Here is a 57671-nt window from a genome sequence, read left to right on the forward strand (position 1 = left end):
CATCCTTTCTTTTGGTGTCGCAACTTAATTGTAACGGATTTTTTTATTTGTCTCAATTTTTTTTTGCAAAAAATAAAGGCATTAGTATTTTTACAAATACCAACACCAAATATTATAGACCCAATAATTAATGCAAAAATCCTTAAGTGTACACTTAAGGATTTTTTATTAATCTATGTGTTATAGCATTTTATTTCTATTAAGCCAATAAGTTATAAATCCACTTATAACAACTGATAAAACTATCACTAGGGCAAAACCAAAATGATTTCTTGCAAAGGGAACAGAAACATTCATTCCCCATATCCCTGAAATAATAGTAGGTATAGCTAAAACAACTGTAATAGATGTTAATCTCTTCATTACATTGTTCAAATTATTTGACATAATAGTTGAAAAAGCATCTCTAGTTCCTCTTAAAATACTAGAATAAATATCAGCCATTTCAATAGCTTGTTTTGTATCAATTATTACATCGTCTAATACTTCCATATCATCTGGATATTTTTTAACAAACTGCATTCTCATAATTTTGTCTAATACTAATTCATTAGATTTTAATGAAGTTTTAAAATATACCAAACTCTTTTCTAAATCCAATAAAAGTAATAGTTCATCATTTTCCATATTTTTCTTTAATCTTGTTTCAATAGCATCACTTACACGACCTATTTGTCTCAAGTAATACAAATAATAAGATGTATTTCTAAAAAGAAGTTGAAGTATAAATCTTGTCTTTTTATATGTGAAAAACTCTTTGATTCTTCCTTTTACAAATTCATCTATAAGAGGAAACCTCTCTGTAGATATAGTGACAATATTGTCCTTTAGTAAAATTATTCCTAGAGGAAGAGTTGTAAAGGAACATTTATCTCCTTCACTGTGAAGAGGCACATCTATAATCAACAATAATATGTCTCCATCTATTTCCAAACGAGATTTTTCTTCCTCATCTAGAGCTGCTTTAATATGTTCTTCAGGAATTTCTAATATATTTTGTAGTGCTAAGATTTCTTCTTCATCTGGATCTGTTAGAGATATCCAGGTATTTTTTTCTTTTAAAATTGTTGGATCAATTTCTTTATGGCTATCTTCGTCTCTAAAATAAAGATAGTCCAACTTGAAATTTTCATCAGTTTTAATAACTTGTAACATAATTTCACCTTCCATAATATACTAGACCCTTATTATGAAAAGTAATAAAGGTTTAATATTTTTTTTTATTATTATTCCACCAGGAATATGGGTCCATTTTTTTATTCACCTCTTAAAATATTATAATTATTAAAATCTTTACACTATATTGTACTAAAATTTCACTAAAAAGTAAACCTTAAATAATATTATAATCTTTAATTAAAGTATCTATAAAAGAAACTTTTTAAGACTTTTACGCAATCATTAATGTCACAAATAGATATTTTTTCTTTAGGATTATGACTAATTCCCTCTTCACATCTCATAAATATCATTCCAACATTTGTAACTTTAGACATTTCTTGTGCATCATGCCCTGCGCCACTTGAAATTATTTTAGGATCTATATTATTTTCAATAAAGGACTCTTTTAATTTTGAAATTATTTTTTCATTACAAAGGGTAACTTTATTTTCTGTTTTCATTTTAATTTTATATTTTAACTTTAATTTACAACAAGTATCCCTTATAATTTTGTTAATTTCTTCCATTGAAGATATTAACAGTTCCTCTGACAGTGATCTAATATCTATTGAAAAGGATGCTTTTTGTGGGATTACATTTTCTGCTCCTGGAAAAAAATTCATTTTACCAACTGTTGCAACTATCCCTTCTTTACTTCCTATTAATCTATTTATTTTATAAACTATTTCACTAGCTCCAACTCCAGCGTCATGTCTCATGTTCATAGGAACAGTTCCTGAATGCCCTGCTTGCCCTAAAATATCAACTTCATATCTTTTAAATCCTTGAATAGCATTAACTATTCCAAGGGAATTATTTTCATTAAAAAGAATTGGCCCTTGTTCTATATGAATCTCTATAAAATCATCAATATCTTCTATCTTGTCTTCCTTTAATTTTTCCAAGTTTCCCCTAAAGTTCTCTAAAGCTTCTCCCAAGGTTTTATTATATATTCCAACTCTAGACAAATCCTTTGTGTCAAAGGTTCCAGCTATAACACTACTCCCTGTGAAAGGCATGGCAAATCTAATTCCTTCTTCATCTCCAAAGGAAATTATCTTTATATTATAAGGAAGGTTTTTGTTTTCCTTTAAATATTCTCCAAATGTAATTATAGGTAATATTATTCCAAGGGGTCCATCATACTTCCCTCCATTTTTAACACTGTCCTCATGAGATCCAATAACTAAAGTTTTACTATTTGTTTTATTTGAAAAATATTCACCTATAATATTTCCAGCGTTGTCTTCCCTGGGAATTAAACCATTTTCTGTCATAAGTTTTTTTATAAAGCTATTAGCTTTTCTATGTTCCTTTGTAAAAGAAATTCTAGTAACCCCTTCCCCTTCAATGGATATTTTTCCAAGTTCTTCTAAAATATCATAAATTTTTTTTCCTAACATGAACCCACTCCCTATTCTCTTATTTAAAGTATTATATAAGTATATCATATTTAATAATTAATATTAAAAAATTCCTAGAATATTTTTTCATTATACTGTATAATTTAAATGTATATACGATTTTTAGGAGGATAAAATGAGATTTAAAGTAAACAGAGAACAGTTTGTAAATGTACTTTCAGATTTTCTACTGATATTAAAAGAAAATCCGATTAAACCTATAATAGTTGGTTTAAAAATAGAAGTTACCAAGGAAAATATAATTCTTACAGGTACAAACTTAGAGTCAACATTAATTAAAAAAGTTGAAGGGGAAATATTAGAAGAGGGAATTATAATTATTAAGCCTCAACTTATGTTAGAATATATAAAACTTTTAGAAATATCTCAATTGGAAATTTATTCAGATAACAATTCATTATTTGTTCATCAAGCTGAATTTGTTACAATGAATGCAGAAGAATATCCAAATATTGAAGAATATTTACCAATTGAAGTGGCTAAATATAATTCTGATAGTTTTTCTAAAGCTTTGGAAAAAACTAAGTTTTCCTCATATCAAACTGCTGACAACTTAGCTCTTAATTGTGTAAGGGTTATCTTTTCCCAAGAAAAAACAGAATTTGTTTCCACAGACTCATATAGACTAACTTACTTAAAGGAAAATGTAAATGCAATTATGAACAAGGAATTCTCTATTCCATTGGAAAGCGTAAATGCCCTTATAAAACTTTTAAAGGATATTGGAAAGGAAATAACAGTTGGATTCAGTGATAAATACTTAATTTTCACATGGGAAAATAATTATTATGCAACTAGAATTATTGAATTACCATATCCTGACTTTAAACAAATTTTAGGTTATAATGCCTTTGATAAGTTCTTAGAATTTAACACACCTGAATATAAAAGTGCTCTTAAAAAAGTTCTTACTGTTGCAAGAACAAGTTACGATAAAAAATATGGAGCTATATTTGATTTTAAAGGGAAAATGCTTAAAATTGAATCTCAATCTGGAAAGGGTAAAACTGTTCAAAAAGTTAATATGTTAAAGGATGGAGATGACTTTAAGGGATCTTTAAACATTAAATTTATATTGGAATTTTTAAATAATATATCTAAAAATCTTGTGATCAAAGCAACTAATTCTTCTTCTATGTTTAAAATGGAAGAATTTGAAAATAGCGACTACGTATATATACTAATGCCCCTTGCTTTAAGAGATTAATTATTATGAGGAGTGGATTATGTGTCTTAATATAATATGTGGTAGTATGTACTCAGGGAAGAGTACTGAACTTTTAAAAAGATATGAAAGAAATAAATATGCTAAAAAAAAAGCATTACTTTTTAATCATTCACTAGATAAGAGATATGGGGAAAATGTTGTTGCAACTCATTTGCAAGATCAAGAGAAATCTTATTCCATATCAACTGTTTACGAGATGCTTTCTATTTTGCACGAACATAAAGAAATAAAAAATGTTTATATTGATGAATTTCAATTTTTCCCAAAGGAATTTTCAAATGTTATAGTTTCCTTAGTGGAAAAGGAGAATTATTCAATTACTGTGGCAGGTCTTGATTTAACTTTTGATAACAAACCCTTTAAAAGTATGGAAAAACTTATGCCCTATGCTGATGAAATTTTAAAGTTAAAGGCTGTTTGCTGTGAATGTGGAAAAAATGCAAGCAAATCCTATAGATTAACTTCTAGCAAAGAAAAGGTAGAAGTTGGATCAAACGATTCCTATATAGCCCTGTGCAAAAAGTGCTATAATAAAATATATAAATTGTAAAAAAAGAGACCTAATTTATTAGGCCTCTTTTAATATGTTATATATCTAATTTACGTTCCATTAAATAAATGAGAGCATAAATAATAATAAATAAATACAATACATCCACAAGAATAATATAACTACTGATGTTACTAAACATACCATTTCTAAAATGGACTCCCCTATAAAAACTAAGGTTTAAAATTTCATACAAATAACTTCTTAAAAAAAATAGTACATTTGCAAAAATAAAAGTTATAATTCCTTTGAATTTTATATTTTTAAGTAGAACATTTCTAATAATAATGGACAACATAAATATAGTGATCAATGTTAAATATTGCATGGAAAGATAAAATATTATTTTAAAGCCTTGAATAACTAGAACTGAAATATCACCATTTTCAACATTAAAAAATGAACTATAAAAATTTACATCTATATTTACATTTCTCATTTCCAACAAGAAGACTGTTACAATAAAAGTTCCAATGAAAAAACTTTCAAGAAAAAAAGTGAGAATTTTTGTTAAAACATATTCTTTTCTACTAATATTTCCCATAAAAATCATATATCCAGGTTGGGGAGAAAGATGATTTTTAAATGAAGTTAAATTCAAGAAAAAAGAAAAACATACAAATATTAAAAACATGAAAATCATATTTACAAAAAGTATTTCATTTACATTGAAGCTATCCCCACTTTTTATAATCACATAAATATTTTCTATAATAAATAAAAGTATAAGGGTAAGAAATATTTTACTTTTACTTTTAAAATCGTATTTTATTAAATTAAACATGGACTCCTCCTAATCGTATATTGTTTTATAAAAATCATTAACTGACATATTTTTTTCCAAACGTAATTCTTCACAATCCTTATCAAATAAAATTTCACCATTCTTTAAAAATAAAACCCTATCTAAAATAACTTCAAATTCTTTTATTAGGTGACTTGATATAATAATAGTTTTTTTCTCATTTAATTCACTTGAAATTAAGTTAACTATCTTATCTCGACTAACTGGATCCACACCATTTAATGGTTCATCTAATAGATATAGTGGAACATCCCTTGATAAAGTTAGAGCTATTTTCAATCTAACCTTTTGACCAGTACTAAGGGAAGAAACTTTTTCTTCTAAACCAACTTGCATTTCCCCAATTAATTTAATTGCTTTTTCTCTATTAAAATCCTTATAGAAATCCCTATAAAAATCAATTGCATCTATAACCTTCATCCACTTATAAAAATAATCCTCTGTTGGTTGATAGGCAATTTTATATCTAGTTTTTAAATTATAATTTTCCCCTTGAAATAAAATCTCTCCACTTGTTTTTTGAATTAGTCCAACTAAAATTTTCATAAATGTTGACTTTCCACTTCCATTTGGTCCAACTAATCCGTAGATATATCCTTTTTTTAGTTGGAGATTAAAATTATTTAAAACTTTTTTCTTGAAAAATCCTTTTTTTAAATTTTTAACTTCAAGTAACATATTTCCTCCTATTTTAAAATTTCTAATATTTCTTCCTTAGAGTAACCTAAGTCATACATACCATTAAAAAAATCTTCAATTATTTTATTTCCCATACTATCCTTTAATTCATTTAAAATTTTCTCATCCTCTGTTATAAATGTTCCAAGGCCTCTCTTTGTAAAAGTAATTTTTTCCTGCTCTAGCTCTTTATATACTCTGGTAATAGTATTTGGATTAACTTGAAATTTTTGTGCCATTTCCCTTGTGGATGGCAGCTTTTCTCCTAATATTATATTTTTTTTAATAATATCCTTTTTAATAATACTTTTTATTTGCATATAAATAGGCAACTTATTATTATACTCCATAGAACCTCCTCACTAGTGTACTAGTTAGATAGTACACTAGTCTTTGTGAAAAGTCAAGGTCTTATTTTGTAAAAACATTTTTAATTTTTTTAATCAAATCTTAATTAAATTATAGTATTCTAATGGAAGAAGAAAATATTTTTATTAATAAATTTTTTTATAATAAGGGAGGACATATGAAAAGTGAAAAAAAAGATTTAATATATCTTTTTTTAGTTAGCACAATATCTTTTTTTTCTAGTTTATGGGCTAGCAAAGCAGATTTAATGGAAGCTAGAAATTTTGTTACAGCAAGGGAAATGGTAAGAAGTGGAAATTGGCTTATTCCCACAATGAATGGACAGTTTAGATTTGAAAAGCCACCATTTCCAACATGGATCACAGGTATATTTATGAAAATATTTGGTACAACAACTAATGAATTTATATTAAGAATACCAGTGGCATTACTTAGTATAGGAATGATATTTTTAATATATTACCTTGTTAAATTAGGAACAAATAATCATAGACTAGCTTATATTACAGGTTTAGTAACTTCCACAACTTTTATGTTAATAAAGCTTGGAAATAAAAATACCTGGGATATGTTTGGATATGTACTTATGCTTGGATTTTTAACCTTTATTTTTAAAGGATTAAAAGAAAGTAACAATAAAAATTTTTTAATTGCCAGTTTATTTTTAGGGTGCTCACTTCTAAGCAAGGGGCCAATTCCTTTATATGGAATGGGATTACCTTTTTTTGGAGCATATATATTTGTATATGGATTTAAAGATATAAGAAAAAACTTTTGGAAATTATTGTTGTCAATATTTGTAGGAATTATCATTGCAGGTATTTGGCCTCTTTTAATGATAATACATGAAAAAAATATCTTTATAAAAGTTATGAATAAGGAAGCTTCAACTTGGACAAATAAACATGTTCGATCAATTTTTTATTATCTTGATTATTTTATTTATACAGGGGTTTGGATAATATTTGTACTAGCTTCTTTTTATAAAAAATGGGTTAAAACAAAAATTCAAAATAAAGATTTTTTTTCCTTCTTATTTTTCTGGAATTTTTTAGCTTTAATCTTGCTTTCCCTTATTAAAATGAAAAAGGATAGATATGCTATTCCCATGTATATTTTATCCCCTATGATGGGAGCACATTTAATTGACTACTACTTAAATAAAAATTGGTCAGAAATTTTTAAAAAAGAAAAAATATTTCTCAAACTTCATTTTTTAATTGTGACAATAATTGCATTTGGAATTCCTATTCTTTTTTATATTAAAGGTTATACAAAGGGATATATAGGAACCTTTTATTTTGCCTTTGTAGGTTTTGGTTTTTTATACTTGGGACATATTTTTATACAAGTTATTTTTGAAAAGGAAAATCTCAAAAAGGGATTATACGCAACTGGGGTTTTAATGCTTTTTACAAGCATTTCAACAACATGGTTTGTTCAAAGAATAGTGATGGATGGAGTAAGGGATAAATATCTTCCCCTTAGTATTTTAAAGGATCAAGAGCAAATAACCTTACCTGTACTCACTATGGATAGTGATGAAATTTTAAATGTTTGGAATGTTGGGGAAAAAATAGTGAAAATAAAAAACAGTTCTAATTTACCTAAGGAATTTCTATTACTAGAAGAATCAGATAAAAGCCTTGTTTTAAAAAGATTTTATCCAAAATATAAATTGGAAAATTTTGGAACTTATTATAAGTATGAAGACGAAGATAAATTAATATATTTATACCATGTGAAAAAAAGCTAAGTGACAAAAGGGAGATACAATTAATTGTATCTCCCTTTTATTAACTAAACTATTTATTTCTCATACAATGAACAGCAATTTTTTCATCCATGTGTTTTGTTATACATTCTAAACAATTTCCATGTAAAGGACATTCAGCTGGACATGTACATCTTTCATTTAATTTTTTTTCCATTTTTAATAAAACACCTCCTTTTTCTTTATTTTATAGGAATGATTATTTCTATAACTTCACCAACTCCTCCTTTTAAGTGGAGCTTTTCCTTATTGGATATCTCTATGGAATCTCCTATTATTTCATAGGAATTTTTATTTATAAATTCTAGGAGCTTTATATAACTATCCTTTAAATTTTCAAATAAACCCTTATGAGTAATAGTTGCATATTTTTTTATGTTTTTTTTCAATATAATCTCATGATATTTTTCATCAATTTCATTGTTTTTAACTATGGCTCCCACATATTTTAAAGGACATATTTCTAGTTTTTTTAAATTAGTTATATCCACCACAGCTAAATGTCTATTTGATTTAATATTATAATCTTGTAATTTTTTATAGGCTTTTTCAACTTGCATATATTTATAGGGAGCTTCAACCTTTAACAATAACATATTAAGGGAAATATTCTCTCCTGCCCTTGCCTTTAAACCACTGGAAGATTTTACCCTTTGTAATTCATTATATTTTATTTTTACTATTTCTATGGATCCCCTTAGAGTCTCTATTTTATCTTCCATTATTTTTATTTTTTCCTTTAAAAATTCTTGGCTTTCTTCCACAGTTTCACAATTTGTATATTTTTTTATTTCATTTAATGAAAATCCTGAGTTTTTAAGAGCTATTAGAAATCTCAACACATATATTTGATGTTCTGAATAATATCTATAGTTATTTTCTGGATCCACGTAATCAGGCTTAAATAAATTTATTTGATCATAATATACTAATGTTCTTCTTGAAATATTGAAAATACTAGCTATTTCATTAATTTTATATTTTTTTTCCATAAATTTCCTCCTAAACATTGACCTGTACCCATAGGTTATAGTTTATAATAACTTATATACAAAATTATAGCAAATATTTTTAGGAGGAAATTATGAATTTATCAGTGGCAATCCAAGGCTTTGAAATTGGAATTAGTTTAATTGTAGCCATAGGAGCACAAAACAGTTATATTTTAAAAATGGGGATCCAAAAAAAACACGTATTTACAACTGCGTTATTATGCTCTTTTTTGGATATTATCTTAATTACATCTGGAACTCTAGGTCTTAGTTCTATTATAGATGGAAATAAAACATTAATGCTTTTTTCCACTATTTTTGGTATTTTATTTCTTAGTTATTACGGTTTATCTTCAATTATAAGAGCTATTAAAAGTAATGAAGCCTTTCATATTGAAAATAGCAATAAAGAAGATTCCCTAAAAAAAACAATATTAACAATACTAGCATTAACTCTATTAAATCCACATGTATATATTGATACTGTTATATTAATAGGAAGTATTGGTTCAAAATTTCCAGCTCACCAACAAATAGATTTTATTATAGGAGCTTGTTTAGCATCAATTGTTTGGTTCTTTTCCCTAGCTTATGGAGCAAGAATACTTATTCCTCTATTTAAAAAGGAAATTACATGGAAAATTTTGGACATAATTATTGGTTTAATTATGCTTAGAATTGCAAGTAAATTAGTCTTCTTTGGAATTGAAAATAATTTATTTAGTAATTTCAGCTTGTTTTAAAGCCATTTTAAAATATTCTATACTTTGAGCTCCAGAAATTGTTATTTTGTCATTAATAATAAAAAAGGGAACACCTGTTATTCCTATGCTAGAAGCTTCTTTTCTGTCCTTAAGAATTTCAGGTAAATAGGATTCTTCTTCAATTACTTTTTTTAATTTTTCAATGTCTAAGCCAACTTTCTTACACATATTAAATAAAGTATCCACGTCTCCTAAATCTGCTCCCTTTTCAAAATATCCTTTGAAAAAGCAATTAACAATTTCTATTTCTTTTCCAACAGTTTTTGCATATTTAGCAATTTCATGTGCAAAAGTTGTTTTATTTCTTATTAAAATATCATATCTTAAGTTTAGTCCTAATTCTGCTGCAGAATTTATCATTCCATCAACTTGAACCTTAGCTTGAGCATAGGGAATATTATATTTTTTTGATAAATGTTCACTGTAATCTGATATTTCTTTTCTTTCTTCAGATGGATTTAGCTGAAAAGTTTTAAAAGTTATATTAATTTCTTCTTTACCTTTAAATTCTTCTAAAGCTTTCTCAAGTCTTTTTTTCCCTATATAGCAATAGGGACAAGCAAAATCTGACCAAATTTCTATTTTCATATTTTTCCTCCTTGTATATTACTTTTCAATTTTATAAAAACTTTCTTTTTTTCTCATTTCAAATTTTGCAACAAATATGCACGATAGAATTCCAATTCCTAAAATAATATAAGAGGCATTGGAAAATATTCTTGTGACTCCATAGGACTTTATAACAATACCATTGACTGATGTACCAATGGCTCCACCTACAAAGAGATTAAAGGATGCCATTGACATTGCAGTTCCCTTCATTTTAGAAAGCTTTTCTTGGACCACTAACAGCAATGTAGATTGTAAACATATAAATGAAATCCCAAAAAATAAAAGACTAATTACCAATACAAGAACATTTTTTGATGATGATAATAAAAATAATGAAACACTACCTATGGCCCCTGCAGAAAGTAAAAATTTATATCCTAATTTTTTTCTTAATTTAGGTGCAATTCTTCCTCCAAAAACAGTTCCTATTCCAAAGGCAGAAAGGATTAATCCAACAATTAAAACATTGAAACCTGTTATTTCTTGAATCAATTTTCCTGAATATGTAAAACTTCCAAGTACAGTGAATCCAACTAAAAGTATTAGAGTAACTATTCTCATAAATCTATAGTTAGTTAAGGCACTTTTATAAGCTGAAAAAATATTAAGCTTTTTAACAACAGGAGTATCTCTTTCTAACACTTTAAATATTATTATAGATAGCACTAATTCCCCAAGTCCATATAAAAAATATACTAATCTCCAAGATCCAGCATAGGCAATTGCTCCACCTATGGCACTTGCTGAGGCTGCTCCTAAAAACATTAATCCTAGTAATTTTCCAATAGCCTTTTGTCTATGGTCAACATCATAGCTTTCTCCAATTAAAGCTATTGTTACAGGAAATATACCAGCTCCAAAGGCACCATTCATAGCTCTAAAAAATATTAAAGAGGGCAAATTAAATGTAAATGCTCCTAAAATACTAAATATTGAAGTTCCTAAAGCTGCAATATTTATAATCTTAACCTTACCAAATCTATCAGATAAGGGTCCAAATAACAAAGTGAAAAAACCAAATGCTAGCATGTATGCAGTAACTGACATAGCTGCAGAACTTATTGTAAGGTTTAAATCCTTTGATATATTCAAAAGTAAAGGAGCTGCAGCATAATTATCCCCATTGGCTAAAAATCCCATTATTCCAAGTATCATAAATGTTCTCTCTTTGTTTTTCATTTTTCTCCCCTTAATAATTATTCCTAAATAATTTTGTATTATGTAAATTTATTTGTTAAAATATTGGGTTTTATACCTAAAAATAAAATAATATATAAATAGTTTTATAGGACTTTATGATAGACGTAAAAAATATTAAATAATTTTAATTTTTTAAAAACATCTTCCCACTTTATTTTTTGTACATTCTTTTTTATTGGAACTTTCTTCACATTGATAACAAATTTCATTAGTTAATTTTGATCCATCAAAGTATTCATCTAGGTTTTCCAAAGTAACTTTTGCAATATTTTTTAAAGCTTCCTTTGTAAGAAATCCTTGATGGGAAGTTATAATTACATTTGGTTTGGAAACTAAAAGGGATAGCACATCATCATTTACTATGCTGTTTGAAAAATCTTCAAAAAATAAATTAGCTTCCTCTTCATAAACATCTAATCCTGCCCCTGCAACTTTCTTAGTACTTAAGGCTTGTAACAATGCTTCACTTTCAACTAATTCTCCTCTAGATATATTTATAATATATACTCCCTCTTTCATCTTTTCAAAGGCTTTAAAGGATAATATATGTTTAGTTTCCTCTGTTAAAGGACAGTGAAGGGAAATAATATCACTTTCTTTTAATAAAGTGTCCAAGTCAACATAATTTATTTCTGCCTTTTTATCAGGAAATAAATCATAGGCCAATACTTTCATTCCAAATCCCTTACATATATTTATAAATATTTTCCCAATTTTACCAGTTCCTATTACCCCAACAGTTTTACCATGTAAGTCCATTCCAACTAATCCTGATAAACTAAAGTTAAAATCTCTAGTACGATTATAGGCTTTGTGTATTTTTCTATTTAAAGTTAATAACAATGCCATTCCATGTTCTGCAACAGCGTAAGGGGAGTAAGCAGGAACCCTAAGTATATTTATTTTCCCATATGCCTCTTTAAAATCAACATTATTAAAACCTGCACATCTTAAAACTATTGCTCTAACTCCAACTTCATAAAGAATATCAATTGTTTCCTTCCCTATATCATCATTAACAAAGGCACAAATTGCCTCACAACCCTTTGCCAATTGAGCTGTTCTTGGATTTAATTTCCCCTCTATAAATATAAATTCATACTTTTCATTAAGCTTATTAAACCATTCTTTATCATATGATTTTGTATCAAAAAATGCAACTTTTTTCATAATATCATCTCCTGTTTAAGTTTCCTAATTATTACATTAATTATATCACTTTAGAAAAAGAAGTATGTTGCTTTTGCAACATACTTTCAAGCTATTCATCTAACTCTAGATAATATTCTGCCATCATTTTGTTTAAAGAAACCCTAAACCTTTGATTATAAGAGATTAATAATTCTTTCATATGGCCTTTCCCATTTATACTTAATTGATTATTTTTCAAATAAAAATCATAGAGAGATTTTAAAGTGAAATCTCCATTTAACACTTCTTCCTTTTCATCTAAATTTAAAATAAACTTATGTAATTCTTTATAAAAACTAATTTCACTGGCATTATTAAATAATTCTTCCTTTGTTTCAAGTAAAATTTCTTTTTTAAATTCTTCAAACTCCCTAGCAATACTCTCTTGTTTTTTCATATATCTCCTCTAAAATTTGTTTTTATAATTTTTATCAATATACTCTATAACATCCTTAATCCTAAGAATATTTTTAGAAAATACATAGGGTATATTTATATTAAAACACATTTCATACTCAATAATTATATTAGCCACATCAAAGGAATCTGCATCTAAATCTTTATAATAACTAGATTCTTCCTTTACAATATTCCTATTTATCCCTAAATAATCAGATGTTATTTCTTCTAATTTAACAACATTTTCCCTCTTCATAATTTACATCTCCATATATTATTATATCATAACTTTTAAAAATTATTGATTATGCTTGCATTTAATTCAATTAAAATTCCCTTTACCAGTTTGTATATCTCTAAATAATCCTCATAGGCTATAAAGTTATAATGGGAATGAGTATAACGAACAGGAACCCCTAATACAACAGTTGGAATTCCTAAGTTTTCCAAATGAACCTTCCCTGCATTTGTTCCTCCACTTTCTCTCACTGCCTCTTGAATTTTAACATTATATTTTTTAGATACTTCCTTTACAAATTTAACAAATCTTGGATTTGCCATCATAGTAGGATCAAAATGACGAAGCTGTACTCCTTTTTTTAATGTTCCTTGACTATTATATTTATTTCTAAAGCTATCATCTGCTGGTGGCCCTTCTAAAACTATAGCAAGATCTGGTAAAACTCTTTTTGTAGAAACAACAGTTCCCCTAGTTCCTATTTCCTCTTGAGAGGAAAAAACTCCAACAACATCCACATCTAAATTTTCATTTTTTATATCTCTCATTATTTCAATAACTGCAGCGCAACCTATTCTATTGTCAAAGGCCTTTCCTAAAAACATTTTTGATTTCTCATTATATGTGCACTGAACATCTGGAACAACAGGGGCACCTATTTCTATTTTAAAATCATTTACTGTTTCTTCGTAAGAAGTTGTTCCAACATCTATGAACATGTCTTTAACATCTGTAACCTTCCCACGATTTTCACTAGATGTAAAATGAGGTGGTATTGAAGAAATAATCCCCTCAATATAAACTCCTTCACTATTTAATACCTTTACTTTATGAGCTGGAATTTGTTGATTACTCCATCCTCCAATTGTTATAAACTTAAGAAGACCATTTCCCTCTATTGATTGCACCATAAATCCAACTTCATCTGAATGGGCATCTAACATAACCACTGGAGCTTTCCTATCCTCTTTTTTTATATTATTAATATATAGATTTCTCATTGAATCTTCTTTTATAGAATATTTATCTTGTAATTCTTCCCTAGCAATATCATTAACTTTATCTTCAAACCCAGAAATACCTTCCACATCACTTAACTTTTTAATAAGTTCTATACTATTCATTTGTCCTCCTTTTTTAATCTTTCAATTTATTAAATTATAAAGAATTAAGGAATTAAAGTCAACTTTTTGAACATATATTCTTTTTTTATTTTTATTATTAAAATTTATTTATAATTTTGATTATAAAATGATATAATAAATAAACAATTGTTACATCTTGTAATTTATATAAAACATTTACAGAAAGGAATATATATATTAATTTATATATTAGGGGATTTATGATTAAAACATTAGACAAATTAAAAATAGGAAATTCAGCAGAAATTGTAAAAATTGATGGAAAAAATGATTTAAGACATCACTTTTTAGAAATGGGGCTAACACCAGGAACTCACATTAAACTTGTTAAAGCAGCACCTATGGGAGATCCTCTTGAGATTAAAGTAAGGGATTACACTTTAACATTAAGAAAAAATGATGCTGCTAAAATTGAGATTTTGGAAACACCTGAGTTTAGATGCCATAGGAAAAGAAACAGAAACATAAACCTAGTAAACCATCCTCAATTAGGTGAAAGGGATAAGGGACAGGGTAGAAATTGCGAAAAAAATAATTATGAAAGAGGAAAATGTCAGAAAAAATATTATAAACAAAAAATTTATTTACAGGGATCTGATTTAAAATTTGCCTTAGTTGGTAACCAAAATTCTGGTAAAACAACTTTATTCAATCAGTTAACAGGGGCTAATCAACATGTGGGAAATTTCCCTGGAGTTACAGTTGAACACAAGGAAGGGACTTTAAAAAACTACCCTTCTGTGAAAATTATAGATCTTCCAGGTATATATTCTTTATCCCCTTATTCAACAGAGGAAATAGTAACTAGAGATTTTATAATTAAAGAAAAACCAAATGCAATCATTAATATTTTAGATGCTACTAATCTAGAAAGAAATCTTTATTTAACTATGCAGTTATTAGAGCTTAATGTTCCAATGGTTATTGCTCTTAATATGATGGATGAAGTAAGGGAAAACAATGGAAGTATACTTATAAATAATTTAGAAGAAATTTTAGGAGTTCCTGTTGTTCCAATATCTGCATCTAAAAATGAGGGTATTCAAGAACTTGTACATCATACTATCACTGTTGCTAAATCTAAAATTACTCCTCAACATTTGGATTTATGTGATAACTCTGGTACTAAGGAAGAGCAGGCAGTGCATAGGGGTATTCATTCTATTTTACATATAATTGAAGACCATGCCCTTGACATTGGTGTAAATCCTAGATTTGCAGCTACTAAGGCTATTGAAAAGGATAAGCTAATGATTGAAGCCTTAAACTTAGATAAAAATGAAAAGGATACAATAGAACATATTGTTGCACAAATGGAAGAGGAGAGTAAAAAAGATCGGGTATCTGCAATTGTAAATATGAGATTTTGTTTTATTGAAAAATTATGTGAACAAACAGTTCAGAACTTAGAAGAAAGTAAGAGTCATAAAAAAAGTGTTAAAATTGATAAAATTTTAACAGGAAAATATACTGCAATACCTACTTTTATAGGAATTTTAGCATTTATATTTTGGGCAACCTTTGGGATACTTGGCCCTTTTTTATCAGAATTACTTGGGTATCTTATTGATAATTTCACTGTATATACTGATTCACTTTTAAGTGCTTTAAAGATTAATTCAGTTGTTCATTCCCTTGTTATTGATGGAATATTTGCTGGTGTTGGAAGTGTTTTAAGCTTCTTACCTTTAATTGTTGTATTGTTCTTCTTCCTTTCTTTAATGGAAGACAGTGGATATATGGCAAGGGTAGCCTTCATTATGGATAAACTTCTTAGAAAAATAGGATTGTCTGGAAAAAGTTTTGTTCCAATGCTTATTGGATTTGGATGCTCAGTTCCTGCAATTATGTCAACTAGAACTTTATCTTCTAACAGGGATAGAAGAATGACTATGTTTTTAATACCATACATGAGTTGTTCTGCAAAGTTACCAATTTATATTATGCTTACATCTGCATTTTTCCCTAAGCATCAAGCTCTTGTGATTATTTCTTTATACTTACTTGGAATATCATTTGGAATAATTTATGCTCTTATTATGAAGGAAACACGTTTTAAAGGGGAACCAATTCCCTTTGTTATGGAACTGCCTAACTATAGATTACCTAGTTTTAAAAGTGTTCTTCTTTTAGTTTGGGAAAAGGCTAAAGATTTTATGACTAAAGCATTTACAGTTATATTTGTAGCTTCAATTGTTATTTGGTTCTTACAAAATTTTGATATTAGATTCAATGTTGTTCAAGATTCTTCAGCTAGTTTACTTGCTGGACTTGGAAACCTAATCGCTCCAGTTTTTGCTCCTATAGGATTAAATGATTGGAGAATATCAACAGCTTTAATTACAGGGCTTATGGCTAAGGAAAGTGTTGTTAGTACCCTAGCTGTACTACTTGGTCCAAATGAAACTATTCATGACTTATTGTCCCCTGTAACAGCATTTGCTTTCCTTGTGTTTACTCTTTACTATACACCTTGTATTGCTGCTATGGCTGCTTTTAAAAGGGAAACTAATTCAACACTGTTAACTATTGGAATGGTAATTGCCCAGTGTGTTATTGCTTGGTTACTTGCATTTGTATTTTATTTAATATTAATTTAAATAAAAAAGGAGAGATAATCTCTCCTTTTTTATTATGATTTTTTTAAAGATTTTTTTTTATTATTTCCTTTGCTTCATTTACTTTTAAAACTTTCCCAGTTGACACTACCTTATCATTAATTACAAGAGCTGGTGTTGACATAACTCCATAGGCCATTATTTTTCCCATATCAGTTACATGTTCAATATTTGCCTCTAAATTAAGTTCTGCCATTCCTTCCCTAGTGTTAGCCTCTAAAGCTTTACATTTTTTACATCCTGATCCTAGTATTTTTATTGTATTCATAATTTCCTCCTATATATTTATGTTAAAATTTATTTCCTATTTTATGAAATAAGCCAAGGAGCTATTCCATTAAATAAATACCCAACTAAAACAATTGAAAATCCTGCTATTAAAACAAAGGCCACAATTAATTTTGGCTTAATTACTTTCCTAAGTAATATCATTTCTGGTAAGGAAAGTGCTGTTGTTCCCATCATAAAGGCTAGAGCTGTTCCTATACCAACTCCCTTTGCTATTAATGCTTCTGCAATGGGAATAGTTCCAAGGGCATTTGAGTATAGTGGCACTGCAACTGCAACTGATATTAATACTGCAAAGGGATTATCAGGACCTGCATATTTGCTTAATAACTCTGCTGGAGCCCATCCATGAATTACTGCTCCTAATCCAATACCAATTAATAAGAATAACCAAACTCTTTTTACAATATCCTTTACATTTTCAAGGGCGAAATTTAATCTATCTGACTTAGATAATGTTTCAATTGAAACTTCCCCAACACGCATTTTAAATACATACTCTTCTATTGAACCTTCTAATTTTAAAGCTCCAATTAACATTCCTCCAACTACTCCAATTACAACTCCTGTAACAACATATACAAAGGCTATTTTCCAACCAAATGAAGCTAGTAAAATTGCAAAGGCTGCTTCATTTACTATTGGAGAAGTTATTAAAAATGAAAATGTAACTCCTAGGGGAACTCCTCCTTCAATAAATCCTATAAATATAGGAACTGAAGAACAAGAACAAAAGGGAGTAACAATTCCCAAAAGAGAAGCTATAATGTTTCCTGAAACCCCTGAAAATCTTTCTAATATTTTCTTAGTTCTCTCAGGTGGAAAATAACTTCTAATGTAAGATATTACAAAAATCATTATCCCTAATAAAATTACAATTTTCACAGTATCATAGAAAAAAAAGTGAACTGAACTTCCAAGGGGAGTATCCACCTGAATTCCAAAAACATTTTCAACTAACAATGTTACTAAATAATCTAACCAACTAAACATAAAACCTCCTAACGTATCTATGGATATCGATATATACTTGTAAAATATAAACCACATTAAATGGTTTTATGAAGTTATTATACTCTTCATATCTATGAATGTCAATATGAATATTTTAATTTTTATACATTTGAAGAATATTAATAAGTTTATCTAGTCCCTTATTATTAATTGAATAATGAGTCCACTTTCCTTCTTTTCTCGACTTTATAACCCCTGCATCTCCTAATACCTTCATATGATGAGATAATGTAGATTGGCTAATATGAAGTTCTTCTAAAAGTTTACACGCACATTTTTCATCATTTTTTATAACTTCCAATATTTTCAACCTATTTTCATCACAAAAAGCTTTAAATATTTTAGCTGATTTTTTCTTATCCAAAACATCTCCTCCTTTATATGTTATATTTTAAATTATAACATATAAAGGGCAATCTTTATAATTAAAGATTGCCCTTTGGTAAATTTTCTTATTTATTTTTTTTATCTAATAAAATTTTTCCTGAAATTCCAGGTTTAGTCATTTCAAATGGATTTAGAATAATATCCAATTCTTCTGAATTTAAAAGTCCTTCATCTAAAATTAATTTTCTCACAGGAACCCCTGTGTCCAAAGATATTTTAGCTATATTAGCTGCATTTTTATAACCTATGTGAGGAGTTACAGCAGTGATGATTCCAATACTGTTTTCAACCATTTCCTTACATCTTTCTTCATTTACTGTAATACCGATTAAACAATTATCTATAAAGGTTTTTATTCCATTTTTTAAAATTTCAAGGGATTGAAGTAAATTAAAAAACAATACAGGTTCAAAAACATTTAATTCAAATTGCCCTGCCTCTGCTGCCTTTGTTATAGTTAAATCATTTCCAAATATTTGAAAGCAAACTTGATTTAAAACTTCTGGTATAACTGGATTTACTTTCCCTGGCATAATAGAAGAACCTGGTTGTTGCTTTGGTAAATTAATTTCTGCTAGTCCTGTTTTAGGTCCTGAAGCCATTAATCTAATATCATTAGCTGTCTTTGATAAATTTGTTGCACAGGTTTTTAAAGCTGATGACAACCATACAAAACCATCTAAATTTCTTGTTCCATCAACTAAATCCTTTGCTTGGGTAAACTTTATTTCTGTTATTTCTGATAATATTCTCACAACGCATTCCATATAATTAATATCTGCATTAATTCCTGTTCCAACTGCAGTTGCTCCCATATTTATTATTTTCAAATCGTCTAAAGCTGATTTAATTCTTTTTACATCTCTTTTTATAGGTCCTGAAAAAGCTCTAAATTCTTGTCCTACTCTAATTGGAACAGCATCTTGTAAATGAGTTCTTCCCATTTTTATCATATGATCAAATTCTTTTGCTTTTTTTTCTAAAACCCTATCTAATCTTTTCATTTCAATTAAAAGTTCTTTTCCAAAAAGTTGAACTGCAATTTTCCCACCTGTTGGAAAGTCATCATTGGTAGATTGCCCAAAATTAACATGATCATTTGGATGAACCTTATCATAAATACCTAACTGTCCCCCTAGTAATTCATTTCCTCTATTTGCTATAACTTCATTTATATTCATATTTACAGAAGTTCCAGCTCCCCCTTGAATCACGTCTGTTATAAATTGGTCATCAAATTTTCCTGCTAAAATCTCCTCAGAAGCTTGAACCATAACATTTGCTATTTCTTTTTTCACAACACCTGCATGGGCATTTGCCATTGAGGTAGCCTTTTTCACATAGGCTAACCCTCTAACAAAGGCTGGATGTGTATGGTATCCTGTAATATGAAAATTATGCACTGCTCTCCAAGTTTGAGCACCAAAATATGCATCCTTTGGAACTTTTATTTCTCCTATTGAATCCACTTCTATTCTATATTCCATTATACATCCTCCAAAATAATTTTAAAATAACTTTTAATCTTCCCTATTCCATTTTTTTTGTCCCTCTTCATAAAGGTCCCCACCATATATATCATTTACAACTATAACTGGAAAGTTTTCAACTTCTAATTTTCTTATAGCCTCTGCACCTAAATCTTCATAGGCAATTAATTCAGCTTTCTTTATACATTTTGAAAGTAATGCACCTGCTCCACCAATTGCTCCTAAATAAACTCCCTTATATTTTTTCATTGCCTCTTTAACTTCCTTTGATCTTCCACCTTTCCCTATCATTACTTTTAAACCATGTTCCATTAAGATTGGAGCAAAGGAATCCATTCTATAACTAGTTGTTGGTCCTGCACTTCCTATAACCTTTCCTGGTTTTGGTGGAGTTGGTCCCACATAAAAAATACCTTGATCTTTTATGTTAAAGGGTAATTCCTTTCCTTCTTTAATTAATTCAACTAGTCTTTTATGTGCTGCATCCCTTGCTGTATATAGTGTTCCTGTTATTTCTACACTGTCACCTATTTTTAATTTTTTTAAATCCTCTTCCTTAAAAGGTGTAGTTAATTTCATCTTATCCTCCCTAAAACTTACTTATGTCTATAAAACAACTGATTTATGTCTAGAAGCATGACAATTAATATTTATTGCAAGTGGTAATGAAGCTATGTGACAAGGGAAGCTTTCAACTTTTACTGCAATGGCAGTGGTCATTCCCCCAAGTCCCATTGGACCAATACCAGTTTTATTAATAAGCTCCAATAAATCTTTTTCAAGTTTAGCATCAATTAAATTATCACTTTCATCGTTAACATCTCTAAATAAAGCTTGTTTTGCTAGTAAAGCTGCTTTTTCAAAAGTTCCACCAAGTCCTATTCCTACAAATATTGGAGGACAAGGATTCCCACTTGCATTTTTAACAAAATCAACTACAAATTTCTTAACTCCCTCTATTCCATCAGCTGGTTTTAACATTTTAACAGTACTCATATTCTCAGCACCTCCACCCTTTGGAGCCATTATTATTTTTATTTTATCTGATCCTGCCACTAATTTTGTGTGTATTATTGCAGGGGTATTGTCCTTTGTGTTAACTCTATCTAAGGGATGTTTTACAGCTGACTTTCTTAAATAACCATTTGTATACCCTCTTCTAACTCCTTCATTAATAGCCTCATAAATATCTCCATTTATTTTAACTTCTGTTCCCACTTCAAGAAAAATTACTGCTAGTCCAGTATCTTGACAAATTGGAACTTGTTCTTCTGCTGCAATTTTGTCATTTTCTAAAATTTGTCCTAGTATATTCTTTCCAACAGTTGATTCTTCTTTTTCATAGGAATCCTTTAATTTTTCTAGAACATCTTCACAAATGAAATAATTAGACTCAATACATAATCTTTCCACTTCCTTTGTTACAAGATCTAATTCTATCTCTCTCATATAATCTCCCCTTTAACATTTTTTATATGTAGATTTTAACATACTTAATTTAAAACCTAAAGGTATAAATGAATATATTTCATTATTCTTAAATATACCTAGATATAACTATCTTTTTTTCTTTCTTATGATATAATAAATTAATGATATAATACAATAACTTAAGAAGAAATGAGGGAGGATTTTAAATGACTGTTTATGAAAGAGCTCTTAAACTACATGAAGAAAAAAAAGGTAAAATAGAAATTGTATGTAAGGTTGATGTAAATACTAAAGATGATTTATCTCTTGCTTATACACCTGGAGTTGCAGAACCTTGCAGAAAAATCCATGCAAATCAAGAGGATATTTATAAATATACAGGAAAGGGAAATACTGTTGCAGTAATAACAGATGGAACTGCTGTACTTGGACTTGGAGACATTGGTCCCTATGCTGCTCTTCCTGTTATGGAAGGTAAATGTGTTCTTTTCAAAAGATTTGCAAATATTGATGCTTTTCCAATTTGTCTAGATTCTAAGGATCCAGAAGAAATTATAAAAACTATAAAACTTCTTGCTCCTAGTCTTGGGGGAATAAATTTAGAAGATATTTCTGCTCCTAGATGTGTTGAAATAGAAACAAGATTAAAAGATGAACTAAATATACCAGTTTTCCATGATGATCAACATGGTACTGCTATTGTTGTTACTGCTGCACTTATAAATTCATTTAAATTATTAAAAAAGAAATTTGAAGATGTTAAAATTGTTATAAGTGGTGCTGGAGCTGCAGGTTCTTCAATTTGTAAACTTCTTAATAAAATGGGAGCAGGGGAAATTGTTCCTGTGGATATAGATGGAATATTAACAAAGGATGATGTTGATTCTTATAATGATCTTAAAAAACATTTGGTTACCTTTGTAAATCCTAAAAATATAAAGGGTGGATTAAAAGAAGCTATTGTTGGGGCAGATGCCTTTATTGGAGTTTCAGCTCCTGGACTATTAACAAAGGAAATGGTTTCAACTATGAATAAAGATGCTGTTGTATTTGCAATGGCAAATCCTGAGCCTGAAATTTATCCTGAAGAAGCCATTGCTGGAGGAGCTAAAATAGTTGGTACAGGACGTTCTGACTATCCTAATCAAATAAATAACATTCTTGCCTTCCCTGGTATTTTTAGAGGAGCTTTAGATTCAAGGGCAGAACAAATAACTGATGAAATGAAAATAGCTGCTGCTAAGGGAATAGCTGCTGTTATTGATGAAAAAGATTTAAGAAATGACTATATTATCCCTGATGCCTTTGATGAGAGAGTAGTCAAAGTAGTGGCAAAATCTGTTGCTGATTTTGTTTTAACTCATAAAAAATAGGGGGTAATCTTATAAATATAATAGTTATATTATTTTTCTTTTTAATTGTACTAGATATTCTTCTTTCTGATATATTTACAGTAATGTTTAGATTAACTGGAATGAGTGAAGATAAAGCTAGATTTCAAGTTATTTCTCTTTTAACTAATTCTGGTTTTACAACATCTGAAAGTGAGCTTATTTTAAAGAGTAAAAAAAGAAGAAGTTTAGCTAAAATAATTATGATATTTGGTTATACTTTCACTGCAACAATTGTTTCTGGAATCATAAGTATGATTGTAGCTTACAACCTTAAGGACAATAGTTTTTCCTTGGTAGAAGTATTTGTACTTATAGCTTTACTTATAACATTTTACTTTGTTAGAAAATTCTTTTTAGTGAAATTTATATTTAATAAATTGTCAGAAAAAATTTATCGTTACTTTATTGCCAAGGAAAACATTAATTCAGTAATGGTTATTGAAAATTTTGGAACAAATGTAATTGCTCAAGTTTTTTTAAATGAAGTTCCTTTGGAACTTTCAAATAAAACCTTAGCTGAAATGGATATTAAAAACAAGTATAATCTCCTTATACTTACAATAACATTATCTGATAATAAACCATCTGAAGTTACTGCTAAAACTATTTTCCAAAAGGACACAACAGTTACAGTAATGGGGAAAAAGAAGGATATTAAAAAAATTTTATGTCCCTAGTTGATTTATTTGAATAAATGTTATAAACTTTAAATAGAGATTCATAATTTTACACATTATTTATAAAAATAGGGGGAATTAATATGTTAGAAACTAAATTTTATGTTTGTAGTCACTGTGGTAACATTGTTAAAAAATTTCATGATTCAGGAATTCCAGTTTTTTGTTGTGGAGAAGCTATGAAAGAACTTGTTCCTAAAACTGCTGATGCTGCTGGGGAAAAACATGTTCCTTTAATTGAAGTTAATGGAGAAGATGTTAAAGTAACTGTTGGATCTACTCTTCACCCAATGATTGAAAGTCATTATATTGTTTGGATCTATCTTGAAACTTCAAATGGTGGACAATTCCATTCTTTCAAACCTGGTGACGAACCAATTGCAAACTTTAAACTAGCTAAAGATGAAAAAGTTATTTCAGCATATGAATATTGTAATATTCATGGTTTATGGATTGCAAAATTATAAAATAAAATAAAAATAAAAAATCCTTCAAATTTTGAAGGATTTTTTTTATTATTTATTTTTAAAATATACATAGCATGCTCCTAATACAGCTCCTATGGAAACTCCAAAAAATATTTGACTTAATGTATCATTGCTCATGGCTTCCCCCCAATCAAGAAAAAATAATAGCTACTTAAACAAACCTTTTTGTACTAATTTAATAACAAATATCCTATTACAATATATTATAGCATTAATTTATAGTTTTTTAAATATATTATAAAAAAAGATTAGTTTATTACTAAACTAATCTTCCTTATTTATATTTCTATATTCTTCTGAAATTCAATTAAATCTTTTTTTATCTTTATCATATCATATTTTATTAAAGCTTTTCCTCTCAGTCTTTTTAAATCTTCCTTTTTAAATGTTTCAGGCATATGAAAATAATTAAATCTCCAAAGAGGTAATGTACCAAAGTTCTTGGCAATTGAAACCAAATCATTTTTTGTTATCCCTGGATATAAAGTTGTTCTTACTTCAAAATCACAATTATTTTCCAAAAGATAATTTATAGTTTCTGATGTTTTTTTATAATTTGCATTTTTACCACAAACATTTATATACTTATCTTCTGTAGCTTTTAAATCTATAGCAAAGTAATCAACAACCTTTGATTCCACAAGTTTTTTTATAATTTCAATATTTTGTCCATTACTATCTAATTTAGTTGCATAACCTAATTTTTTTAGATATTTAAAAAAGCCAAGTAAGTCTTTTTGTAAAGTAGCTTCTCCACCACTTACTACAACCCCTTCCAATAAACCCTTTCTTTTTTCTAAAAATAATTTTATATCCTTTTGTGATATTTCTTCACCATTTTCTATAAGTTCCCTATTATGACAGTAAAAACAATCTAAATCGCAACCTAATGTAAAAACTACACAACTTAATTTTTTAGGAAAATCTATTGTACTAGTCCTCTGTATTCCACCAAATTTCATAGAACGAACCTCTCTTTAATTTTTTATCACATATTTTACTCTCTCTGAGTATTCTTGTGTTTTACCCTTATTAAAATTCTTAACTGGACGAAGATAACCTACAACCCTTGTCCACACTTCAGTTTCTTTTCCACACTGTGGACATATTTCAACTTCCCCTGTTATATATCCATGTTCTGGACAAATTGAAAATGTGGGAGTTAAAGATAAATATGGTAATTTATAATTTGTAAAAGATTTTTTCAATAAAGTTTTAGCTATTTCTATATCTTTAATTTGTTCACCTAAATATAGATGTAAAACTGTTCCCCCTGTATATTTACATTGTAATTCATCTTGCAAATCTAAAGTTTCAAATATATCGTCAGTGTAACCTACAGGAAGTTGAGAAGAGTTTGTATAATAAAAAACTTCATCCCCTGCAGTAATTATATCCCTATATCTTTTTTTATCCTTAGCAGCTAAATTATAGCTTGTTCCCTCAGCTGGAGTTGCCTCTAAATTATACACATGTCCTGTTTCTTCTTGGTATTTAGCTATTACTTCTCTCATGTAATCTAAAATTTCCAAAGAAAATTCCTGTCCCTCTTTACTTGTAATATCTTTATTTTCTCCTAGGAAATTTAAACATGCTTCATTCATTCCTATAAGACCTATTGTATTAAAATGATTGAACCAATATTCCCCAGTTCTTTCATGTACTTCCTTTAAATAATTTTCTGAATAAGGATACATTCCATGAACAGTTTGTTTTTCAACAGTTTTACGTTTAATTTCAAGACTTTCCTTTGCTATATCCATGAATTTTTTCAATCTATCTTTGAATTCTTCCACTGTAGAGGATAAATATCCAATTCTAGGAAGGTTTATAGTTACAACTCCTATTGATCCTGTTAAAGGATTTGAACCAAATAATCCTCCACCTCTTTTACGAAGTTCCTTTGTGTCTAGTCTTAAACGACAACACATTGAAAGGGCATCCTCTGGAGATAAATCTGAATTTACATAATTTGAAAAATAAGGAATTCCATACTTACAAGCTATTTCCATAACTTTATCAGTAACCTTACTGTTCCAATCAAAATCCTTTGTTATATTTATAGTTGGAATTGGAAAAGTAAATACTCTTCCCTTTCTGTCTCCCTCTTCCATTACTTCACAAAAAGCTTGATTTAATATATCCATTTCCCCTTGAAATTCTCCATATGTTTCTTTCATTAATTTTCCACCAATAATAACTGGTTGATCCTTTAATGTTGATGGAGCCTTTAAATCAAATGTTAAATTTGAAAATGGACATTGAAATCCAACTCTTGTAGGTACATTTAAATTAAATATAAACTCTTGTAGAGCTTGCTTAACTCCCTTATAATCAAGTTTGTCATATCTTATAAATGGAGCACAGTAAGTGTCAAAACTACTCCACGCTTGAGCTCCTGCAGTTTCCCCTTGAGTTGTAAAAGTTGAATTAACAATCTGTCCTAGAAAACTACGAAAATGTTTAGCTGGGCTTGATTCAATCTTTCCTTCCACTCCTCCAAAACCTTGTACAAGAAGTTGTCTTAAATCCCAACCTGCACAATAGGGACCAAAGAATCCTAAATCATGTAAATGTAAGTCCCCTGATAAATGAGCATCTCTAACTTCTTTAGGATAAATTTCATGTAACCAATATCTTTTGGTAAAATTTTCTCTAATATAATTATTCATTCCATTTATTGACTTTTGAGTGTTGGCATTTTCTTTTATCCTCCAATCTCCGTCATCTAAATATTTTGAAAACAAATCTATTGTTGCACCTACTAAAGCGTTCTTTTCCCTTGCACTACGACGTTTTTCTCTATATAAAATATAGGCCTTGGCTGTTTTTGCATGCCCTGCTTCTATTAAAACTTTTTCCACTGTATCTTGAACATATTCCACATCAACTGTGTTTTTATATTTTTCAAAAAGCATATTTGTTACATCTGAAGACAATTTTTCAGATTTCTCCCAGTCGTTTCCACCAACTGCAGTTGCTGCTTTAAATATTGCTCTTGTTATTTTATCACTACAAAATGAAACTAAATCCCCATTACGTTTCCTTATTGTTTGAATCATACTCCTCGTCTCCTTTTAAATAAATGTAATTATTTGCCTCGCAAGAAAATTATACTATATATTGTGCTACCTTTCAACTTAAATACTATATATTGTGTAGGCAACCTTCTCAATTCCTTCTATTTCAATGCTTTCTTAAATCATTCTTTTTTTATATGATAATTTCCATTGACAGGGTTGACTTTATCTAGAGAACCCACTATTATATTAATAGAACTATTTATTCAAAAAGGAGAACTCTATGTATGAAAAAATATTAGAAAGTATAAAATTTATAAAATCTAAAACTAATTATGAGCCCAAAGTTGGAATTATTCTTGGAAGTGGACTTGGAAGCTTAGCAAATGAAATTACAGATTATATTGAAATAGATTACAAGGATATTCCTAATTTCCCTATTTCAACTGTTAAAGGTCACGATGGGAAACTAATTTTTGGAAAAATTGGAGATACTGAAGTTATGGCTATGAAAGGAAGAATTCATTTTTATGAGGGATATCCTATGAAAGAAGTTACTTATCCAATTTATGTTATGAGAATGTTTGGAATAGAAAAATTAATTTTAAGTAATGCTGCAGGGGGGATAAATACAAGTTTTCAAGATGGAACTTTAATGATAATTAAAGATCATATTAATTTTTTTGGAACTAACCCTTTAATTGGAAAAAATGACGATAGATTTGGAAGTAGATTTCCAGATATGACTGAAATTTATTCAAAGAATTTTATTAACATTGCTAAAGAAAAAGCTAAAAACTTAAATATTAAATACAGTGAAGGGGTTTACCTTGGAACTACTGGACCATCATATGAAACTGCTAGTGAAATTAAAGCTTTCTCATTAATGGGAGGAGATGCTGTTGGAATGTCCACTGTACCTGAAGCTATTGTTGCTAAATATTTAGGCATGGAAATTTTAGGAATCTCTTGTATTACAAATATGGCAACTGGTATTGCAACTAAGCCTCATTCTCATCAATCTGTTATGGAAATTGCTAAAAAGGTTGAAAAAGATTTTTGTATATGGATAAAAACAATTGTTGAAGATTTAGATTAATTATAATAAAATCTCTTTGTCAACTATATGGGGATTAAGAAATTCTTAGCATAAGTAAATTACTTAAATTATCACAATACTTTCCTCCTATTAGATATCCTTAATACACTACGAAAAAAGATGATTCCTATATATATAGGAATCATCTTTTTAAGGATTAAATTATTAATCCATTCTATTTTATACATTGAACGGAGTATAATATATAATTTTCCATCACAAAGTTTTTAGAATGATGCATCTTTTATCTCTGATGCTTTCTTTGAAGTTGCATCCTTTATCTCTGATGCTTTCTCTAAAGTTGCATCTTTTATCTCTGATGCTTTCTCTTGAGTTTTAGGAGACTCTTCTCTAATAACTTCTTGTGAAGTTGCAGGAGGATTTTCTTCTTTAGTTTTATTATTACATGCTACCATTGAAAGAACAGCTAATACTATCAATATTTTTTTCATCTAAACATCTCCTTAATTATTTTTTTGTCTATTATAGGATTGTAACTCTGTAAATAAAAAAAATTAATTTTTTTTAATCTTTATTCTCTTATACTTACTCAGACATCAATTAAGTAGAAAAAGTTTAATTTTTTAGCTCTTTGACAACTGTGTAGGAATCAAAAAATTCTTAGCATAAGTAAATTACTTAAATTATCAAATTTTCTGATCCCATAAAATTGTTTTTTAATTGCTTTAATTTTGTTAAATTTTAAAGTCACAGTAAGAGTTATTACCATCACTACAAGATAAATATATTCCAACAAAATTACTTTCTAAATCCTCTATTAAGCTTTTAGCAGATTTATCTTGGGAATTACACCATATACTTTCCCCTTCTCTTCCTAGGAAGAAAATGATTAAGTCTCCAGATTTAATTAAATTTTCAACAAATTCATCTAGAATTTCCCATTTATTAACAGTTAAGAAAGTATAATCCTTACTATTTTTAATAACCTTATCTAAATTTTCCTTAGTTTCATCCTTACAAATAAAAACAATTTTAGTATTTAATTCTCTTAAATTTTTCAAAGTGCTTTCAAGTATCTTTAAAAATCCAATATGTTTAGTTATTAATTTAGGTATTAAAATATATGTTTTAGAGGCTATCCCTAACTTATGTTCTAGCTTTAAGATATATATAAGGGATGTACTTTCCCTAGTATACTTATCTATCACATCTCCAAATACTACATTTTCCTCAGGATGTTTTCTGTCCCAAGTAAACATCACTTTTGAAATTCTGTTTTCTTTAACTGTTTCTACTATTCCATTGGAAATATCTCTTTTTATTCTTATTAAAGGAATTATTTCTCTTTTTAATTCCTTACCCCTTTTCACAACTTTTTCTAATAATTTTTCACTTTCTATAATTTCTTCATTACTATCATTTTCTTTTAATACTATTTTTAGAAAATATATTGGATCATTCTTTTTTAAGTTTTGAAATAGAAAACTAAACTCCATTAAATTTTCCAAATTTATATCCCTATTAACTGGAACTAAAATTCTATGGGAAGAAATTCTCCCCTCCTCTTTATCCTCTGAAAAGGCCATTTTTCTAGCTGAATACTCAGTGAAAAAAGTTCCCACAAAACAAGTGATCATTATCATTGTTATTGTTCCTGCTAAAATATATTTATTTAAAATTCCAATATTATATCCAACTGTAACTGCTGCTAAAGTTGCTGCTGCTTGGTTTACAGTCATGGAAAAAATTAAAATATTTTCTATGCTCTTTAATTTTATAATTTTCCCAAAAATAAAAGCTGCAATAAGTTTAGATAAAACCCCTATAACAATCATAAATATTGCTACTTTCATAGTTTCCCTATTTTTTATAAACTGGCTTACATCTATTAACATCCCAACTGAAATTAGAAAAAATGGTATAAATAAAGTTTCCCCTATAAACTTTACCCTGGCCATTAGAATACTTCTTTCTGGGATAAGACTATTTAGCACTAGTCCTGATAAAAATGCTCCTATTATAGGTTCTAATCCTATCATATGAGAAATTTGAGCTAGTATAAAGGTAATTGTTATTATAAAAACATATTCTTCACTTCCATTTCCCTTAGCGTACTTAATAAAAAAATATTTTGCTATTTTAGGTATATACTTTGCTGAAAATATAACATATATTGTTGTTAAACCTATGAATTTCCCCCAAAATAAAAATGTTGAATTTCCTTGATACACTGCAATTACAATTACTAAAACCACTAGGGCTAAAATATCAGTTATAATTGTTCCTCCAATTGCTGCAGTTACACCTTTTCTTTTATTTAATCCAAACCTACTAACAATTGGATAGGTTATCAATGTATGGGAAGAAAATAAACTAGCTAACAAAAGAGAGCTTAGTGCACTCATTTTCAATATATATACTCCCCCTAAAAATCCTAAAAACATAGGAATAGCAAATGTTAATAGACCAAAAATCAAACTATAGGATTTATTTTTATTTACCTCATGTAAATTTATTTCCAGCCCTGCTTCAAACATTATGTACAGGAGACCTATTGCCCCTAAAAGTTCTATTTTTAAAGTTCTAGAAACTATATCTAGTCCATATGGTCCAACTACCATTCCACCTATTAACAAGTAAATTATTGACGGGATTTTAGTTTTAATTGCTAATATTGGAGCAACTAAAACAATTCCCATGAAAATAGTAAACATTAAAATAGGATCAACTGTATGCAAATTAATAATATTAAACATTCTCTACCCCCTTTATTAAGTATATAATATTATTATATCACTTTAATTTTAATCCTGTTATTTTTTCTAAAAAAAAAAGAGCATAGCTCTTTTTTATTTTTCTTTTAATTTTTTATAAACTTCTTCTAAGTGTGGAATTGAATTTCTTCCACCTAATTTTTCAACTGAAAGAGCTGAACATGCTGATGCAAATCTAATGTTTTCATCTATGGAAAACCCATTGCTAAGTCCATAGACAAAGGCTCCATGGAATATGTCCCCAGCACCTGTTGTATCAATTGCAGAAGCTTTAAAAGCTTCATATTTAATTATCTTGTCTTCTTTTTTCATAATAGCTCCCCTTTCACCAAGGGTAACTATTATTGTGTTTTTATTTAATTCTTTTAATTTTTCCAAAACATAATCAAAATCTTTTTCTTCTATCTTATTTATCTTACAGTATTCCATTGCAAAATCTTCAGAACAAATGAAATAATCAACTAGTTTTCCCAATACTAAAGTACCTTCTTTATAACTTCCTGCATCTAAAACAGAAATAGCTGATGGAAACAATTTATTTACAGTAAGGGCTATTTGTAATTCATGACCATCATAAAGAATTATTTTAGGAGAAGTTTTATAATTAACCTTTAAATCAAAAATTTCCTTTTCTTCCCTATAGTTTATAATAGTTCTTGACCCTGTACTTCCATTTGCAATTATTAAACTGCAAGGGGTTATATACTTTTTATCCATTACTATATTTTTAGTATCAACCCCTACATTTTTTAAATCCTTTATAATTTCATTTCCATAAGAATCATCACCTAGAACAGTTATATAGGATACTTTTTCTCCATATTTTCCAAGTAAATATGCTGCATTTCCTGCAGGTCCCCCACTAACCATAGTTCTTTCCTCTGCTTGATATTTTTTATTTTCCACTGGAAATTTCTTCAATAAATAAGTAATATCAAAAGCTGAATGTCCAACACAAAGTATTTTATTCATAGATATCTTCCTTCTTTTTAATATTCGTCCTTAGCATTTATAACATGTGTCTTTGTTTTTATAAAGTTTGGTACAATTAAAACAATTAAGAATACTGCAATTATTGAAATAATACCTGTATTACCAAATTTATTAATTAAGTTTCCTATGATGATTCCTATTACTCCAAAATCAAAATCTCCAAATGTTGTATTTTGGAATCCTAAATTTCCTAGTACTGGTAACAATAATGCTGGTAAAAATGATAAGAATAATCCATTAACAAATGCTCCAACAACTGCTCCCCTTTTACCTCCTGTTGCATTACCATAAATACCTGCTGTAGCTCCACAGAAGAAATGTGGTACAAGACCTGGAATAATTAATACTGCTCCTATTCCACCTAAAATAAACATTCCTATAATACCTCCAATAAATGAAGATATGAATCCTATTAATACTGCATTTGGTGCGTATGTGAAAAATACTGCACAGTCAACTGCTGGTATTGCTTTAGGAATAATTCTTTGGGATACACCTTGAAATGCTGGAATAAGTTCTGATAATATCATTCTTACACCGTTATAAACTATTGTTACCCCAACTGCAAAACTTAAAGCTGCAGTTAATGAATAAACAATATAGTTTGTTCCCCCTGATAATTGTGAAACATATTTAGGTCCTGCAACTATAGCAGCAATTAAATAAAATACAATCATTGTAATAGCTGTTGAAATTGTAGAATCTCTTAAGAAATTATATTTTTCTGGAATTTCAATATGTTCAGTACTTTTTTCTTTATTTCCTATTTTACTTCCAATCCAAGCTGAAATATAATAACCTAATGATCCAAAATGTCCCATGGCTATACCATCATCATCTGTAACTAAATCAGTATATTTTTGACCAATTGCAGGGGATATTGCTGACCATGCTCCTAGTAAAAATCCACCAGCCAATACTAAACTTCCACCTTTTAATCCTGAAGTTGATAATACTGCTGACAACATACATGCCATAAAAAAGCTGTGATGTCCTGTTAAAAATATATATTTATATTTTGTAAATCTTGCAATTAAAACATTTATTATTAATCCTGCCAAAAGTATAAACATTGTTTCTTTTCCTAAAATATCTTGAGCAATGGAAGTTATTGCTTCATTATTTGGAACTACCCCTGTTATGTTAAATCCATGTTCAATCATTTTTCCAAGGGGATCAAGATTTTTTACTATAACCCCAGCACCAGCACCTAACATAATATAACCAATTATAGGTTTTAATGTTCCTGTAATAAGTTTATTAAAAGGTTTTTTCAAGGCAACTAAACCTATTAATGATATTATTCCCAATAAAAATGCTGGACTTGTTAAAATATCATTTCCAATAATTCTAAGTAAATTCATAATTTCCCTCCTATTTTATTTTACTAATTCTTTAATTTTGTCTAATACATCTTCTTTTATTTTTCTTTTATTAGTATAACTTCTTATTTCAGCTACATTATAATTCTTTAATTGTTCTGCTAGTTGTTTTATTGTAACTATTAGATCCACTTGTTTTCCTGCAACTGAATTAAAATCAGATGAAGTTACATCTGCTTCAATTCCCTCTTCTTTGCAAATTTCTTCAATTTTCATTGCACACATAAGACTACTTCCAATTCCATTTCCACATACAGTAACTATTTTTATCATTTATCTCTCCTTTATTTAAGTAATTTTTTTGTTTCTTCAATAGATTTAGCTAAAATTAATTTTTCAATACGTTCCTCATCATCAATTATATCCATTAAACCTTTTAATATATCAATGTGAGAATTATTGTCCTTTGCTGCTAACATAAATATTAAGTAAACCTTTTCATCTTCCCCTTCAAATAAAACTCCTTCATTTACCTTAAGTAAAGAGATGCATGTTTTATTTACTCCATCTTCTGGTCTTGCATGGGGCATGGCTATTTTAGGTTCTATGATAATATAATTTCCCATTTTTTCAATTTTACTAAAAATTGCTTCCACATAGGAATTTTCTATATCCCCCCTTTCCAATAGCGGTTTGGCTACTTCTTTTATTGTTTCTTTCCAGTCTTTTACCTGGTCAACAATAACTATCTTTCCTTCTAGCTCTTTTTCTAACATTGTATCCATCTCCTATCCTCTTATTCTAAATATATTATAGCTTCTTTTGAACTTTCCTAAAAGATAGTATTTTTTTCAAAAAAAAAAGAGGATATTAATCCCCTTTAAAATATTCTAAAATCTTTTTAGAATTATTTGTATTTTTTATTTTATTTTTCAAGTCCCTCTCTTCAAATTCAGTTATAATTTTATTTAAAATATTCAAATGTTCCTTTTTATCCTTGGAACAAAAAGCAATTACAAAATTTATTTTTTTATTATTTAAAAATTCTATTTCATTGTCATATCTCACAAGGGCAAAACCTGTTTTATTAACATTTCCTGTACTTTGAGCATGGGGGAAAAGTACCCCTGGTACAAGCATTATATAGTCTCCATATTCTTCCACAACTTCTATCATCCCTTGTATATAATCTTTTTTTATACAATTTGAATCTAGTAAAATATTTCCCGCTTCCCTTATTGCATCCTTCCAGTTTTTAGCATTTCCTGAAACTTTAATCATATTTTCATTAATAAAGTCTAATTTTGTAAGTTTTTTTTGAAAAATATCATCTATCAATTTATTATCTAAGAAAGCCCTTAAACTTTCAATAAGTTTCTCATTTATTTCTATATCACTATTTTCCTCTAAAACCCCTAGAAGTTCTGAAAACACAATTTTCTTATTGTCCTTTTGAACAGGAAATTCATCTAGTTTTTTCATATCCTCCTTAGTTAAAATAGAATTAACCTTAAGTATTTTTTTATCCCCTGTGTAATTATCTATGGAAACTGTTGTAAGTATTAAATCCACTTCTTCCTTTTCTATCTTTTTTTCAAATAAATATCTAGGGATGGTGTCTACTATTTTAATTCTATACCTATCTTTTAATTGCTGAGCTAATAATTTTGAGCTTCCATATCCTGAGGCACAAACTAATAGAACTTTTAATTTTTCTCTTTTTTTCTTTATATTTCTATCCATAGCTAACTTAAAATGAACTGTTAAAAAGGCTATTTCATCATCTGTAAATTTTTCATCTATGAATTTTTCCAAATTTCCAACTGATTCTTTTACATTTTCAAATAATTTAGGATAACTTTCTATTACCTCTTTATATATTGAATTATCTAAAATTATTTTATTTTTTATTCTATATATTGTTGGTTTTATATGATTAACTAATTCTAAAAATAATGTTTCATCCCTTGAAATATCCACATCAAGTTTTTCATTAACTAAATTAATTAATCTTCTTACTGTTATTTCTATTTCAACCCAGTTTTCATAATAGGAATAATTAATATTGTATGTATGGCTCCCTAAAAAATAATCTGTAATCTTTAGGTATTCTTCCTTTAAAACCTCTATTTCATAATAGCCTTCAATTAAAGCCTTTGATTTTTTAATACATTTATATTCAAAGGTATCTTCTAAAAATTTACTGTTTTTTATGTTTTTAATTTCCCATTTGTTTTTATTAAAGTAAATCATTAATTTTATATATTTTAATATTATAATGTAAGCTTCATCAGAAATTATCCTATCCATTAATTTTTGACAGTAATTTATAAAAATTTTTATTCCCTTTACATCAATATCTCCTATGTATTTTTCAATAACATCCCTTAGAAATTTACTTTCTAGTTTCTCTGAAAAAACCAATGTTTTCAGGGCTAACTGTCTTATTTGTTCCTCTTCCCCTATTATTTCAAGGCCTTTTTTAGGAAGTAACTCTAACTTTAAATTATAGTCTATTAATTTTTTTCTTATTTCCCTTAGATGAACTTTTATAGTGCTTTTACTTAAATCAAGTTCATTTGCAATATCCCTTTGATTAATATATCTTTCAAAGGATATTTTTAGCATTATATAAAGTTCCCTTTCTTCATAGGATGGAATGTATTTTTCCACTGTTTTTAAAAAATTCTCAAGGGCATTGTAGTCACTAACCACACATTCTCCCTTTAATATTTCCAATATATTGTTTTTTTCTATTTCATATCTAATACTTCTTTCACTAAGGGAGAAATATTTGGATAAATATTTCAATGAAATTGGCTCTTTTTTTTCTAGTAGTAAATTTATTATTTGTATGGATCTACTTCTTATCATTTGTCCTACCTTTAAATTGTTATTATCTTTATTTTAACATATTTTCCCTTGGTAGCATATAATCATCAAAGAAAAACCTAGAAGCTAGTATTAATATGAAAAAAGCATTGTACATCTGTGCCCCAAATATAAGTATCATAACTGCAATTTGATATTTTATAGCTATCATAGGTAGATTCCCTGCTAAAATTTGACCTGTCATCATTCCTGGAAGTTTAACTATTCCAAGTGTTGCCATTGTAGCTATTGCTGGCCTTAAACTTAAATTTATACTCTCTGCCATATATGGTTTCAAAGCTTCTAATTTACTAGCTCCTAAACTCAAAGTATATAAATACTCTTTCTTTCTATTTTTGAAAATAGATAAAAATGAAGTCATGGATATTATTGATGTATTTAAGCAATTACCAAGAACCATTCCAGATATGGGAATTAAATATTTTGCTTCAAAAAATCCAACTTTCAATATAATTATATTAAAAAATAATGAAAATCCAAATATTAAAAAAAACATTGGGAAAAAAATAACTAAAAAAGCTTTCATTTTCACTTTAATGGATTTTATTGTTGTAAATGTTGCTGCAATTATCATAATGCATAAATATATTCCGTTTACAAATGGATTATTATAAATAAAAATATACTGCAAGTATAACCCCACTAAACTAAGTTGAATGAACATTCTTAAAATTGAAATTGTTGAGGATTTTAAAATTCCCAACTTAAAATATTTTTCTAAAAATATTCCTGGAAGTAGTAAAATTAATGTTAAAAATAGAGAGTAATAAGAAATATCCATTACCACTTCACCTCCTTAAAATCCCAAATATCATCGTGGGAAATAATTAAAACTGTTGCATTGCTATTTAAAATATAGTCTTTCACCTTTAGTTTCATTTCCATATCCAAAGAGGCTGTAACCTCATCTAAAAGCCATATTTCACGATTTAATCCCATACAAATAGCAAAGCCCAATCTTTGTCTTTCCCCTCCAGAAAGCTCCCTTACATTTTTGTAGAGAGCATCTAAAATATTAAAATCTTCCAAATATTTTAGTATCTCATCATAATAAACTTTATTTTTATTTAAATTATAGTTAATAATTTCTATTATTAACTCTTTCACATTTTTATTTTGAAAATCAATATCTTGGCTTACATAGGAAATTTTTTTTCTAATATCTAAAATAGTGTACTTATTTAATTTACATCTATCAATATATATTTCCCCTTGAGCCTTTTGAAAACCTAATAAAATATTAAACAAGGTAGTCTTCCCTTTACCAGATACAGCATTTAAAACTATCTTCTCCCCTGCTTTAATTTCCAAATTAAAATTTTTAAATATTTCTTTTCCTCCCAGTTGACAATTTAATCCCTTTATCCTAATCATAAATATTGCTCCTTGTAATATAAATTTGTCCATATTATTTTACCCTAAGAGATTTTAAAAGTCAAAATATACTATTAATTCTTTTTCTCCTTTCATTGACTAAACAAATAATATTTGGTATGATTAAGAAAATATTATTTAAAAAGAGGTCTTAATTATGAGTAGAAAAATAGGATTTATAGGTACAGGAAATATGGGGCAAGCAATGATTAAAGGAATCATTTCTTCTAAAATAGTTTCTAGTGAAAATATTTTGGTTTCAGACAAGGATACTGCTAAATTACAAGATGTTTCTAATAAATTTAACATAAAAGGTGAAACTTCCAATGTGGACCTTGCTAAAAATGTTGATATTTTAATACTTTCTGTTAAACCAAATATTTATAAAATATTAATTGATGAAATTAAAGATGTTATAAAAGAAGAAACTATTATTATAACCCTTGCTCCTAATCTTTCCCTTGAAGATTTAGGAAAAATGTTTAATAAAGAGCTTAAAATAGTTAGATCAATGCCAAATACTCCTGCCTTTGTTGGAGAAGGAATGAGTGCTATAGTTCCTAATTCAAATATAACAAAGGAAGATTTGGACTATGTTTTTGAAATTTTTAATAGCTTTGGAAAGGTTGAAGTAGTTAATGAAAATATTATGAGTACTGTTGTTGCCACAAGTGGTTCTTCACCTGCTTATGTTTTCATATTAATTGAAGCTATGGCTGACGCTGCTGTGGCTGGGGGAATGAGTAGAGATTCTGCCTATAAATTTGCAGCTCAATCTGTATTAGGTAGTGCTAAAATGGTTCTTGAAACTAACCTACATCCAGGAATATTAAAGGATATGGTGTGCTCTCCAGGGGGAACTACCATTGACGCTGTTAAAGAACTTGAAAAATGTGGATTTAGAAACTCAATAATTCAAGCTATGGAAGTTTGTAAAAACAAAGCTAAAAATATGTAAAAAATTTCTATAAATTAAAAGGGTGATTTCAATGTATTTGAAATCACCCTTTTCTATTTTTTATTTAAGCATCCTTTCCATTGTAAACTGTATATTTATTTTTTCCCTCTGATTTTGCTTTGTATAAAGCGTCATCTGCTTCCTTATACATTCTTTCAAAAGTTTTTTTCTCCTCTTTAATAAAAGTAATACCAAAGGAACATTTAACTATCATTTTATTTTTTTCATCTTTTTCTTCCATCATACAGTTGTTAATATCAACAATTAATCTTTCAATTTTAGAATTCACATAATTTTCTCTATCAAGATTATATATGAATACAGCAAATTCATCTCCTCCCATTCTTCCTAAAATATCTGAATTTTTGAAGGATTTTTTCAATAAACTTGTCACTTTAATTATAACTTTGTCACCTATAAAATGTCCATAGGTATCGTTTATAGATTTAAAGGAATCTATATCCACCATTATAAAAGCTGACATTTCATATGGATTTCTAGTATCTAACAATTTAGTTACTACCTTTTCAAAGGTTTCTCTATTGTATAATTTCGTCATTGAATCTTTTTTAGATAAAGCTGTAACTTTTTTTATTAATTTATCTTTCCTGTTTATTCTGAAATAATAAATAAAATGTAATATACTAAATATTAAAATTATTCCAATTATAAAAGATTCAATTGAATTTAAATAAATCCAATTTAATATGTGACTATTTTTAGGCTTATAATCTAAATTATCAGAAACAATTTGAATAATGTCTTTTTCCTTTATGGAAGAAATTGTCTTATTAATTACCGAATTAAATATAGGAGAACTTTCATTTAAAACAAAGGAAGACATATTTTCAAAAGAAATATATTCTTTAAATAGCTTATTATATTTATAGTTATTAAAATAAAAATTTCCAACTAAATGATCACAGAAGGTTATGTCACATTCCTCTGAGTAAACTGCTTCTAAACACTCTTCTATACTGTCATAATAACATATACTAGATGGTCTAAAATTTTTCTTCACATAGGAATTTGTAAAATTACTATTCTTAACAACTGCAACCTTTAACTTATCCTTAGAATAAATTGGTTTATTACTATTTCTTATTTTATAATATTTTCTTTCTAGATATTCAGATGTTAAATTTAAATCATTTTTTTCTGCCCAATTCATGTCAAAGTAATTTCCGCAGATTACAACATTTTCCCCTAATTTTTTAATTTCTTGAGCATTTAAATAATTATCCACAACTTTATAATCAAGTTCAACATTTAATTTATCACAAATTAATTTAGCTAAATCATAATCTATTCCCCTATTTTTTCCATTTTTTTTATAGGCAAAATACCCTCTTCCACTTGGAGATATAAATGTTATTTTAGTTAAATTTTTTAATTTATCCCTTTCTTCTTGATTAAAAAACAATGACATTTTATTATTTCTTTTAGATGTAGTATACTTATATTTTTTGATAACATCCTTATTATACTTTTTCATTGTTTTAATAGATTCATTAATGTCATTTAATAACTTTTCATCTCCCTTTTTAACAGCAATATATGTAAATTGTGGATCAAAATAATCTACTATTTTAATATTTCTTCCTTTCATAGAAGCAATTGAAGATGTATATGACAGGGCCATATCTATTTTTTCCATATAAAAATTTTCCCACAATTCTTTATATGTATCATAATAAATTATCTGATTTTTATAGTTATTTAATTTTGATATTCTTGCGTATTCCTCACCTAAAAATTCCCCTTTAATAGCACCTACTTTTTTAGAACTTGTAAAATTGTACTTGGATAAATTTAATTTATTATCTGAGCATACAACCATAACTCCTTCTAACATTCCTATACTATATTTTGAAAATTTAAATTTTTTTTCCCTTTCTTTAGTTTTTATCATCCCAGCTATTATGTCTATTTTCCCTTTGGATAAATTATCTTCACATTCATTCCATGTTCCATGGATGTAATTATATTTAAAATTTGAATATTTCTTTATTTGCTGAATATAGTAATAGTTATATCCTGATTTATTACCATAATAATCCTCTTCCATTTCATTTTCTATATTATAAAATCCAACCTTTACTTCTTTATACTTATTTGCAAAAGAACAATTGAATAGTATAAACATGTGTATTAAAGCTATTAATACTAATTTAGTGTATCTTTTAGTCATATTTTCTCCCTATTTTATACCTCAAACTTTTAAATATATTTATTTAAACTTATTCTTTTTTTCCCTTTTTTAGTTATAGTAATCTCATTTCCTAGTTTAAATTTTCCAAATTTTCTTATTGAGATAATATCCCCCTCTTTAATTTCAAAGGACTTTTCCTTGTTTATTACATAATTTAACATTATATTCCCTTTAACTATTTCATCTGCTGCCCTTTGTCTAGAAATATTCATAGTTTCTGAAATAACTGAATCTAATCTTAGGGAAGAAACTGTAATTATTATTTTTTTGAAATTTGTCTTTGGAACTTCCTCTTCCTTTGCAAATTCTACTTTTACAGGAACATTTGAAATTTTATCTATATTCTCTATAATTTTATAATTTTCTTCAAATATAACCCCATAGGAAACATTGTTTTCCACTATTAAATCCCCTAATATCTCTCTTCTTATACCTAAACTCATTATGGTCCCTAGAAAATCTTTATGTAAAAGATTTTTAAACTTATTTTTACCATTGATTTTGAAATATACTAAATTAAAATCAGGAATTTCCCCTAAATAATTTTTTGGTATTATTAGTATGACTTTTTTTTCTGATTCCCCTGTTAGTCCCTTGGTTAAAAAAGTCATTCCATTAATATTATTTAATTTTGTCCATATTCCTGGAGGATAAAACTTAGTTGTCTGAATAGGATAATCAATGCTTTCACTAAGTTTGATGTCTTCCCAAAGTTTAACCACTTTATTTTCATCCATTTCTTTCATGGAATTTAAAAAATATTTCTTATCCATATAATCTCCAACTTTTTATAAATTTATATGATCTTATCATAGCTATTGCTGTTACCACTCCTAGAGCCATTGACCCTGCTAATAAAAATGTCTCTATTCCATTTTCAAATGAAAGTAAATAATTTTTATATATTAAATTTTGCATAGTATAGTATACTCCTCCTCCTGGTGCTAAGGGTATTAAAGCTGCTATTAATATATTATTACTTGGAGCATTTAATTTAATTGCAATTATTTCAGAATAAAGACCTATTATCACTGAAGATATAAAATATGACATTTCCTCTGAAAACCCTAAATTTTTACATGATAAATAACATAACCAACTTAAACACCCTGCTACACTTGTATGAATTAAATTTCTTCCTTGAATATTAAATAGAAGTGCAAATCCAAAGGTGACTATTCCAGCTGATATTATTTGTATTACAATTTTTAACATACAGCCTCCTAAAATTTTAATAATTTAACTGCAATTCCTGAGCCTATGGCAAGGGAACACCCAACTAATATAACCTCTGAAAGTCTTGATAAACCTGTTACTAAATCTCCAGAAAATATATCTCTAATTGAATTTATAAAGGGTACCCCTGGAACCATTATCATAAGTATTGAAATTATAGAAATTTTTATGTCATTTATAATTCCAAAATTAAAACACATAATTACAAATAATGAGGTTATAAATCCACATATTATATTTGTATAAACTAACCCTATTTTAAATTTCTTTTGAATATTACAAATACCAGCTATTATTGCTCCCCCTAAAAATCCAACAAAAAAATCATTTTTTTCCCCATTAAAAAGAACTGTGAAAAAACTAGCTCCTAAACAACTTCCAATAATATTTACTAAAAATGAATAGGATTTTTCTACCTCTATTTTTTTTAGTAAGTCTTCAATTTCATCTAAGGAATAATTATCTATATTTTTTATTAGATGATCAACCTTATTTACTTTGCTTAAATTAGTTCCTCTTCCTTGAACTCTTTCAACTAAAGAAACAATTTCCCCATCTGTATTTTTTAATGACACAATTATACAAGTTAAAATAACAAAACTTTGAGGTATATATCCATAATGATTAACTATATCACAAATTGATTTTTCCACTCGATCTGTTTCTGATCCATTTAATAGTAATATTTTTCCAGCTAAACAAGCAGTGCTTACTACTTTAGATTCAAATTTTCTATTTTTCTCCATACATTTTCTCCTCTAACAAAAAATACAATCTTAAAAAGATTGTATTTTAAAAATATTTCTAAAGTTTTTCCTTTAATTCAGCTATAATTCTTTGATTTTTCACATAATTTTTAACAAAAATCTTAGTTGTATAATATATAAATAAAGCAGTCATTACAAAACTTGTAATTGTAAATCTTAAGTTTAATTCATCAGAAACATTAAAAACTAAAATAGGATAGTCATAGGATATTTTTATAATTAGAGCATACCAAATAATTATTCCTCTACAAACTATAGTTCTTGTAACTCCTCTTAGTAATATTCCATTTAAAAATGTTCCAAGAACAAAATATATTACCACTCCACTTTTCATGCCCCCTGTAAAGAAAAACATAAGGGGAAAAATGAAAAGGTTCAATGCTAAACATAAAAAAATTGATCCTCTATATGAATTTTTAACCATAAATCCATATATACACATTGCTGTAACAAAAATGAAAATGAAAAAATTCACAACAATTCCTATTCTTAAACTTCCTCCAAATGTGGAAGATAAAAATCCTGAAAAGGAAGAAATGATTCCTAGAATACAAGTTGTATAATATAATTTCTTTTCAATTGGAAGATCATCTCCAAAATATTTTTCTTTTTCCTCTTTCATTTTATCTATTATTTTCATATTAGTCCTTTCTATTGATTCTCTAATTTATAAAACATTAGGAAAAATACTATACTTAATCCAAAACAAGCTAAAAATATTGTTTTTTCCAAATATATTTTTGTTAGTTCAAAACCAGTAACTCCTCCTAAAATAAATATTAAAATAATTCCAAAATATTTCAAACTCATTTCCACTGAAAATTTATCCTTAGTTATGAAAAAATGATATAGCAATTCACTTCCACTTCTTAAATTTCCAGTACACATAGTTGTTGCATAATTTCTTCCATGCATTTTTCTAAATGTTTCCACCTGCAGTGAACAAACAAAGGAAACAATTACATTTGCTATAACATTATAATTTCCCATTGGAATAAAAGCTACTATAGATAACATTATAATTTCAAAAAGAACTATAGATTGTCTCCAATGAAGCATTTTATTTGAATGATTAGTTCTTACAAATTCAGATATTAACACCCCTAAAACAAAGGCTAATATTGGAGCTAAGTAACTTCCAGCTTTTAGATAGTTTTTATTAGAAAGCTCCATTCCTAAAAGTACCATATTACCAGTTTGAGCATTGGCAAAAACTTGTCCCCTACTAACAAATGTGTAGGAATCTAAAAACCCTCCTACAAAAGCTAACACCATCCCCAATATATATCGTTCTGACATTTCAAAATTTTTGATTTCCATTTTTTACCTCTTAAATAATTTATATTTACATCATTAATTATACCCTAATCAATACTAAATTTCAATAAAATAAAAATACTGTAAACAATTTAGTTTACAGTATTTCCATAATAGTTAAATGAAGTTTTATTTTATTCCCATTTCATCAAAATATTTTTTTGCACCTGGATGTAATTTAATACTCATTCCATCTAATGCTGTATCCTTTGTTATATATTTTCCAACTGCATGAGCTGCTTTAATTCTATCAGTATTTTCAAACATTGTTTTTAACATGTCATAAACCATATCATCTTTAACCTTAGAGCTAACAATTAACATAGATTTTACTGTTAAAGTATTTACATCTTCTTTTTGAGTTTTGTAGCTACCTCCTGGAATTACAAAGTCTGTATAATATGAATATTTTTCTTTTAATTTTTTAGCAATATCCTTGTCTATATTTACTATTTTTACATCTCTTTGAGTTGATAAATCAACTATTGCTGATGTAGGTACTCCAGCAACTATGAAAGCTGCATCTATTTGTCTATCTCTTAAACCTGTAGCTGCTTCAGAGAAAGATAAATATTGAGGTTTAATATCTTCTTCAGATAATCCTGCTGCTTCTAAAATTTGTTTAGCATTGGCATTTACTCCACTTCCTATTGCTCCTAAAGCAACTCTTTTTCCCTTTAAATCTTTAATTGATTTTATACTAGAATCTGTAGTAATACATTGAATTGGTTCTGAGTATAAAGTTGCCATACCTCTAATATCTTTTATTTTAGTTTTAAATAACTCTATCCCATTTTCAGCATAATAAGCTACATCATTTTGAATTATAGCTACATCAATATCTCCCTTTCCTAACATTTGTGAGTTGGCAACTGAAGCTCCAGTTGACTCAGCAGTAGCATTTACTCCATCTAAATTGGCATTCCATATTTCTGCTAAGGCTCCTCCTAAAGGATAATAGGTTCCAGCTGTTCCACCTGTTCCTATATTCACATAAGTTGTCCCAAAAACTGTTAAGTTAAACGCCATTACTAAAAATAAAATAAACTTCTTCATTAAATCCCCCCTTTTAATATTTTTATATTTTGTAAATCCTTGCTTCCTTTACTTTGTAAGAAATAAATTACACCTATTATTACAATAGCTACACCATCACTTACGTACCCTGTGTTTAATGCCATTATTCCAGCTGCAACTATAAATACTCTTTCTAATATATTCATATTCTTTTTAAAATATCCTGTAAGTCCCACAGCAACACAAATCATTCCTAACACTGCTGTTATTAATTTTGGTATAATACTTATGTCAGGATTTATTAATATTAATTCTGGAGAAAGTACAAACATATATGGAATTAGGAAAGCTCCTATTGCAAGTCTTGTTGCTTGCATTCCTGTTTTCATAGGCTCTGATTTTGCAACTCCTGAAGCTGCCACTGCAGCTAAACAAACTGGAGGTGTTACATCTGCTATAATTCCAAAATAAAATACAAATAAATGAGCTGCTAGGATTGGAACCACTTGAGCTCCTGATGCATCCTTTATCATTAATATTGCTGGAGCTGCTATTGTTGAAGTTATTACATAGTTAGCTGTTGTTGGAACACCTATTCCTAGAACTAGGGAAGTTATCATTGTAAAAAATAATGTTAAAACTAAATTTCCCTTTGCAATTCCCACTAAGATTGATCCCATTTTTAATCCTAACCCTGTTTTAGTAACAACTCCTATAATAATACCAGCACAAGCACAAGCTGCTATTACTGTTAGAGCACTTTTAGCCCCTTGAACCATTCCATTTAATAAATCTTCAAATGATAATCTTGTTTCCTTTTTTATTGCTGCACAAATTATAGTTGAAACCACAGCTCCTAAAGCTGCATATATTGGTGACCATCCACTTACAAGTAAGGCTATTACCACAAATATTGGTATAATTAATTGACCTCTTTGTCTTAGTACAAATAATAATTTTGGTATTTCATCCTTTGGAATTCCCTTTAATCCTAATTTTTTTGCTTCATAATGAACTCCAATGAAAACTCCCAAATAATATAAAGCTGCTGGAACTAACGCTGCTAGTATAACCTTTGAATATGGAGATCCTGTTATTTCAGCTAATAAGAATGCTGCTGCTCCCATGATTGGTGGCATTAATTGTCCCCCTGTGGAAGCTGTTGCTTCAACTGCCCCTGCAAATTCAGGTTTATATCCTAATTTTTTCATCATTGGAATTGTAAAACTTCCTGTTCCCACAACATTTGCAACTGAACTTCCTGATAAAGTTCCCATACAAGCACTTGATATTACTGCAACCTTTGCTGGACCTCCTGGGGAATCTCCTGAAATTGAATTAGCCAGTTGAATAAAGAATTCTCCCATTCCAGTTTTTTCCAAATAAGCTCCAAATAATAAAAACATAAATATAAATGTAGAAGATACTTGAATTGGCAATCCTAATATTCCCTCTGTTGTAAAAAATAAATGTTGTACTAAACCTTCAACACTAACTCCTCTATGCCCCAAAGATCCTGGAATACTTCTTCCAATTAAAGCATATACTATAAATACTAATGAAATTATAACCATTGGAAGACCAATAACCCGTCTAGCTGCTTCTAAAACTAAGATTATTGCAATTCCTCCAACAATCATATCCACATGATTAATTAATCCCTGTCTCATTACTATATCCTTGTAAAAAACAACTATGTACATACAACAACTTGCAATTGTTATTCCAAGTAAGCAATCAAACCAATGCAGTTTTTTTCTACTCATTTTTCCATTGGATGGATATAAAAAGAATACTGCTGAAAGTCCAAAGGATAAATGAATACATCTTGCAATCATAGCATCTATTCCCCCTCTAATTGCATAGTATAACTGAAACATTGTAAAACAAAACAATAGAACTGTTATCATTTTACCTTGAACCCCTGATAAAACTCTAAATCTAGAGCCCTTATCATATTTAGCCATAAGTTCGTCAACCTTTACTTCTTCTTCTTTAATCATCTCTTCTCTCATGTGCATCACCCTTTTATTTTAATTTTTAAATTTATACTTCTAACTTGTCCTTCTAATAATTTACTAAGCATATATTTTTTATTATTTATTTTAAGATAATGCTCTGCTATAGGGGAAATAGTCATATTAATTTCTTTAAAACTTCTATTCATTTTTAATATAAATTTTCCATCCCTTACCTCTAGTTGACCTTCTTCTGGAAGAAATGGAAGTCCAACTCCATAATCTTCATATACTGTTTCCCATAAAATTATGTCTCCAGATTTATCAACCTTAAACAATTCTTCAGCTTGTGTTTTTTCTACTGAATGTTTATACCCTATTGAAAACTCATTTGTTTTTAATTTGTATTCCCATTTTTTATCACTATTTCTATCTTTAACAATTAAATAAGTCCCAGAATTATAAGTTTTATGACAAAATAAAACTGCTAAAATAAATAAAGAAAATAATAAGACACTTAAATATTCCCTTTTTCTAATTATTGACATAATATATACTCCTTTTGTATGAAATTCATTTTGTATATTTATAGGGATAATAGTATCATTTATGCTTATGAAAGTCAAGCAACAAATTAAAAAAATATATATGTTATGCAAAAAATAAAAAAACATTGTTATTTTTCAATAACAATGTTCTTTATTTAAGTATAATATTAACCTTAGTTAATTATTTTTCTAAATATTTTTTTAATCCCAAATCTAAAATTTTAATTGATTTTTCCAATTTTTCTAGTTCAATACAGTAGGAAATTCTAATTTTATTTCTACCTAATTCTTTATTTGAATAGAATCCCTCTGCTGGAGCTAGCATAATAGTTTCTCCATTTAAGTCAAAATCTGTTAATAACCAGATACAAAAATCCTCTGCATTTTCAATTGGTAAAGTTACCACAACATAGAAAGCACCCTCTGGTTTAGTCACTTGAATTCCACTTATTTTAGATATACCATTATATACTAAATCTCTTCTTTTTTCATATTCTTCTCTATTTTTTCTAAAATAATCATCTGATAATTTACTATATAGTCCCTGTGCCCCAACCATATCCAAAGTGGATACAGATAATCTAGCTTGGCACAATTTGTAAATTTCATTCATAAGTTTTTCATTTTTACTTATAACAGCACCTACTCTTGCTCCACAAGCTGAATAGATTTTAGATATTGATTCTATTAAGACTACATTTTCTTCTAATCCTTCTATTTCTCCAAAACTAATAGCTCTATTTTTTCCATAAGAAAATACTTTATATACCTCATCGCTGATAATATATAGTCCATATTCCTTGGCAATTTCTCCTATTAATTTCATCTCTTCTTCTCTGTATACTACTCCAGTTGGATTCCCTGGATTAGTTAGAACAATTCCCTTAGTCTTAGGAGTTATTTTGCATATAATATCCTCTCTTTTAGGTAAATGAAATCCTGTTTTAGGGTCTGCTGTAAAGGCATTAACTTTTATATTTAAAAGATCAAAAAAGTTATTGTAGTTGGCGTAGTAAGGTTCTGAAACTAATACTTCATCCCCTTCATCAAAAATACTTAATAATGTAAATAATATAGCTTCACTTCCACCAGTTGTTATAAGAATATCTTCATATTTATAATCAATATGAAAATGTTTTTTGTAAAATTTTATCATCTCTTCTATTAATTCTTTTCTTCCCCTTGAGTGAGCGTAGGTTAAAGTATCCTCTTTAAAATCACTGATACTTTGAAAAAATTCTTTAGGAGTCTTTAAATCAGGCTGCCCTATATTTAAGTGATAAATTGTTTTTCCTTTTTTTAGAGCTTCCTCTTCATAGGAAATTAATTTTCTTATTGGAGAAAATTCCACATTATTAATTCTATTTGATGTATCCATAAAAACCTCCTACTTATATAAAATATCTTGAATATTTTTATTGTATTTGTCTTCTTTTTCTAACTCTATCCTATTATTTTTTAATAAGAATTTTCTTTTTGTTTTTGAGCTTTCTCTAAGTCCTGAAAGGGCACCTAAATCTTGATAATATAATTCACCATTTAGAACTAAATTATCTATAAATTCAAATTTACTTGGAGCATAATACCCCTCATCAATTATTTTTTTATAATATTCTCTCCAGATAGGAGCTGCAAGGCCACCACCAGTTTTTTTGTGCATTTTTGAATTATCATCATAACCTAAATAAACAGTTGTTGCATATTCAGGAGTTATTCCAGCATACCAAACACTTCTTGAATCATTAGTGGTACCTGTTTTTCCCCCTTGGGAAATTCTCTTTCCTCTTTTTGTTATAACCTTTGCCCTTGTACTAGTTCCACTTTCCACAGAATTTTCAAGTAAATTTGTAGTTAAGGCTATGTCCTTTGAATCAAAAACCTTTGTTATTTTAGGAGTATTTTTAATCAATGTATTTCCATTTTTGTCCTTAACTTCTATAACCACTAGTGGTTCTACTACATAACCTCCATTTGAAAAAACAGAGTATGCTTTGGCTAAGTTTAAGGGACTAGATGACACTGACCCTAAGGCTGCTGTTAGATCCCTAGGAGGGTTAAGATTTGAATCTAATTTTCCAACAACATCAAAAAGTTTATTGAATCCAACACCTTTTAGTAATTTTATAGCTACCATATTTATTGATCTATTTAATCCTTCAACTAAAGTTATATTTTTTCTAAACAATGTACCGTAGTTTCTAGGAGCCCAATTACCTTGCACAAGTCTTGAATCTTCTATAATTGTATTTTCACTTTTACCATCTAAAATTGCAGTGAAATATACAAAGGGTTTAAAGGAAGATCCTATTTGTCTATTTGCCATGATTGCTCTATTAAAATTCCTAGGTTTAAAATTCTTTCCTCCAACTATTGAAGTTATGTATCCATTGGAAGAGTTTATACTTATCATTCCACCTTGTAATTTTTCATCTTCCATCATTGGTTTATAATTATCAAATGTCTCTTCTGCTATTTTTTGCATGTCAAAATTTAATGTTGTATACACTTGTAATCCATCATTATAGATTGCTTCTTCATCAAAATTTTCAATTAAATAGTCATGAACTAAGTCTGTAAAACTAGGAGCTAGTGATTTATTTATAACTTCTCTGTTATAAATAATTGTGGTATTTTTCAAATTGATTTTCCCAATATCCTTAACATCATCTATCTTTACAAATTTATGTTTCATAGCTATTTCATATTCTTCTTTTGTTATCATATTAAATTTTTTCATTTGACTTAATACAATTCTCATTCTATTTAAAGATGCCTCTAAATTTCTTCTAGGATTATAGTATCTTGGCCTATTTGGAATACCTGCAAGAACTGCTGCCTCTGGAATGTTAATATTACTTATATCCTTGTGAAAAAGAGATTTAGCTGCACTTTTAATACCATAGTCTCCCTCTCCAAAATATATCTCATTTAAATATTTTTCAAAGATTTCATCCTTAGTATAAGTCTTTTCTATTTCTATTGTTAATATAGCTTCTTTTATTTTTCTAGATAGTTTTTTGTCGTGACTTAAAAAGGCATTTCTTGCAAGTTGTTGAGTAAATGTACTTGCTCCTTGCCTTGCACTTTTATATCTTATATTTATTACTATAGCTCTTAAAATACCTATAGGGTCTATTCCATAATGACTATAAAATCTCCTATCTTCAATTGCTAAAAAAGCATTTCTTGAAATCATTGGTACTTCTTCTATTCTAGCTGGAATTCTTATTTCCTTGTATAACTCGTCTATTTGTTTACCATTAATATCGTAAACTCTAGTTGGAATTGAAGGTGAGTAAGATTCTATTAGTTCTGCTATATTTGGAAGCTCTTTCTTGTAATGATGAACAATTCCAAATACTCCTATTACTCCCACTAAAAAGCTTAAAATACAACCTGCTAATATTATTTTAAAAATTTTTTTCATAAATATACTCCATAAATAAAATTATTTAGTTACGTTTCTTCTTCTCAATTGACCGCAAGCACCGTCTATATCTGTTCCCTTTTCTCCTCTAATTATTACATTAACTTTTCTGTCATTTTTTAAATAATTATAGAATTTTTCTATTTTCTTTTGACTTGGTCTTTCAAATTCATTATCTAAAACTGGGTTGTAAGGAATTAAATTTAATGCATGATCAAATGAATGAATGAAATTAGCTAAAACTTCAGCATCTCCTTGAGAAACATTAACTTCTTTTATTAGAATATATTCAAAAGTTATTCTTCTATTAGTTGCTCTTTGATATTGAACTAATGTACTAAATAAATCTTCTAAAGGATATTTTTTATTTATTGGAACAAGCATGTTTCTTTTTTCATTATCAACTGCATGTAAAGAAATTGCCAATCCAACTGGTAATTTTTCCTCTAAAAGTCTTTCAATTCCTGTTACTATACCTGAAGTAGAAACTGTTATTTTTCTCTTTGAAATATTTAATCCATTTTCATCTGATAAAATTCTAATTGATTTTATTAAATTTTCAATGTTTAAAAATGGTTCTCCCATTCCCATGAAAACAATATTATTTATTGTTTCCCCTTTGTTTCTAAGTCTTCTTTCCACTGTGTAAACTTGATTTAATATTTCATGAACATCTAAATTTCTTTCAAAACCAGAAGCTCCTGTTGCACAAAAAGCACATTTAACTGGGCATCCAACTTGACTAGATATACAAATAGTGATTCTTTCTTTATGTTTTAATAAAACTGTTTCTATTGTATTTCCATCTTGTAATCCGAATAAAAATTTCTCTGTTCCGTCTTTCTTTGATACTTGATGATTTAGTAAATTTAATAATGGGATATATGCATGTTCTGCTAAAACTTCCCTTGATTTCAATGAAAGATTAGTCATATCATGTACATTCCTTGCAATTTTACTGTGTAGCCATCCGTATATTTGTTTACCGTTAAACTTTTTCATTCCCAAAGAAACTACTAAGTCTGTAAGTTCCTTTTCGTTTAAGTTTAAAAGCTCTTTTTTTAAGTTTTCCATTTTTCCTCCAAAATTATAAAGTCTAAGATTAATTATACCAAACTTTCTTGAAAATAACAATCTTTATACTATAAAATGTTTTTAAAAATTTTAAAAATTTCCTCTTTTTCAATACTTCCCTTAATATTTCCTTGTTTTCCTTTCCCTCCACCTTTAAAGTTAGGGTGTGTTTTTCTTATTTTTTGTATTAGTTCTCCGCAATCTAGACAATTACTAATAAGCATTATATTTTCATCAGTTAGACCTATTAAAGTTAGGTTTTTATCAAATATTTTTTTCATACAATTGATTACTTCTTTAGGCTCTTCTAATATAACTATTTTGTTTCCATTTATGTCTATAATATTATCATCTAAATTATTATACAATACATGGGTATATTTTTCATTAATATCGTTAAATTCTTTCTTTAAAATGTCATAATTTTTAAATTGATTATCCACATATGAAACTATTTCATTATCTTTACAACTAAATTTATGTTTTAATTCCTTTACAATTTCACTTTTCATTTCATAATCATCTATTGCTCTTTGTCCTGCTATTATTGAAAATCTTGTGTTTTTACCCTTTGTTTCTCTAGATATAAGTTTAACTAATCTTATATCTTTTAAATCACTAGCATGAAATCCTGCACAGGCACAAGTATCAAACTTTGAAATCTTTACAATTCTAATGTCTTCATTTTTTATTTTTGAACTTACAGGTTTTCTTAGGGCTATTGCTTCAGCTTCCTCTGGGGAACAAATTTTAGTCTTTATTTCTCCACCTTTTTTCACAGCTAAATTAACTTCTTTCATTAAATTTTTAACATCTTCATCTGTTATGTTATTTGAATCTAAGTCAACTGTTGTAAATGTTTCTGTCATTCTAAATCCAACATTATTTAAATTAAATTTTTCTTTGGCAATTCCTGAAAATAAATGTTCTGCACTATGTTGAATAGCTATATCTTCTCTTCTTTCTAGATCTATTTCATAATCATATGTTCCAGCATCTATTTTATTTTCCAATATAACCTTATCTTCAGCTACTTTTAATATTTTTGATCCTCCAATATTTCCTCTATCTCCCAATTGTCCACCTTTTCCATCAGGATAAAGCTTTAGGGAAAATATATCAACATATTGAACCTCTACTTCATACCCTTCCTTTGTTTTATTGCAAGAATTCACTTGTATTTTCATCTAAATTTTCCTCCTATCTTTCTTCTATCTTTATCTATTACATTATACTACACTTTTTAAAAATAATTAATTTTTTAAAAAAAATATTGACATATTTCATAAAATGAGATATCATAACTGAGTAGTGCCTGAGTGATGGAATTGGTAGACGTAGGAGACTCAAAATCTCCCGGTGCTTGCACCTTGCGGGTTCGAGTCCCGCCTTAGGCACCATTAAATTTATAACTTTGCATAAAGTTATAAAACCCTTGTAAAACAATGCTTTGAGCAAATCATTATTCTTTTTGTCGGTATACAATTGCATATGTTTTCAAATTTACAACAAACAAGAAACAAACAAAAGCTAGAATTAATTTTCTAGCTTTTTTATTTTTTTGAAATTTTATAATTCCAATTTTAAAGAAAATACTCTCTTTTAAAAATTATTATAGAATTTTAATAAGTAATTAATATTTTAAAGTATTGATTTTATTTAATTGATGTTATATAAATATAGTGTTAGTGTTTTTAATTACTTAAATGAAAGTAACTTAGAAATAAAAAAATTCTTATAAAAAATATAATTAATCAAAAGGAGATAGATATGAAAAAAATATTAACTGTTTTAATTTTAGGAATGTGTTTTATGGTTACAGGATGCAAAGATAAACATCCTGTGTTAGAAAATAGGATGATTAATGGTTCTGTTGTTGTTTATAATACTAATAATAATAAGCCCTATACTGGAGAATATAATGTGACTAGCTATAATAAATTAAATGATGCCTATGTTATAACAGAAAAAAATTCTTATAAAAAAGGCTTGAAAGATGGTGCATGTTATATTTATAGCCAAGATGGAGTATTAGAAAAGAAAGATATATATATAAAAGGAAAATTATTAACTTCTAATACATATTATGAAAATGGGCAGCTTAAAATAAAATATGCTTTAGGTGAGAATGGAAAGCCTATGGGACCTTTTGAAACATATTATGAAAACGGTCAACTTCAATCAAAAGGTACTATTGGAGAATTAGAAGAAAAAATAGGAATTTGGGAATATTATTATGAGAACGGCCAGTTAAAAACTAAGGAAAATTATAATCGTGTTGAAAATTAAAGAATTAATTTGTTTGTTAATGTTATTAAGACACTCAAAAAAATTAAACAATATAAAAAATATGAGGTATAATTGAGAATATAAAATAATTTTATAAATAAATAATATAACATCAAGTGGGATGAAAGGAGATGATAATACTTGTTATTAACAATAATAATAATTTTAGTAATAGGTTATATTATAGTTAAAAGTTTTATTAATGATCTAGCATTTTTGGTAGGTAAGATATTTGATAAAATAGATAGAGAAGAAGATGAATTAGAAAGAATAGAGAAGGAAAAGAAGAAAAAGGAAGAAAAATATTAAAAATATAAAAGTGAACTGTTGATAAATAATACCTTTTATAATAAATATAAAAATTAGGGTGCCTTAAATGGCACCCTTCTCTTATACTATTTTTTCTGAGTATTCTTTTGATTTATTTTTAAATATTAGATTTGAAAATTATAACTAATATACTTCTCTATCATAGATATATTGCTGCATTGAGTAATCATTAGGATATTTTCTAATAGCTTTATTTCTAGCCCTGGAATTTGTTGTGGACCTCATGTAGTTTTTTGAAGAGAGTTGTCTATTGTAGGTATATTGTTGCATTGAGTAATCGTTAGGATATTTATAAATTGCAATATTTTTAACTTCATTATCAGTAACAGTCTTCATATAGTTTTTCGAAGAGAGCTGTCTATTATATGTGTATTGTTGCATTGAGTAATCATTAGGGTACTCATAGGTTGCAATATCTTCAACTTCTTTGTCACTAACAGTAGCCATATAATTATAAGCAGAGAGTTGTCTGTTATAGATGTATTGCTGCATTTGTTTATCGTTGGGATATTCTCTTTTAGCTATATTCATTATCTCACTATTATAAGAAAAAGAAATACTACATGTTAATACCATCGTTACTAAAAATATTAATCCTTTTTTCATTTTATTTATCTCCTCCTCATAAATTTATTTAGTTTCTTTGCATAACTCTTTACTTGATTATATACCCATATGTTATTTAGTTCAAGGTGTTTGTACACTGTAAACTTAAAACAGAATATAGATATATAGAAAATATTTTAGAATGTGGTATAATATCAGAGGTGATTAATATATGTGGACTAAAGAAAAAATAAAAGAAATATTATTAGAAGAATATTATAATAATAACTGTTTAACACTAAGTTAAATAGAAATAGACAAAATATAAAGAAGAATATCCCTCTCTAAAAAAACCTTAGAAATTAATCTAAGGTTTAAATGTTATTTATTTAATATTTATAAACTTTATTCTAACTTTAGTTTTTTTGTATTAAAATTTAAAGTCTACAATTTCAAATACTTCCCTTGTTCCTCTAACCTTGCCTTTCTCTTCTTCCAGTCAGGCATAAACACTGTAACTAAATTATAAAAATCCTTAGAATGATTAGGATGTACAAAATGGGATAATTCATGAAGTACTACATACTCTATACACTCCCTATCAATTTCTATAAGTTTTTTATTTAATATAATAGCTTCTTTTTTATAAAGACAAGAGCCCCATCTTTTAGTCATTTTTCTTATTTTTATTTTTGGTAAATTAACACCATATTTTTTAAATTTAGGATAAATGTTTTCTAAAATTTCTCCAAATATTTTTTTAGAAAAATCAGCATAATAACTTTCCATCATGTTTTTTTTCTTATTAAAATTATCTGGATTTTTAATATATAGATAAATATACACACCATCAGTTTTTATATATTCTTCTAATGATTTTATTACCTTAAGCCTCACAGCTCTACCTAAAAATATAAAAGTTTCTCCTGGTATATATCTTTTATCTGACTCCTTATAAATATTTTTATCATCTTCTACTTTCTCCAGATGATTTAGAATTAAATGCTCTTTTTTTCTTATAAAATTTTCAATTGCTTCAATAGAAAGTTCTAAATTAGCTGAAACAAAAATACTTCCGTCACTTTTTATTCTTAAATTTATATGTTTTACATTTTTTCTTTCTAAAGTAAATTTTAATATGTTTTCAGATAACTTAATTTCCATTTCTTCCTTCATTAGAATCTCCTTATTGCCACTGTTTTAACATTTTCAATTATTTGATCAATAGCATCTATGGATATTGTAATTTTCTTTTCATCCCCCATATCAAAAATTAAATCTTCAATAGCTCGGGATATTCTATTGTGAATTGTTTTATTTTCTCTCCAATCCACTTGGCTATGCTCTTTTATAATATTAGTTATTCCTATTGCTAAATCAGAAATAAAATCTTCATCTATAGATTCATTTAAATCATTTAATATAGGTAATAGCACCCCATAAAAAGCCCTTGCATGAACATTATCTTTAATTTTATCTGGACAACTAATATCTGATTTTTTGTTTGTGAAATCATCCATAAGTCTTTCCATTTTAGATAAATATTCTCCCTCTGATATTATTTTATTTTTATATTCTTCTAAAGTTTCTTTAATCTTTTTAGAAAAACTATCATAATATGCTGGATCCTCTTCTCTTTTGCTAGTAATAGTCTTTGTTAATCCACTTCTAATAGCATCTGCCTTTGATCTAGGAGAATTTAATCCCTTTAGTTGTTCCTTAAAATCATCCTTATTTAAAATATCTATAGGAGGAGTTATTTTTTTAAGACCTGAAACTAATATATGCTTATCTAATAAATTTTGCATTTGTTTTTCATATTCTTTATTGTCAATTCCATCTGCATATCTTATTTTTATTGTTCTTCTAACTTTTGAATAAAAAGCAAATTCACTTTTATATTTATTTACTTCTCCCCTCTTCATTGTTTTGTAAGCTTTTTCTGAATTAAGAACAGAATTTAAGTTTCTACCAAATTCACTTAATAAATTATAAAAATTTTCCCTTAGTTTTTTATCTTCCAATGATGCTTCAATCTCTTCAATATCATTTTTATTATTTAAATTAGTAAATAAACTTTTAAGTTGGCTATATGATTCTCTTAATTTTCCTAAGAAACTTAAAATATCAACTACTGTTCCTTTTAAATCTGCTTCTTCAAAATTTTCAAGTCCACTTTCTCCACTATAAGTTTCCATCGCTTCATTTAAATTAGGAAGTAAGCCTCTGTAATCAACAAT

General features: G+C 27.7%; 58 protein-coding genes and 1 tRNA gene (1 of these 59 running past the window's edge). 13 read left to right on the forward strand and 46 right to left on the reverse strand.

The window, feature by feature from the left end; translation table 11 throughout:
* Positions 1–180 precede the first annotated feature (180 nt).
* Entirely contained in the window at positions 181–1155 is a 975-nt protein-coding gene (locus tag GIL12_RS04440) for a magnesium transporter CorA family protein (RefSeq protein ID WP_163469159.1), read from the reverse strand.
* A gap of 197 nt (positions 1156–1352) precedes the next feature.
* Positions 1353–2564: a M20 family metallo-hydrolase gene (locus GIL12_RS04445; protein WP_163469160.1), complete on the reverse strand. Its 1212-nt coding sequence runs from the start codon at positions 2562–2564 to the stop codon at positions 1353–1355.
* 136 nt (positions 2565–2700) lie between these two features.
* Here GIL12_RS04445 and dnaN point away from each other — a divergent pair, with 136 nt between their 5' ends.
* Positions 2701–3792, forward strand: a complete 1092-nt coding sequence (dnaN, locus tag GIL12_RS04450; protein WP_163469161.1) for a DNA polymerase III subunit beta — start codon at positions 2701–2703, stop codon at positions 3790–3792.
* Positions 3793–3811: 19 nt separating this feature from the next.
* Entirely contained in the window at positions 3812–4363 is a 552-nt protein-coding gene (locus GIL12_RS04455; RefSeq protein ID WP_163469162.1) for a thymidine kinase, read from the forward strand.
* A 37-nt stretch (positions 4364–4400) separates the two neighbouring features.
* Here GIL12_RS04455 and GIL12_RS04460 read toward each other — a convergent pair whose 3' ends face one another.
* The 3 genes from GIL12_RS04460 to GIL12_RS04470 are packed head-to-tail and all read right to left on the reverse strand — an operon-like array spanning position 4401 to position 6196.
* Entirely contained in the window at positions 4401–5147 is a 747-nt protein-coding gene (locus tag GIL12_RS04460; RefSeq protein WP_163469163.1) for a hypothetical protein, read from the reverse strand.
* Positions 5148–5156: 9 nt separating this feature from the next.
* Positions 5157–5846, reverse strand: a complete 690-nt coding sequence (locus tag GIL12_RS04465) for an ABC transporter ATP-binding protein (protein WP_163469164.1) — start codon at positions 5844–5846, stop codon at positions 5157–5159.
* Between the two features lie 8 nt (positions 5847–5854).
* Positions 5855–6196, reverse strand: a complete 342-nt coding sequence (locus tag GIL12_RS04470) for a GntR family transcriptional regulator (RefSeq protein WP_163469165.1) — start codon at positions 6194–6196, stop codon at positions 5855–5857.
* A 176-nt stretch (positions 6197–6372) separates the two neighbouring features.
* Here GIL12_RS04470 and GIL12_RS04475 point away from each other — a divergent pair, with 176 nt between their 5' ends.
* Positions 6373–7971, forward strand: a complete 1599-nt coding sequence (locus tag GIL12_RS04475; RefSeq protein WP_163469166.1) for a glycosyltransferase family 39 protein — start codon at positions 6373–6375, stop codon at positions 7969–7971.
* A gap of 49 nt (positions 7972–8020) precedes the next feature.
* Here GIL12_RS04475 and GIL12_RS10170 read toward each other — a convergent pair whose 3' ends face one another.
* Entirely contained in the window at positions 8021–8146 is a 126-nt protein-coding gene (locus tag GIL12_RS10170; RefSeq protein ID WP_255461023.1) for a hypothetical protein, read from the reverse strand.
* A 25-nt stretch (positions 8147–8171) separates the two neighbouring features.
* On the reverse strand, positions 8172–8981 hold the full coding sequence (locus GIL12_RS04480) for a MerR family transcriptional regulator (RefSeq protein WP_163469167.1): 810 nt from the start codon (positions 8979–8981) through the stop codon (positions 8172–8174).
* Positions 8982–9073: 92 nt separating this feature from the next.
* On the opposite strand from GIL12_RS04480, the gene GIL12_RS04485 reads away from it, so the two are divergent.
* Positions 9074–9724: a LysE/ArgO family amino acid transporter gene (locus tag GIL12_RS04485; RefSeq protein ID WP_163469168.1), complete on the forward strand. Its 651-nt coding sequence runs from the start codon at positions 9074–9076 to the stop codon at positions 9722–9724.
* Here the strand turns inward: GIL12_RS04485 and GIL12_RS04490 are convergent.
* The 6 genes from GIL12_RS04490 to GIL12_RS04515 all read right to left on the reverse strand — a co-directional run bounded on the left by GIL12_RS04490 (position 9698) and on the right by GIL12_RS04515 (position 14509).
* Positions 9698–10333 (reverse strand): DsbA family protein, encoded by a 636-nt coding sequence (locus GIL12_RS04490; protein ID WP_163469169.1) that lies wholly within the window; start codon positions 10331–10333, stop codon positions 9698–9700. The genes GIL12_RS04485 and GIL12_RS04490 overlap by 27 nt on opposite strands.
* Before the next feature lie 18 nt (positions 10334–10351).
* On the reverse strand, positions 10352–11536 hold the full coding sequence (locus tag GIL12_RS04495; protein WP_163469170.1) for an MFS transporter: 1185 nt from the start codon (positions 11534–11536) through the stop codon (positions 10352–10354).
* Positions 11537–11689: 153 nt separating this feature from the next.
* On the reverse strand, positions 11690–12727 hold the full coding sequence (locus GIL12_RS04500) for a 2-hydroxyacid dehydrogenase (RefSeq protein WP_163469171.1): 1038 nt from the start codon (positions 12725–12727) through the stop codon (positions 11690–11692).
* Between the two features lie 91 nt (positions 12728–12818).
* Positions 12819–13145: a hypothetical protein gene (locus tag GIL12_RS04505; protein ID WP_163469172.1), complete on the reverse strand. Its 327-nt coding sequence runs from the start codon at positions 13143–13145 to the stop codon at positions 12819–12821.
* 9 nt (positions 13146–13154) lie between these two features.
* A complete protein-coding gene (locus tag GIL12_RS04510) occupies positions 13155–13403 on the reverse strand; it encodes an acyl carrier protein (protein WP_163469173.1) in 249 nt (82 codons plus the stop codon).
* 35 nt (positions 13404–13438) lie between these two features.
* Entirely contained in the window at positions 13439–14509 is a 1071-nt protein-coding gene (locus GIL12_RS04515; protein WP_163469174.1) for a M42 family metallopeptidase, read from the reverse strand.
* A gap of 221 nt (positions 14510–14730) precedes the next feature.
* Here GIL12_RS04515 and feoB point away from each other — a divergent pair, with 221 nt between their 5' ends.
* Entirely contained in the window at positions 14731–17130 is a 2400-nt protein-coding gene (feoB, locus tag GIL12_RS04520; protein ID WP_163469175.1) for a ferrous iron transport protein B, read from the forward strand.
* Positions 17131–17173: 43 nt separating this feature from the next.
* Here feoB and GIL12_RS04525 read toward each other — a convergent pair whose 3' ends face one another.
* From GIL12_RS04525 to GIL12_RS04550, 6 genes are all read right to left on the reverse strand, one after another.
* The gene (locus GIL12_RS04525) at positions 17174–17416 is read right to left on the reverse strand and encodes a thioredoxin family protein (protein ID WP_163469176.1); all 243 of its coding nucleotides are present in this window, start codon (positions 17414–17416) and stop codon (positions 17174–17176) included.
* Between the two features lie 41 nt (positions 17417–17457).
* A complete protein-coding gene (locus GIL12_RS04530) occupies positions 17458–18429 on the reverse strand; it encodes a permease (RefSeq protein ID WP_163469177.1) in 972 nt (323 codons plus the stop codon).
* A 115-nt stretch (positions 18430–18544) separates the two neighbouring features.
* Positions 18545–18814, reverse strand: coding sequence for a helix-turn-helix transcriptional regulator (locus GIL12_RS04535; protein WP_163469178.1), 270 nt, complete (start codon positions 18812–18814; stop codon positions 18545–18547).
* A gap of 88 nt (positions 18815–18902) precedes the next feature.
* Positions 18903–20324 carry an aspartate ammonia-lyase gene (locus tag GIL12_RS04540; RefSeq protein ID WP_163469179.1) on the reverse strand — a complete coding sequence of 474 codons (1422 nt, stop codon included), beginning with the start codon at positions 20322–20324 and terminating at the stop codon, positions 18903–18905.
* Between the two features lie 33 nt (positions 20325–20357).
* A complete protein-coding gene (locus tag GIL12_RS04545) occupies positions 20358–20906 on the reverse strand; it encodes a Fe-S-containing hydro-lyase (protein ID WP_163469180.1) in 549 nt (182 codons plus the stop codon).
* 27 nt (positions 20907–20933) lie between these two features.
* Entirely contained in the window at positions 20934–21776 is an 843-nt protein-coding gene (locus tag GIL12_RS04550; protein ID WP_163469181.1) for a fumarate hydratase, read from the reverse strand.
* A 188-nt stretch (positions 21777–21964) separates the two neighbouring features.
* Here GIL12_RS04550 and GIL12_RS04555 point away from each other — a divergent pair, with 188 nt between their 5' ends.
* The 3 genes from GIL12_RS04555 (at position 21965) to GIL12_RS04565 (ending at position 24296) form a co-directional block, all read left to right on the forward strand.
* Complete coding sequence (locus GIL12_RS04555; RefSeq protein ID WP_163469182.1) at positions 21965–23131, forward strand: NADP-dependent malic enzyme; 1167 nt, start codon at positions 21965–21967, stop codon at positions 23129–23131.
* 101 nt (positions 23132–23232) lie between these two features.
* Positions 23233–23829, forward strand: a complete 597-nt coding sequence (locus tag GIL12_RS04560; RefSeq protein WP_163469183.1) for a hypothetical protein — start codon at positions 23233–23235, stop codon at positions 23827–23829.
* Between the two features lie 83 nt (positions 23830–23912).
* Positions 23913–24296, forward strand: coding sequence for a desulfoferrodoxin family protein (locus tag GIL12_RS04565; protein ID WP_163469184.1), 384 nt, complete (start codon positions 23913–23915; stop codon positions 24294–24296).
* Between the two features lie 299 nt (positions 24297–24595).
* On the opposite strand, the gene GIL12_RS04570 is transcribed toward GIL12_RS04565, so the two are convergent.
* Entirely contained in the window at positions 24596–25279 is a 684-nt protein-coding gene (locus GIL12_RS04570; protein WP_163469185.1) for an anaerobic ribonucleoside-triphosphate reductase activating protein, read from the reverse strand.
* 15 nt (positions 25280–25294) lie between these two features.
* Positions 25295–27379, reverse strand: coding sequence for a ribonucleoside triphosphate reductase (locus tag GIL12_RS04575; RefSeq protein ID WP_163469186.1), 2085 nt, complete (start codon positions 27377–27379; stop codon positions 25295–25297).
* Between the two features lie 241 nt (positions 27380–27620).
* On the opposite strand from GIL12_RS04575, the gene GIL12_RS04580 reads away from it, so the two are divergent.
* Positions 27621–28436, forward strand: a complete 816-nt coding sequence (locus GIL12_RS04580; RefSeq protein WP_163469187.1) for a purine-nucleoside phosphorylase — start codon at positions 27621–27623, stop codon at positions 28434–28436.
* A gap of 227 nt (positions 28437–28663) precedes the next feature.
* Here the strand turns inward: GIL12_RS04580 and GIL12_RS04585 are convergent, their stop codons facing one another.
* The 9 genes from GIL12_RS04585 to GIL12_RS04625 form a co-directional block, all read right to left on the reverse strand.
* Positions 28664–28888 (reverse strand): hypothetical protein, encoded by a 225-nt coding sequence (locus tag GIL12_RS04585; RefSeq protein ID WP_163469188.1) that lies wholly within the window; start codon positions 28886–28888, stop codon positions 28664–28666.
* 243 nt (positions 28889–29131) lie between these two features.
* Positions 29132–31153: a cation:proton antiporter gene (locus GIL12_RS04590; protein WP_163469189.1), complete on the reverse strand. Its 2022-nt coding sequence runs from the start codon at positions 31151–31153 to the stop codon at positions 29132–29134.
* Positions 31154–31246: 93 nt separating this feature from the next.
* Positions 31247–32143 (reverse strand): carbohydrate kinase family protein, encoded by an 897-nt coding sequence (locus GIL12_RS04595; protein WP_163469190.1) that lies wholly within the window; start codon positions 32141–32143, stop codon positions 31247–31249.
* A 17-nt stretch (positions 32144–32160) separates the two neighbouring features.
* Positions 32161–33528 (reverse strand): PTS ascorbate transporter subunit IIC, encoded by a 1368-nt coding sequence (locus GIL12_RS04600; protein WP_163469191.1) that lies wholly within the window; start codon positions 33526–33528, stop codon positions 32161–32163.
* A 15-nt stretch (positions 33529–33543) separates the two neighbouring features.
* Positions 33544–33819: a PTS sugar transporter subunit IIB gene (locus GIL12_RS04605; RefSeq protein ID WP_163469192.1), complete on the reverse strand. Its 276-nt coding sequence runs from the start codon at positions 33817–33819 to the stop codon at positions 33544–33546.
* A gap of 11 nt (positions 33820–33830) precedes the next feature.
* On the reverse strand, positions 33831–34271 hold the full coding sequence (locus tag GIL12_RS04610) for a PTS sugar transporter subunit IIA (protein WP_239056063.1): 441 nt from the start codon (positions 34269–34271) through the stop codon (positions 33831–33833).
* Between the two features lie 85 nt (positions 34272–34356).
* Entirely contained in the window at positions 34357–36360 is a 2004-nt protein-coding gene (locus GIL12_RS04615) for a BglG family transcription antiterminator (protein WP_163469193.1), read from the reverse strand.
* A 28-nt stretch (positions 36361–36388) separates the two neighbouring features.
* On the reverse strand, positions 36389–37159 hold the full coding sequence (locus GIL12_RS04620; protein ID WP_163469194.1) for an ABC transporter permease: 771 nt from the start codon (positions 37157–37159) through the stop codon (positions 36389–36391).
* Entirely contained in the window at positions 37159–37752 is a 594-nt protein-coding gene (locus GIL12_RS04625) for an ATP-binding cassette domain-containing protein (protein WP_163469195.1), read from the reverse strand. The genes GIL12_RS04620 and GIL12_RS04625 overlap by 1 nt, the downstream gene beginning before the upstream one ends.
* A 157-nt stretch (positions 37753–37909) precedes the next feature.
* Here GIL12_RS04625 and proC point away from each other — a divergent pair, with 157 nt between their 5' ends.
* Positions 37910–38710: a pyrroline-5-carboxylate reductase gene (gene proC, locus GIL12_RS04630; protein WP_163469196.1), complete on the forward strand. Its 801-nt coding sequence runs from the start codon at positions 37910–37912 to the stop codon at positions 38708–38710.
* Positions 38711–38774: 64 nt separating this feature from the next.
* On the opposite strand, the gene GIL12_RS04635 is transcribed toward proC, so the two are convergent.
* The 13 genes from GIL12_RS04635 to GIL12_RS04695 form a co-directional block, all read right to left on the reverse strand.
* A complete protein-coding gene (locus GIL12_RS04635) occupies positions 38775–40901 on the reverse strand; it encodes a GGDEF domain-containing protein (RefSeq protein WP_163469197.1) in 2127 nt (708 codons plus the stop codon).
* Positions 40902–40930: 29 nt separating this feature from the next.
* Positions 40931–41695: an RNA-binding protein gene (locus tag GIL12_RS04640; protein WP_163469198.1), complete on the reverse strand. Its 765-nt coding sequence runs from the start codon at positions 41693–41695 to the stop codon at positions 40931–40933.
* The gene (locus GIL12_RS04645; protein ID WP_163469199.1) at positions 41688–42137 is read right to left on the reverse strand and encodes a threonine/serine exporter family protein; all 450 of its coding nucleotides are present in this window, start codon (positions 42135–42137) and stop codon (positions 41688–41690) included. Before GIL12_RS04645 ends, GIL12_RS04640 begins: the two co-directional genes overlap by 8 nt.
* An 8-nt stretch (positions 42138–42145) precedes the next feature.
* Positions 42146–42904, reverse strand: coding sequence for a threonine/serine exporter ThrE family protein (locus GIL12_RS04650; protein WP_163469200.1), 759 nt, complete (start codon positions 42902–42904; stop codon positions 42146–42148).
* Positions 42905–42962: 58 nt separating this feature from the next.
* Positions 42963–43565 (reverse strand): hypothetical protein, encoded by a 603-nt coding sequence (locus GIL12_RS04655; protein WP_163469201.1) that lies wholly within the window; start codon positions 43563–43565, stop codon positions 42963–42965.
* 11 nt (positions 43566–43576) lie between these two features.
* Positions 43577–44245 carry a YoaK family protein gene (locus tag GIL12_RS04660; protein WP_163469202.1) on the reverse strand — a complete coding sequence of 223 codons (669 nt, stop codon included), beginning with the start codon at positions 44243–44245 and terminating at the stop codon, positions 43577–43579.
* A 126-nt stretch (positions 44246–44371) separates the two neighbouring features.
* Complete coding sequence (locus GIL12_RS04665; RefSeq protein WP_163469203.1) at positions 44372–45298, reverse strand: TAXI family TRAP transporter solute-binding subunit; 927 nt, start codon at positions 45296–45298, stop codon at positions 44372–44374.
* A complete protein-coding gene (locus tag GIL12_RS04670; RefSeq protein ID WP_163469204.1) occupies positions 45298–47274 on the reverse strand; it encodes a TRAP transporter permease in 1977 nt (658 codons plus the stop codon). Before GIL12_RS04670 ends, GIL12_RS04665 begins: the two co-directional genes overlap by 1 nt.
* Positions 47275–47279: 5 nt before the next feature.
* Entirely contained in the window at positions 47280–47765 is a 486-nt protein-coding gene (locus tag GIL12_RS04675; protein ID WP_163469205.1) for a DUF1850 domain-containing protein, read from the reverse strand.
* 181 nt (positions 47766–47946) lie between these two features.
* Entirely contained in the window at positions 47947–49143 is a 1197-nt protein-coding gene (locus tag GIL12_RS04680) for a pyridoxal phosphate-dependent aminotransferase (protein WP_163469206.1), read from the reverse strand.
* A 9-nt stretch (positions 49144–49152) separates the two neighbouring features.
* Positions 49153–51192: a transglycosylase domain-containing protein gene (locus GIL12_RS04685; protein ID WP_163469207.1), complete on the reverse strand. Its 2040-nt coding sequence runs from the start codon at positions 51190–51192 to the stop codon at positions 49153–49155.
* 21 nt (positions 51193–51213) lie between these two features.
* A complete protein-coding gene (gene rlmN, locus GIL12_RS04690; RefSeq protein WP_163469208.1) occupies positions 51214–52266 on the reverse strand; it encodes a 23S rRNA (adenine(2503)-C(2))-methyltransferase RlmN in 1053 nt (350 codons plus the stop codon).
* A 68-nt stretch (positions 52267–52334) separates the two neighbouring features.
* Entirely contained in the window at positions 52335–53453 is a 1119-nt protein-coding gene (locus tag GIL12_RS04695) for an alanyl-tRNA editing protein (RefSeq protein ID WP_163469209.1), read from the reverse strand.
* A 126-nt stretch (positions 53454–53579) separates the two neighbouring features.
* Between GIL12_RS04695 and GIL12_RS04700 the strand changes: the two genes are divergently transcribed.
* The 3 genes from GIL12_RS04700 (at position 53580) to GIL12_RS04710 (ending at position 54864) form a co-directional block, all read left to right on the forward strand.
* Positions 53580–53666: transfer RNA gene (locus GIL12_RS04700), tRNA-Leu, on the forward strand.
* 370 nt (positions 53667–54036) lie between these two features.
* The gene (locus tag GIL12_RS04705; RefSeq protein WP_163469241.1) at positions 54037–54555 is read left to right on the forward strand and encodes a toxin-antitoxin system YwqK family antitoxin; all 519 of its coding nucleotides are present in this window, start codon (positions 54037–54039) and stop codon (positions 54553–54555) included.
* A 141-nt stretch (positions 54556–54696) separates the two neighbouring features.
* Entirely contained in the window at positions 54697–54864 is a 168-nt protein-coding gene (locus GIL12_RS04710) for a hypothetical protein (protein ID WP_163469210.1), read from the forward strand.
* A 144-nt stretch (positions 54865–55008) separates the two neighbouring features.
* Here GIL12_RS04710 and GIL12_RS04715 read toward each other — a convergent pair whose 3' ends face one another.
* From GIL12_RS04715 to GIL12_RS04725, 3 genes are all read right to left on the reverse strand, one after another.
* On the reverse strand, positions 55009–55491 hold the full coding sequence (locus GIL12_RS04715) for a hypothetical protein (protein ID WP_163469211.1): 483 nt from the start codon (positions 55489–55491) through the stop codon (positions 55009–55011).
* A gap of 384 nt (positions 55492–55875) precedes the next feature.
* Entirely contained in the window at positions 55876–56607 is a 732-nt protein-coding gene (locus GIL12_RS04720) for a M48 family metallopeptidase (RefSeq protein ID WP_163469212.1), read from the reverse strand.
* Positions 56607–57671, reverse strand: partial view of a type I restriction endonuclease subunit R gene (locus tag GIL12_RS04725; protein WP_163469213.1) — the end only. The gene runs 2028 nt beyond the window's last position; 1065 of the gene's 3093 nt are visible here — the last part of the coding sequence; its start codon lies beyond the right edge, outside the window — the gene reads right to left on this strand; it ends in the stop codon at positions 56607–56609. Before GIL12_RS04725 ends, GIL12_RS04720 begins: the two co-directional genes overlap by 1 nt.

The organism is Fusobacterium sp. IOR10 (assembly GCF_010367435.1).
Lineage (GTDB): Bacteria > Fusobacteriota > Fusobacteriia > Fusobacteriales > Fusobacteriaceae > Fusobacterium_B.

Excerpts from the sequence above, each read along its gene's own strand:
- GIL12_RS04440 (WP_163469159.1), bottom strand. The coding sequence starts at position 1,155 with ATGTTACAAGTTATTAAAACTGATGAAAATTTCAAGTTGGACTATCTT.
- GIL12_RS04445 (WP_163469160.1), bottom strand. The coding sequence starts at position 2,564 with ATGTTAGGAAAAAAAATTTATGATATTTTAGAAGAACTTGGAAAAATA.
- dnaN (WP_163469161.1), top strand. The coding sequence starts at position 2,701 with ATGAGATTTAAAGTAAACAGAGAACAGTTTGTAAATGTACTTTCAGAT.
- GIL12_RS04455 (WP_163469162.1), top strand. The coding sequence starts at position 3,812 with ATGTGTCTTAATATAATATGTGGTAGTATGTACTCAGGGAAGAGTACT.
- GIL12_RS04460 (WP_163469163.1), bottom strand. The coding sequence starts at position 5,147 with ATGTTTAATTTAATAAAATACGATTTTAAAAGTAAAAGTAAAATATTT.
- GIL12_RS04465 (WP_163469164.1), bottom strand. The coding sequence starts at position 5,846 with ATGTTACTTGAAGTTAAAAATTTAAAAAAAGGATTTTTCAAGAAAAAA.
- GIL12_RS04470 (WP_163469165.1), bottom strand. The coding sequence starts at position 6,196 with ATGGAGTATAATAATAAGTTGCCTATTTATATGCAAATAAAAAGTATT.
- GIL12_RS04475 (WP_163469166.1), top strand. The coding sequence starts at position 6,373 with ATGAAAAGTGAAAAAAAAGATTTAATATATCTTTTTTTAGTTAGCACA.
- GIL12_RS10170 (WP_255461023.1), bottom strand. The coding sequence starts at position 8,146 with ATGGAAAAAAAATTAAATGAAAGATGTACATGTCCAGCTGAATGTCCT.
- GIL12_RS04480 (WP_163469167.1), bottom strand. The coding sequence starts at position 8,981 with ATGGAAAAAAAATATAAAATTAATGAAATAGCTAGTATTTTCAATATT.
- GIL12_RS04485 (WP_163469168.1), top strand. The coding sequence starts at position 9,074 with ATGAATTTATCAGTGGCAATCCAAGGCTTTGAAATTGGAATTAGTTTA.
- GIL12_RS04490 (WP_163469169.1), bottom strand. The coding sequence starts at position 10,333 with ATGAAAATAGAAATTTGGTCAGATTTTGCTTGTCCCTATTGCTATATA.
- GIL12_RS04495 (WP_163469170.1), bottom strand. The coding sequence starts at position 11,536 with ATGAAAAACAAAGAGAGAACATTTATGATACTTGGAATAATGGGATTT.
- GIL12_RS04500 (WP_163469171.1), bottom strand. The coding sequence starts at position 12,727 with ATGAAAAAAGTTGCATTTTTTGATACAAAATCATATGATAAAGAATGG.
- GIL12_RS04505 (WP_163469172.1), bottom strand. The coding sequence starts at position 13,145 with ATGAAAAAACAAGAGAGTATTGCTAGGGAGTTTGAAGAATTTAAAAAA.
- GIL12_RS04510 (WP_163469173.1), bottom strand. The coding sequence starts at position 13,403 with ATGAAGAGGGAAAATGTTGTTAAATTAGAAGAAATAACATCTGATTAT.
- GIL12_RS04515 (WP_163469174.1), bottom strand. The coding sequence starts at position 14,509 with ATGAATAGTATAGAACTTATTAAAAAGTTAAGTGATGTGGAAGGTATT.
- feoB (WP_163469175.1), top strand. The coding sequence starts at position 14,731 with ATGATTAAAACATTAGACAAATTAAAAATAGGAAATTCAGCAGAAATT.
- GIL12_RS04525 (WP_163469176.1), bottom strand. The coding sequence starts at position 17,416 with ATGAATACAATAAAAATACTAGGATCAGGATGTAAAAAATGTAAAGCT.
- GIL12_RS04530 (WP_163469177.1), bottom strand. The coding sequence starts at position 18,429 with ATGTTTAGTTGGTTAGATTATTTAGTAACATTGTTAGTTGAAAATGTT.
- GIL12_RS04540 (WP_163469179.1), bottom strand. The coding sequence starts at position 20,324 with ATGGAATATAGAATAGAAGTGGATTCAATAGGAGAAATAAAAGTTCCA.
- GIL12_RS04545 (WP_163469180.1), bottom strand. The coding sequence starts at position 20,906 with ATGAAATTAACTACACCTTTTAAGGAAGAGGATTTAAAAAAATTAAAA.
- GIL12_RS04550 (WP_163469181.1), bottom strand. The coding sequence starts at position 21,776 with ATGAGAGAGATAGAATTAGATCTTGTAACAAAGGAAGTGGAAAGATTA.
- GIL12_RS04555 (WP_163469182.1), top strand. The coding sequence starts at position 21,965 with ATGACTGTTTATGAAAGAGCTCTTAAACTACATGAAGAAAAAAAAGGT.
- GIL12_RS04560 (WP_163469183.1), top strand. The coding sequence starts at position 23,233 with ATGAGTGAAGATAAAGCTAGATTTCAAGTTATTTCTCTTTTAACTAAT.
- GIL12_RS04565 (WP_163469184.1), top strand. The coding sequence starts at position 23,913 with ATGTTAGAAACTAAATTTTATGTTTGTAGTCACTGTGGTAACATTGTT.
- GIL12_RS04570 (WP_163469185.1), bottom strand. The coding sequence starts at position 25,279 with ATGAAATTTGGTGGAATACAGAGGACTAGTACAATAGATTTTCCTAAA.
- GIL12_RS04575 (WP_163469186.1), bottom strand. The coding sequence starts at position 27,379 with ATGATTCAAACAATAAGGAAACGTAATGGGGATTTAGTTTCATTTTGT.
- GIL12_RS04580 (WP_163469187.1), top strand. The coding sequence starts at position 27,621 with ATGTATGAAAAAATATTAGAAAGTATAAAATTTATAAAATCTAAAACT.
- GIL12_RS04585 (WP_163469188.1), bottom strand. The coding sequence starts at position 28,888 with ATGAAAAAAATATTGATAGTATTAGCTGTTCTTTCAATGGTAGCATGT.
- GIL12_RS04590 (WP_163469189.1), bottom strand. The coding sequence starts at position 31,153 with ATGTTTAATATTATTAATTTGCATACAGTTGATCCTATTTTAATGTTT.
- GIL12_RS04595 (WP_163469190.1), bottom strand. The coding sequence starts at position 32,143 with ATGAATAAAATACTTTGTGTTGGACATTCAGCTTTTGATATTACTTAT.
- GIL12_RS04600 (WP_163469191.1), bottom strand. The coding sequence starts at position 33,528 with ATGAATTTACTTAGAATTATTGGAAATGATATTTTAACAAGTCCAGCA.
- GIL12_RS04605 (WP_163469192.1), bottom strand. The coding sequence starts at position 33,819 with ATGATAAAAATAGTTACTGTATGTGGAAATGGAATTGGAAGTAGTCTT.
- GIL12_RS04610 (WP_239056063.1), bottom strand. The coding sequence starts at position 34,271 with ATGGATACAATGTTAGAAAAAGAGCTAGAAGGAAAGATAGTTATTGTT.
- GIL12_RS04615 (WP_163469193.1), bottom strand. The coding sequence starts at position 36,360 with ATGATAAGAAGTAGATCCATACAAATAATAAATTTACTACTAGAAAAA.
- GIL12_RS04620 (WP_163469194.1), bottom strand. The coding sequence starts at position 37,159 with ATGGATATTTCTTATTACTCTCTATTTTTAACATTAATTTTACTACTT.
- GIL12_RS04625 (WP_163469195.1), bottom strand. The coding sequence starts at position 37,752 with ATGATTAGGATAAAGGGATTAAATTGTCAACTGGGAGGAAAAGAAATA.
- proC (WP_163469196.1), top strand. The coding sequence starts at position 37,910 with ATGAGTAGAAAAATAGGATTTATAGGTACAGGAAATATGGGGCAAGCA.
- GIL12_RS04635 (WP_163469197.1), bottom strand. The coding sequence starts at position 40,901 with ATGACTAAAAGATACACTAAATTAGTATTAATAGCTTTAATACACATG.
- GIL12_RS04640 (WP_163469198.1), bottom strand. The coding sequence starts at position 41,695 with ATGGATAAGAAATATTTTTTAAATTCCATGAAAGAAATGGATGAAAAT.
- GIL12_RS04645 (WP_163469199.1), bottom strand. The coding sequence starts at position 42,137 with ATGTTAAAAATTGTAATACAAATAATATCAGCTGGAATAGTCACCTTT.
- GIL12_RS04650 (WP_163469200.1), bottom strand. The coding sequence starts at position 42,904 with ATGGAGAAAAATAGAAAATTTGAATCTAAAGTAGTAAGCACTGCTTGT.
- GIL12_RS04655 (WP_163469201.1), bottom strand. The coding sequence starts at position 43,565 with ATGAAAATAATAGATAAAATGAAAGAGGAAAAAGAAAAATATTTTGGA.
- GIL12_RS04660 (WP_163469202.1), bottom strand. The coding sequence starts at position 44,245 with ATGGAAATCAAAAATTTTGAAATGTCAGAACGATATATATTGGGGATG.
- GIL12_RS04665 (WP_163469203.1), bottom strand. The coding sequence starts at position 45,298 with ATGAAGAAGTTTATTTTATTTTTAGTAATGGCGTTTAACTTAACAGTT.
- GIL12_RS04670 (WP_163469204.1), bottom strand. The coding sequence starts at position 47,274 with ATGAGAGAAGAGATGATTAAAGAAGAAGAAGTAAAGGTTGACGAACTT.
- GIL12_RS04675 (WP_163469205.1), bottom strand. The coding sequence starts at position 47,765 with ATGTCAATAATTAGAAAAAGGGAATATTTAAGTGTCTTATTATTTTCT.
- GIL12_RS04680 (WP_163469206.1), bottom strand. The coding sequence starts at position 49,143 with ATGGATACATCAAATAGAATTAATAATGTGGAATTTTCTCCAATAAGA.
- GIL12_RS04685 (WP_163469207.1), bottom strand. The coding sequence starts at position 51,192 with ATGAAAAAAATTTTTAAAATAATATTAGCAGGTTGTATTTTAAGCTTT.
- rlmN (WP_163469208.1), bottom strand. The coding sequence starts at position 52,266 with ATGGAAAACTTAAAAAAAGAGCTTTTAAACTTAAACGAAAAGGAACTT.
- GIL12_RS04695 (WP_163469209.1), bottom strand. The coding sequence starts at position 53,453 with ATGAAAATACAAGTGAATTCTTGCAATAAAACAAAGGAAGGGTATGAA.
- GIL12_RS04705 (WP_163469241.1), top strand. The coding sequence starts at position 54,037 with ATGAAAAAAATATTAACTGTTTTAATTTTAGGAATGTGTTTTATGGTT.
- GIL12_RS04715 (WP_163469211.1), bottom strand. The coding sequence starts at position 55,491 with ATGAAAAAAGGATTAATATTTTTAGTAACGATGGTATTAACATGTAGT.
- GIL12_RS04720 (WP_163469212.1), bottom strand. The coding sequence starts at position 56,607 with ATGAAGGAAGAAATGGAAATTAAGTTATCTGAAAACATATTAAAATTT.